At 59.5% G+C, this 57,671-nt stretch carries 50 protein-coding genes (1 of these 50 cut by a window edge); 37 read left to right on the top strand and 13 right to left on the bottom strand.

The features are described from left to right. The first annotated feature begins 41 nt into the window (after window positions 1-41). The 3 genes from hslR to G7W63_RS09805 all read left to right on the top strand — a co-directional run bounded on the left by hslR (window position 42) and on the right by G7W63_RS09805 (window position 3,112). A complete protein-coding gene (hslR, locus tag G7W63_RS09815; protein WP_166256807.1) occupies window positions 42-449 on the top strand; it encodes a ribosome-associated heat shock protein Hsp15 in 408 nt (135 codons plus the stop codon). Window positions 450-506: 57 nt separating this feature from the next. Then, window positions 507-1,361: an Hsp33 family molecular chaperone HslO gene (hslO, locus tag G7W63_RS09810; protein ID WP_166256804.1), complete on the top strand. Its 855-nt coding sequence runs from the start codon at window positions 507-509 to the stop codon at window positions 1,359-1,361. 188 nt (window positions 1,362-1,549) lie between these two features. Beyond that, the gene (locus G7W63_RS09805; RefSeq protein WP_166258292.1) at window positions 1,550-3,112 is read left to right on the top strand and encodes a phosphoenolpyruvate carboxykinase; all 1,563 of its coding nucleotides are present in this window, start codon (window positions 1,550-1,552) and stop codon (window positions 3,110-3,112) included. Between the two features lie 87 nt (window positions 3,113-3,199). Here G7W63_RS09805 and G7W63_RS09800 read toward each other — a convergent pair whose 3' ends face one another. Next, window positions 3,200-5,266: a TRAP transporter large permease subunit gene (locus tag G7W63_RS09800; protein ID WP_166256801.1), complete on the bottom strand. Its 2,067-nt coding sequence runs from the start codon at window positions 5,264-5,266 to the stop codon at window positions 3,200-3,202. A 27-nt stretch (window positions 5,267-5,293) separates the two neighbouring features. Next, window positions 5,294-6,364, bottom strand: coding sequence for a hypothetical protein (locus G7W63_RS09795; RefSeq protein ID WP_242634375.1), 1,071 nt, complete (start codon window positions 6,362-6,364; stop codon window positions 5,294-5,296). 240 nt (window positions 6,365-6,604) lie between these two features. Here G7W63_RS09795 and G7W63_RS09790 point away from each other — a divergent pair, with 240 nt between their 5' ends. Next, window positions 6,605-6,877, top strand: a complete 273-nt coding sequence (locus G7W63_RS09790) for an HU family DNA-binding protein (protein ID WP_166256798.1) — start codon at window positions 6,605-6,607, stop codon at window positions 6,875-6,877. A gap of 66 nt (window positions 6,878-6,943) precedes the next feature. On the opposite strand, the gene G7W63_RS09785 is transcribed toward G7W63_RS09790, so the two are convergent. The 7 genes from G7W63_RS09785 to gshB form a co-directional block, all read right to left on the bottom strand. Beyond that, window positions 6,944-7,921, bottom strand: a complete 978-nt coding sequence (locus G7W63_RS09785; RefSeq protein ID WP_166258286.1) for a putative solute-binding protein — start codon at window positions 7,919-7,921, stop codon at window positions 6,944-6,946. 290 nt (window positions 7,922-8,211) lie between these two features. Continuing rightward, on the bottom strand, window positions 8,212-9,507 hold the full coding sequence (locus G7W63_RS09780; RefSeq protein ID WP_166256795.1) for a dihydroorotase: 1,296 nt from the start codon (window positions 9,505-9,507) through the stop codon (window positions 8,212-8,214). Then, window positions 9,504-10,514: an aspartate carbamoyltransferase catalytic subunit gene (locus tag G7W63_RS09775; protein WP_166256792.1), complete on the bottom strand. Its 1,011-nt coding sequence runs from the start codon at window positions 10,512-10,514 to the stop codon at window positions 9,504-9,506. Before G7W63_RS09775 ends, G7W63_RS09780 begins: the two co-directional genes overlap by 4 nt. 70 nt (window positions 10,515-10,584) lie before the next feature. Next, a complete protein-coding gene (gene pyrR / locus G7W63_RS09770) occupies window positions 10,585-11,094 on the bottom strand; it encodes a bifunctional pyr operon transcriptional regulator/uracil phosphoribosyltransferase PyrR (RefSeq protein WP_166256789.1) in 510 nt (169 codons plus the stop codon). 15 nt (window positions 11,095-11,109) lie between these two features. Continuing rightward, window positions 11,110-11,550 (bottom strand): Holliday junction resolvase RuvX, encoded by a 441-nt coding sequence (gene ruvX, locus G7W63_RS09765; protein ID WP_166256787.1) that lies wholly within the window; start codon window positions 11,548-11,550, stop codon window positions 11,110-11,112. Further along, window positions 11,547-12,410 carry an energy transducer TonB gene (locus G7W63_RS09760; RefSeq protein WP_166256784.1) on the bottom strand — a complete coding sequence of 288 codons (864 nt, stop codon included), beginning with the start codon at window positions 12,408-12,410 and terminating at the stop codon, window positions 11,547-11,549. Before G7W63_RS09760 ends, ruvX begins: the two co-directional genes overlap by 4 nt. A gap of 75 nt (window positions 12,411-12,485) precedes the next feature. Then, window positions 12,486-13,433: a glutathione synthase gene (gshB, locus tag G7W63_RS09755; protein WP_166256781.1), complete on the bottom strand. Its 948-nt coding sequence runs from the start codon at window positions 13,431-13,433 to the stop codon at window positions 12,486-12,488. A gap of 302 nt (window positions 13,434-13,735) precedes the next feature. Here gshB and pilG point away from each other — a divergent pair, with 302 nt between their 5' ends. The 12 genes from pilG to G7W63_RS09695 all read left to right on the top strand — a co-directional run bounded on the left by pilG (window position 13,736) and on the right by G7W63_RS09695 (window position 31,291). Further along, window positions 13,736-14,128 carry a twitching motility response regulator PilG gene (pilG, locus tag G7W63_RS09750; RefSeq protein ID WP_166256778.1) on the top strand — a complete coding sequence of 131 codons (393 nt, stop codon included), beginning with the start codon at window positions 13,736-13,738 and terminating at the stop codon, window positions 14,126-14,128. A 33-nt stretch (window positions 14,129-14,161) separates the two neighbouring features. Continuing rightward, window positions 14,162-14,524, top strand: a complete 363-nt coding sequence (gene pilH, locus G7W63_RS09745) for a twitching motility response regulator PilH (protein WP_166256775.1) — start codon at window positions 14,162-14,164, stop codon at window positions 14,522-14,524. A 19-nt stretch (window positions 14,525-14,543) separates the two neighbouring features. Beyond that, a complete protein-coding gene (locus G7W63_RS09740; protein WP_166256772.1) occupies window positions 14,544-15,089 on the top strand; it encodes a chemotaxis protein CheW in 546 nt (181 codons plus the stop codon). A 79-nt stretch (window positions 15,090-15,168) separates the two neighbouring features. Continuing rightward, window positions 15,169-17,244, top strand: coding sequence for a methyl-accepting chemotaxis protein (locus tag G7W63_RS09735; protein WP_166256769.1), 2,076 nt, complete (start codon window positions 15,169-15,171; stop codon window positions 17,242-17,244). 27 nt (window positions 17,245-17,271) lie between these two features. Then, window positions 17,272-18,171 carry a CheR family methyltransferase gene (locus G7W63_RS09730; protein ID WP_166256766.1) on the top strand — a complete coding sequence of 300 codons (900 nt, stop codon included), beginning with the start codon at window positions 17,272-17,274 and terminating at the stop codon, window positions 18,169-18,171. A gap of 11 nt (window positions 18,172-18,182) precedes the next feature. Next, on the top strand, window positions 18,183-26,096 hold the full coding sequence (locus G7W63_RS09725; protein WP_166256763.1) for a hybrid sensor histidine kinase/response regulator: 7,914 nt from the start codon (window positions 18,183-18,185) through the stop codon (window positions 26,094-26,096). Next, window positions 26,096-27,163, top strand: a complete 1,068-nt coding sequence (locus tag G7W63_RS09720; RefSeq protein ID WP_166256760.1) for a chemotaxis protein CheB — start codon at window positions 26,096-26,098, stop codon at window positions 27,161-27,163. Before G7W63_RS09725 ends, G7W63_RS09720 begins: the two co-directional genes overlap by 1 nt. Continuing rightward, on the top strand, window positions 27,160-27,624 hold the full coding sequence (locus tag G7W63_RS09715; protein WP_166256757.1) for a chemotaxis protein CheW: 465 nt from the start codon (window positions 27,160-27,162) through the stop codon (window positions 27,622-27,624). The genes G7W63_RS09720 and G7W63_RS09715 overlap by 4 nt, the downstream gene beginning before the upstream one ends. Window positions 27,625-27,689: 65 nt before the next feature. Next, complete coding sequence (locus tag G7W63_RS09710; RefSeq protein ID WP_166256754.1) at window positions 27,690-28,181, top strand: Fur family transcriptional regulator; 492 nt, start codon at window positions 27,690-27,692, stop codon at window positions 28,179-28,181. After that, entirely contained in the window at window positions 28,174-28,956 is a 783-nt protein-coding gene (gene znuC / locus G7W63_RS09705; protein ID WP_166256751.1) for a zinc ABC transporter ATP-binding protein ZnuC, read from the top strand. Before G7W63_RS09710 ends, znuC begins: the two co-directional genes overlap by 8 nt. Beyond that, window positions 28,943-29,755: a zinc ABC transporter permease subunit ZnuB gene (gene znuB / locus G7W63_RS09700; protein ID WP_166256748.1), complete on the top strand. Its 813-nt coding sequence runs from the start codon at window positions 28,943-28,945 to the stop codon at window positions 29,753-29,755. The genes znuC and znuB overlap by 14 nt, the downstream gene beginning before the upstream one ends. Before the next feature lie 108 nt (window positions 29,756-29,863). Beyond that, complete coding sequence (locus G7W63_RS09695; RefSeq protein ID WP_166256745.1) at window positions 29,864-31,291, top strand: CHASE domain-containing protein; 1,428 nt, start codon at window positions 29,864-29,866, stop codon at window positions 31,289-31,291. 41 nt (window positions 31,292-31,332) lie between these two features. On the opposite strand, the gene G7W63_RS09690 is transcribed toward G7W63_RS09695, so the two are convergent. Further along, window positions 31,333-32,424, bottom strand: coding sequence for a patatin-like phospholipase family protein (locus G7W63_RS09690; RefSeq protein ID WP_166256742.1), 1,092 nt, complete (start codon window positions 32,422-32,424; stop codon window positions 31,333-31,335). Between the two features lie 121 nt (window positions 32,425-32,545). Here G7W63_RS09690 and G7W63_RS09685 point away from each other — a divergent pair, with 121 nt between their 5' ends. Further along, window positions 32,546-33,190 carry a TetR/AcrR family transcriptional regulator gene (locus G7W63_RS09685; RefSeq protein WP_166256739.1) on the top strand — a complete coding sequence of 215 codons (645 nt, stop codon included), beginning with the start codon at window positions 32,546-32,548 and terminating at the stop codon, window positions 33,188-33,190. Window positions 33,191-33,255: 65 nt separating this feature from the next. Here the strand turns inward: G7W63_RS09685 and G7W63_RS09680 are convergent, their stop codons facing one another. Next, window positions 33,256-34,173: an alpha/beta fold hydrolase gene (locus G7W63_RS09680; protein WP_166256736.1), complete on the bottom strand. Its 918-nt coding sequence runs from the start codon at window positions 34,171-34,173 to the stop codon at window positions 33,256-33,258. Window positions 34,174-34,355: 182 nt separating this feature from the next. Here G7W63_RS09680 and folE point away from each other — a divergent pair, with 182 nt between their 5' ends. The 11 genes from folE to G7W63_RS09630 all read left to right on the top strand — a co-directional run bounded on the left by folE (window position 34,356) and on the right by G7W63_RS09630 (window position 45,913). Next, window positions 34,356-34,922 (top strand): GTP cyclohydrolase I FolE, encoded by a 567-nt coding sequence (folE, locus tag G7W63_RS09675; protein WP_166256733.1) that lies wholly within the window; start codon window positions 34,356-34,358, stop codon window positions 34,920-34,922. A gap of 26 nt (window positions 34,923-34,948) precedes the next feature. Continuing rightward, window positions 34,949-35,389, top strand: a complete 441-nt coding sequence (locus G7W63_RS09670; protein WP_166256730.1) for a CoA-binding protein — start codon at window positions 34,949-34,951, stop codon at window positions 35,387-35,389. Between the two features lie 386 nt (window positions 35,390-35,775). After that, complete coding sequence (locus G7W63_RS09665; RefSeq protein ID WP_166256727.1) at window positions 35,776-37,086, top strand: HD-GYP domain-containing protein; 1,311 nt, start codon at window positions 35,776-35,778, stop codon at window positions 37,084-37,086. Between the two features lie 41 nt (window positions 37,087-37,127). Next, entirely contained in the window at window positions 37,128-39,389 is a 2,262-nt protein-coding gene (locus tag G7W63_RS09660; protein ID WP_242634374.1) for a putative bifunctional diguanylate cyclase/phosphodiesterase, read from the top strand. A 125-nt stretch (window positions 39,390-39,514) separates the two neighbouring features. Continuing rightward, on the top strand, window positions 39,515-39,838 hold the full coding sequence (locus G7W63_RS09655; RefSeq protein WP_166256724.1) for a hypothetical protein: 324 nt from the start codon (window positions 39,515-39,517) through the stop codon (window positions 39,836-39,838). 83 nt (window positions 39,839-39,921) lie between these two features. Beyond that, on the top strand, window positions 39,922-40,362 hold the full coding sequence (locus tag G7W63_RS09650) for a MerR family transcriptional regulator (RefSeq protein WP_166256721.1): 441 nt from the start codon (window positions 39,922-39,924) through the stop codon (window positions 40,360-40,362). A gap of 3 nt (window positions 40,363-40,365) precedes the next feature. Next, entirely contained in the window at window positions 40,366-42,924 is a 2,559-nt protein-coding gene (locus G7W63_RS09645; RefSeq protein ID WP_166256718.1) for a heavy metal translocating P-type ATPase, read from the top strand. Next, window positions 42,917-43,051: a hypothetical protein gene (locus G7W63_RS20120; protein ID WP_278185420.1), complete on the top strand. Its 135-nt coding sequence runs from the start codon at window positions 42,917-42,919 to the stop codon at window positions 43,049-43,051. Before G7W63_RS09645 ends, G7W63_RS20120 begins: the two co-directional genes overlap by 8 nt. Window positions 43,052-43,061: 10 nt before the next feature. Next, the gene (locus G7W63_RS09640) at window positions 43,062-43,517 is read left to right on the top strand and encodes a DUF411 domain-containing protein (RefSeq protein ID WP_166256715.1); all 456 of its coding nucleotides are present in this window, start codon (window positions 43,062-43,064) and stop codon (window positions 43,515-43,517) included. Window positions 43,518-43,675: 158 nt separating this feature from the next. Further along, entirely contained in the window at window positions 43,676-45,634 is a 1,959-nt protein-coding gene (locus G7W63_RS09635; protein WP_166256712.1) for a ribonuclease R family protein, read from the top strand. 75 nt (window positions 45,635-45,709) lie between these two features. Next, window positions 45,710-45,913 (top strand): hypothetical protein, encoded by a 204-nt coding sequence (locus G7W63_RS09630; RefSeq protein WP_166256709.1) that lies wholly within the window; start codon window positions 45,710-45,712, stop codon window positions 45,911-45,913. On the opposite strand, the gene G7W63_RS09625 is transcribed toward G7W63_RS09630, so the two are convergent. Then, window positions 45,914-46,807, bottom strand: coding sequence for an acyltransferase (locus G7W63_RS09625; protein WP_166256706.1), 894 nt, complete (start codon window positions 46,805-46,807; stop codon window positions 45,914-45,916). A gap of 202 nt (window positions 46,808-47,009) precedes the next feature. Between G7W63_RS09625 and G7W63_RS09620 the strand changes: the two genes are divergently transcribed. The 5 genes from G7W63_RS09620 (at window position 47,010) to G7W63_RS09600 (ending at window position 52,639) form a co-directional block, all read left to right on the top strand. Further along, window positions 47,010-48,188, top strand: a complete 1,179-nt coding sequence (locus G7W63_RS09620) for an alpha/beta fold hydrolase (RefSeq protein WP_166256703.1) — start codon at window positions 47,010-47,012, stop codon at window positions 48,186-48,188. Between the two features lie 76 nt (window positions 48,189-48,264). After that, window positions 48,265-49,167: a LysR family transcriptional regulator gene (locus tag G7W63_RS09615; RefSeq protein WP_166256701.1), complete on the top strand. Its 903-nt coding sequence runs from the start codon at window positions 48,265-48,267 to the stop codon at window positions 49,165-49,167. 104 nt (window positions 49,168-49,271) lie between these two features. Continuing rightward, window positions 49,272-50,492: a multidrug effflux MFS transporter gene (locus G7W63_RS09610; protein WP_166256698.1), complete on the top strand. Its 1,221-nt coding sequence runs from the start codon at window positions 49,272-49,274 to the stop codon at window positions 50,490-50,492. 168 nt (window positions 50,493-50,660) lie between these two features. After that, window positions 50,661-51,161, top strand: a complete 501-nt coding sequence (gene tpx / locus G7W63_RS09605; RefSeq protein WP_166256695.1) for a thiol peroxidase — start codon at window positions 50,661-50,663, stop codon at window positions 51,159-51,161. Between the two features lie 185 nt (window positions 51,162-51,346). Then, window positions 51,347-52,639 carry an MATE family efflux transporter gene (locus G7W63_RS09600; protein WP_166258281.1) on the top strand — a complete coding sequence of 431 codons (1,293 nt, stop codon included), beginning with the start codon at window positions 51,347-51,349 and terminating at the stop codon, window positions 52,637-52,639. On the opposite strand, the gene G7W63_RS09595 is transcribed toward G7W63_RS09600, so the two are convergent. Continuing rightward, entirely contained in the window at window positions 52,625-53,050 is a 426-nt protein-coding gene (locus tag G7W63_RS09595) for a thioesterase family protein (protein WP_166256692.1), read from the bottom strand. The genes G7W63_RS09600 and G7W63_RS09595 overlap by 15 nt on opposite strands. A gap of 179 nt (window positions 53,051-53,229) precedes the next feature. Here G7W63_RS09595 and G7W63_RS09590 point away from each other — a divergent pair, with 179 nt between their 5' ends. The 4 genes from G7W63_RS09590 to G7W63_RS09575 form a co-directional block, all read left to right on the top strand. Beyond that, window positions 53,230-54,885 carry an MBL fold metallo-hydrolase gene (locus G7W63_RS09590; protein WP_242634373.1) on the top strand — a complete coding sequence of 552 codons (1,656 nt, stop codon included), beginning with the start codon at window positions 53,230-53,232 and terminating at the stop codon, window positions 54,883-54,885. Between the two features lie 2 nt (window positions 54,886-54,887). Then, window positions 54,888-55,298, top strand: a complete 411-nt coding sequence (locus tag G7W63_RS09585) for a DUF2784 domain-containing protein (protein ID WP_166256689.1) — start codon at window positions 54,888-54,890, stop codon at window positions 55,296-55,298. A 219-nt stretch (window positions 55,299-55,517) separates the two neighbouring features. Further along, the gene (locus G7W63_RS09580; protein WP_242634372.1) at window positions 55,518-56,999 is read left to right on the top strand and encodes a succinylglutamate desuccinylase/aspartoacylase family protein; all 1,482 of its coding nucleotides are present in this window, start codon (window positions 55,518-55,520) and stop codon (window positions 56,997-56,999) included. A 39-nt stretch (window positions 57,000-57,038) separates the two neighbouring features. Continuing rightward, window positions 57,039-57,671 carry the 5' portion of a DMT family transporter gene (locus G7W63_RS09575; RefSeq protein ID WP_166256686.1) on the top strand. It continues 294 nt past the right edge of the window, so only the first 633 of its 927 coding nucleotides appear in the window; the start codon lies at window positions 57,039-57,041; its stop codon lies beyond the right edge, outside the window.

The raw sequence follows: 57,671 nt of genomic DNA, 5'->3' as shown, positions 1-57,671 counted from the left end.
AAAAGGTACACTGATATTGAGCATTCAGCAGGCGGGGAGACATGGCATCAGCACCTGACAGCGAACAGCGGGTAAGACTCGACAAGTGGCTCTGGGCCGCCCGCTTTTACAAGACCCGGAGCCTGGCGAAAGACGCCATTGAAGGCGGCAAGGTTCATTACAATGACCAGCGCTGTAAGCCTGGCAAACTGGTAGAGGTTGGCGGCCGGCTCAAGTTACGCCAGGGACTGGTCGAGCGCACAGTCATTGTCGACCAGATCAGTGATAAGCGCCGGGGTGCGCCGGAAGCCCAGATGCTGTATCACGAAACCGAAGACAGTGTACGCGAACGGGAAGACCTGGCCTGGCAGCGCAAGACTATGCAGGCTGCGCAACTGCCACCTGCCCGGCGCCCATCCAAAAAAGACCGGCGAAATATCCAACGCTTCAAAGACCAGAATGGCCTGTAAATTGGCATCAACGGTCTGAAACCGTACTTTCTTCCAAATGTCTTCAGGAGACGTCAATTGGCATCCCAGGACCAGTTCCAGCGCTTTATATTTGAACACAGCCAGGTGCGGGGCGCCTGGGTCCAGCTGGCCGACAGCTACGCTGAGATCGCAGCCCAGGCCGACTACCCTGAAACCGTGCGCAAACTGCTCGGAGAGGCACTGGCGGCCAGTGTACTGATGAGCGGAACCCTGAAATTCGAAGGCTCCCTGTCATTGCAGGCCAGCGGCACCGGCCCTCTCACCACCCTGATGGCGGAATGCAGCCACGAACGCTATATCAGGGGTATTGCCCGTTACGAGGAACAATTACCGTCAGCCGGAGCTCTTGACGAGCTGCTGGGTGAAGGCAAGATGGCCATCACCATCACCCCGGCTAACGGTCAGCGCTACCAAGGGGTCGTACCCAGGGAACACGGCACACTGGCGGAATGTCTGCAGGATTATTTTGTGCGCTCCGAACAGATCGCCACCTGCCTGATTCTTTTCTGTGACGGTCATCGCAGCGCCGGACTCTTGCTCCAACGACTACCCGGGGGAACCGAGCCGGATGACGACCTCTGGCGCCGGGTGAACCATCTGGCAAGTACGGTCAAGCCGGAAGAATTGCTGAGCCTGGAGAGCGAGACCTTGTTGCACCGTCTCTTTCATGAAGAGACCGTACGGCTATTTAATGCCGACGCTGTTGCCTTCCGCTGCAGCTGTTCCCGCGAGCGCACTCTGGCCGCGCTAGAGGCCATAGGGCGGGAGGAGTGCTACAGCATTCTTGAGGAACAGGGCACCATTGAGATGGATTGCCAGTTCTGTCATGCCCAGTACCGGTTTGACCGGCATGATATCGACCAGCTTTTCCTGGGCCATTCCCTGCACTGAGGAAGAACGCAAGATTCTGGCGCAATTCGCTCAACCATGTGCCCTGGAGAGCTGTCGTTTTTTGGGGACGTCTCTGGCATAATAGCGCGCCTGAACTGACTCGATTGTTTATTTATCCGCCAGTTCGTGCACACTGTAGGCCCGTTGTCAGTGTGGCGACTGATCCATGGCACGAGACGGACAGAACAATCTCGAAGACACCCTATGGCGAGGTCGAAGTGAGCAACACTTATAATGATCTGAGCGCAGCACGACTGGTCGAGCTGGCACTGGAAAGGCGTGAGGGCCAACTGGCCGCTAACGGTTCACTGGTCGTGGAAACGGGCAAGCGCACCGGCCGCTCCCCCAAGGACCGCTACATCGTGGAAGAGCCCAGCACTTCCGATGATATCGAGTGGGGGGCCATTAACCGTCCGTTCGATGCCGAGCGTTTTGATGCGCTATGGGATCGGGTAGAGGCCTATCTGGCTGAAAAGACCAGCTTCATCTCGCAGTTACACGTGGGCGCTGATCCCGAGCACTACCTGCCGGTCCGAATGACGACTGAAACCGCCTGGCAGAACCTGTTTGGCCGTAATCTTTTTATTCGGCCCGATACGTTCAATCCTGCTGACAAGCAGGAATGGCAGGTGCTCAACGCCGCCAATTTCGAATGTGTTCCCGACCGGGACGGCACCAACAGCGATGGCGCGGTTATCATCAACTTTGCCAAGCGCAAGGTGTTGCTGGCAGGCATGCATTACGCTGGCGAGATGAAAAAAGCGATGTTCTCGGTACAGAACTTCCTGCTGCCTGAGAAAGACGTACTGCCCATGCATTGTTCTGCCAACGTGGGCGACGACGGCGAGACCTGTTTGTTCTTTGGCCTCTCCGGTACAGGCAAGACCACCCTTTCGGCCGATCCCCAGCGCTACCTTATCGGCGACGACGAGCATGGCTGGGGTCCTGGCACCGTATTCAACATTGAAGGCGGTTGCTATGCCAAGTGTATTGACCTCAGCCAGAAGAACGAGCCCATCATCTGGGATGCCATTCGGTTTGGCGCCATTGTCGAAAACGTATCGATAGACCCGGAAACCCGCAAGCCGGACTACTCGGATGTATCCCTGACCGAGAATTCACGCTGCGCCTATCCTCTTGAGCATGTTGAGAAGCGGGTAGTGGAAAACAGGGCCGGTGAGCCATCCCACATTGTCTTCCTTACCTGCGATATGACCGGCGTACTTCCGCCAGTGTCCATCCTGAGCAAGGAAGCAGCGGCCTATCACTTCCTGAGCGGTTACACCGCTCTGGTGGGCTCGACTGAAATGGGCTCGTCATCCAAGCTCAAGTCCACCTTTTCCACCTGTTTTGGGGCGCCCTTCTTCCCACGCCCGGCTGGGGTGTACGCTGAACTGCTGATGAAGCGCATGGACGAGTTCGGCAGCAAGGTCTTTCTGGTCAACACCGGCTGGACCGGCGGTCCTTTTGGTGAAGGCCAGCGTTTCAGCATTCCCACGACCCGCGCCATTATCAGCGCCGTCCAGAACGGGGATCTTGACGATGCCGAAACAGAACATCTGCCCATGCTCAACCTGAACGTGCCGGTTGAAGTGCCTGGCGTCGACAGCAATCTCCTGAACCCACGCAACACCTGGGCCAGCGGCGAAGCATACGATGCCAAGGCGAAAGACCTGATCGGCCAGTTCATTGATAACTTCAAGAAGTTCGACGTAGCAGAAAGTATTGTGGCGGCTGGCCCCAAGCTTTAAGCCAGCACACACAGGGCGGCCGAATAACGTCAGCCCAAATAGAAAAGCGCCTGCGGGCGCTTTTTTTGTTCCTAAATGGTCGTGTGACTAGACTGCATAGAACAGCAGGGGCACGAAAGCTACCAGAACCAGCGCTATGGCCATGGTAATCAGAGGCATGATGATGCGTTCATGGCGTTGGTAGAAAGTGCCTGGCTCAGCTTGGGCTGCAGCAATTTCAGCCTCACCTACCACCTGACGGGTAAGCAGATGGTTCAGTGCCACCGGCGGACTCAGGTAACCAAACTCGAACGCGACCAGGGTGACCATCCAGAAGTGAATCGGGTCTATACCGCTGGCGTAGGCAATGCCGGCCACGGTGGCCGACACCAGAATAACAGCGCCGAACGCATCCATGATCATGCCCAGGATCACCAGCAGCACAACCATCAGTAACATGGCACTCCAAGCGCTCTCGAACGCCTGCGGAAACAGACCCATGAGATGAGAACGCTCGATCACTCCGCCTATGCTCACTGACAAACCCAGCAGCAGCAATAAAGCGCCTATTTCCGAGGTGGTATCATTGGTCGCCCCGCGGATACTGTGCTCAAGCCCTTGGTGCGTCAACGCTTCACTGTCTTTCCTGGCATGACGCCGGGCGCTGATATGCTCGTAAAGCAGGATGCCCAGCATGATGACCGGCAGGAGCCGGGGGGCTGAGAACTCGTCCATCCTGACATCCAGAGCCCACAGGTAGAACAGGATGATGCTTGCCATGACTAGGGCGTAGGGCACCAGCGGCTTCAGGGCGCTCAGGGTTGCCGGCAGGGCTTCGGATACCGGCGCAAAGTCGAACCGGTTCTGGCGATTCACACTCAGGGCCACAACCATGAAAAGCGTTGCGGTAAGCAGAAAGACCCAGATGCCCCACCCAAACAGCTCGTCAGTGGTCACCTCGCGGTTGAGGTAGGCTATGACCACCACCAGCAGACAGGGCCGCAGCACCACACCCAGGGACCCAGACATGGCCGTGGCGGCCAATGCCAGCTGACGACGGGCGCCAGCCGCTCGCAACTCGCTGTAGATAACAGCACCGGCGGCAATCACAAAAATCCCCGAGGCACCGGTATAGGCGGTAGGGATGGCGGCCACCAGAACCGCAACCACCGCGAGCATTTCCGGCGGCATACGCCAGGGACGGAAAACGTTGAACACCAGAGCCGCCATGCAAGTCTGCTTGAGCATCATGCCCACCCACACATAGAGCGCCACATTAAGGAACATGTCGGCCAGTTCCATCATGGTACCCAGGTAGATACCGATGCCGGACGCATGCCCGATCAGGGCAAAGTAGGTTCCCGAGATCAGGCACATGACCGTATACAGGGGGACCGCCAGAAAGGCCTTGTTAAGGCTACCTCCCGGCTCGAGGTCAACCGGCGGTCGGAACAGGCGGTAAAGGCTTGCCAGGGTCAGGACAGCAAAACCGATAACCCACAGGTTATGCAGCAGCATACGCTCGGGCGAGACGTCGCCGCCCGCAGCAACGGTTGAATGCCGGAACAGTGCGCTGGAGCCAAGCAACATGAAGTTGGCAACGCTTTGGAGGGCATGGGATACCGTATAATCAAGCCGCGTCTGCATGGCGCGCATGGCTATATGGTGGCGGGTCAGGGTCGCTGTAGCGGCACACAGCATAACCAGGATGACCAGAATGAAACGCTGGGACTCAAGCCCGAAAGCAATCAGATCGGCAACAAACAGCTCTACGCTTCTGTAAGCCCGTACCGCTGGTGTCAGGCGATCGCGGATTTCCTCATAGCGCTCATGGCGGTTTTGACAATCCTCAAGGGCCTGTTCAACGGACTGCCGGACTTTCTCCGGGTCCTTTGGCTCAGACCCAAGCAGGTCAAGCAGGTCATCATCCAGGTCACTGCCGCTGGCCAATTCCTCGGCAATAGCTCCTTCAAGATCACGGTTAGGGTCGCAGGTCGGCTCCACCGGATCGCTGCGCAGCTTGTAGTAACCACCCCAGAGCTGCTCCCCGCCCCTCAGCATCTGGTTATGGATGTCACTGCTGGTCGAAAATACCACCACGGCAAGCAAAAGCAGGCATGCCGGGAGGGAGGAAAACCACTCCCGGCCAGAGCGGCGCATACGACTACGGGGCATCAGACAGGCCTTAATTGACAGATAGAGTTAGAGAATGTCGTCCAGATCCATGGTTTCGGTGGCCTCGGCCTGGTCATCCCAGAAACTGCCTAACCTGCCCGTAGGGGTACGGTAGCCTACATTTTCAACCCACATACGGTCCGAGATTGCGAGGATCACCTGGGTGGCCATCCGGTCCACCATGACCCAGTCCTCCGCAGCAGGCTGCGTGTTGATGGCCTCGGCATGTCTGCGGATTACGCTACGCAGACGCTCGTCATCGCCCTTGTTTATCGCCGCGATGGCATGGAACACGTGGCTCAGGCGGACTCCGGCCACTTCGCCCTGGCGGTCGGCGATTTCCAGACGCTCGAACGCATCCTCGCCGTCCGGCATTGCTCCGGGGATCATCGCCCAAACCGTCGCCCGAAGCGCCATGGGGGCACCCCACCAGGCCGCGTTATCGAGGCATCCGCTTGCGCGGGCCACTGTAGAACCGATGTTCTTGGGCACCCCGATGGCGGAGGTTGACTGGATCTCGGCATTCAGTGCCTGCAAACCGGAAAGCAGACCTGCCATATAAATGAAGCCGTCAATTTCGTCGTCCAGATCCGGACATTCCACCTTGTCAGGATTGCCATAATGAAGATTGTGATGCTGCCAGCCGCTGAAATAGCGCTTTGCGGCCAATACATAGTGGCGTTTCTGTCGTATGGCCGCATCCTGAGCGGCTTCGGGCCGCATGGCCCGAAGGGCCGCCAGACTGGCGAGCTCGTCTTCGCGGGCGCGCTCTTCGGCGCAGCCGCCAGATGCCAGATAGAGCATCACGGCCAGCTGGTCCGGATCGCTGGTCACGCGTCCGAACGACATCAAAAGAGGCGAGGTCGCTTCGCTCATGGCACAACTCATGGCTACGTCGTCGGTCTGCATCAGGTACGGAACGGTGTGATCTTTGGAAAAACCTTTCATCACGTCGCCGGTGGTTTTGTAAAGCACGTGATTCACCGCTCCGCACCCGCTGAGCGCTACGCTGGCAAGCAGGCCGATGATGACGCCGCGGGCCTTTGGACGCCCGGCCCGGTCGCCGGCTGTCTGCGTGTCCAGGAATTCCATTCTCATGTCTTTCACCTTGTGTTTTCTTATTGTTGGAGCCGACGCTCCTGCTTCTCAGCGCTATGTTACCAAGCGTAACCAGGCTGGCATTATCCCCGAGAAGCGGATCAGTTTGTGAGACCGGCACCTCAAAGACGGATCTGGAAGATACATGTCACCTTTGCCTGCATTGACAGATTTCCCCGACCCGCTATACCTGAGGTCAGCACCCATTAAGGGCATGAAGCGACAAACTAGGAGGTATCAATGCGCAAACCAGAGCTGGCCAGTGCTATAGCAGAACAGACCGGCCTCAGCCGCGACAAAGCAAGTGAAGTGATAACGGCCTTTACTGACCAGGTTACCTCTGCTGCATTACGAGGCGACGATGTCACCCTGATCGGCTTCGGTACCTTTACCGTGCGCAACAGGGAGGCCCGAAGCGGGCGCAACCCTCAAACCGGTGCGGCCATTCAGATACCCGCCAGCAAGACTGTCGGCTTCAAACCCGGCAAATCCCTGAAGGACCAGATCAGATAGCCCGGTAGCCCTGCTCAGGCCTGAGGCGACGGCTCTCTGTCAGTCCGCCAGGCCTGGTTTCAGTCGTCAGGTGGAGCACTCGGAGCGGCTGCCGTCCACCCGGCACCGGATCGCCCGCATGAGCTTGATTGCTCGCTCGTCGTAAACGCCATCCTCGAGCAGGGACAGGCGAACCTCCCGAAGCATCGAATCGTAACCCCGGGTATCTTCCGCAGGTGGATGCATCCAGACCTCGGCCGGGATTTCGGATTCTGCCTGGGCGATAATCTGGTAGGCCTCATCGATCCGCTTGATGGATTCATTGCGGACCATCTGACCCGCTTTGTCAGGGAAGCGATCGCGATGCAGGATGACCTGGAAGTTCATGTACGCCACCGCGTACTTGAACACGCCGCCGTTTGGCTGAACGCCCTTGTAAAGCTCAAGCGGGCTATAGGCCACGGCGGGCGCATAGGCCAGATCAACACTGCCATTGTTGAACTTGCCGGCAAAATTGGCGGAATTGGAACCGACCACTGAGGCACCGACGTGCCGGACCATCCGGACGGATGCGGTATCGTAGTCCAGCGTAGCGATTTTCTTGCCCTGCAACTCTTCCACGGTATCGATGGTGCGGTCCCGCATGTGGAGGTAGACAGCTCCGCCGGGAAATACCCCTGCCACTTCGTACTTGTCGTTGACCAGAAAGGGTCGGGCATTTGGCTGACTCAGGGTATTGAAAAGCAGCCGCATCTCCTGCTCTCCGGGGATGGCGCCCATGGCCTCGAGACTGCCGGTAAATTTGTTGAACTCCCGGGCCCGGGTGCCGGTAAGCAGCACCGCGTCGCACTGTCCTGCCTTAAAATCCTCGGCTGCCACCTTCTCGTCGGTATAGGCGCGCAGATTCAGCTTGATGCCTTCTTGAAGAGCAACCGGGCGAAAGGTCTTGGTAATCGCAAACAGCGGACCATTGGCACCGACCGGATCAAAAACGCAGAAGCTGCGTTCCAGCACCTCATCACCGGCCTGGGCCATGACGGACTGCGAAAAGGCCGCTAACAGCATCGCCGCTGCAGTCAAACAACGGGTCAGGGTAAGGGTAAGGGTAAGGGATCGTGGGTTCACGGGAAGACTCCTGATTATTCTTGTGAAACGCAGGCGGGCCGATTCGTCCGTTCACGGCTTCTGGTCACGCTGAGAATGCGCTGCGTTATTTTGGTATCGAGCCTAAGTCGATAGATGAAAGGATACGTTGGCAGGCGTGCCCTTCTCCAAGGGCATACCAGCAAAAAGCGAGGAATTGTGATGCAGTAGGCAGCCTTGGGGTTACCCAGGCCACGTTTGTGGCTCGCTCCTCAGGTTGGCTGCCAGGCTACGCTGCCCTGAGAGATTGTGTAACGGACCACACCCGGCAAAGGACGACCCAGAATGGGTCCGTGCTTACCCGTGGACTGCAGACTGGTGTCATTGGCTACCCAGGTGGCGGCGGGGTCAAACACACACAGATCAGCGCCGACCCCTATCCTGAGCTCGCCGACGCCCAGGCCAAGAACGCCGGCAGGGCCGGAAGTCAGGGCCCGGATCAGCTCAGGCAGCGTCAACTCTCCATCGGATACCAGCATAAGCCCCATGGACAGCACACTCTCTACACTCGACAGACCAGGGGCCGTCTCACCGAGCGGTGCACGTTTTGCAGCCGGATCATGGGGCTGATGCTGACTGACAACGGCACTCACGGTTCCGGTCCGCAGGCCCGTCAGCAGCCCCTGGCGGTCATTTTCAGACCGCAGGGGAGGTATCACATGGAAACGGCTGTCGAAACCGGACAGGGCGTCTTCCGTAAAGACCAGCTGGTGCATGGCCACATCGGCAGACACCGCGACACCGCGAGCCTGGGCCTCGGCCACCATCTCCACCGCGCGCGCAGTGGAGATCTGGCTGAGGTGCAGCCTTACGCCGGTTTCCTCGGCGAGCAGAAGCAGTTCCATGACCGCGGTGGTCTCGGCAATTTCCGGAATACCCAACAAACCCAACCGGGCGGTGACCAGGCCGTCGTGGGCGAAACCGTCGGCTGCCAGGGCACGGTTGTTAGGCTGGAACATGAGGGTGTACCCGAAGGTGCGGGCATAGGCCATCGCCCGGCGCAGGACACGGGCATCACGGATACCCAGAGAGCCATTGCTGAAGGCAACACAGCCTGCCGCCGTTAGACCTGCCATATCACTGAGCAGTTCGCCTTCGAGGCCCCGGGTTGTGGCACCAAGGGGCAGTACCCGGATGGGCGATCGCTCACTGGCCACTTCCTGTATCAGGCGTGTGACTGCGCCGGTGTCGTTGATGGGGGATGAGTCAGGGGCGGCGCAGACGGTGGTAAAGCCACCTTTGGCTGCCGCCCGCGTTTCCGAAGCAATATTGCCCTTCTGGCCGTTGCCAGGTTCCCGAAGGTTGCAGTAAAGATCTACAAAGCCAGGGCTGAGATAACAACCCTCTGCCTGCAGCACCCGGTCAGCAGTGGCCTGCTCAGCCTGCTTGCCAAACGCAGCAATGGCGCCATCCTGTATCAGTACGCTGGTTACCTGGTCACCGATGCCCGCTCCGCTGAGCAGGGTTACACCGGTAATGCACAGACTCTCCGGGGCAGATGTCTTCATTGGCCCGCTCCTTCACCTGGCTGGACGCGCTCTGAGACCTGTCCGCTCATGGCCATGGACATGACCGCCATGCGAACGGCTATGCCGTTGGTCACCTGGTTTAGAATGACTGACTGGGGCCCGTCAGCAACCGCTGACTCAATTTCGACTCCGCGGTTAATGGGACCCGGATGCATGACAATACAACGGCTGTCCGCCAGCGCCAGCTTCTCCTCATTCAGTCCGTAGAGGCGGTAGAACTCACGCTCACTGGGAAGAAGTGCGCCCTCCATCCGTTCCCGCTGCAACCGGAGCATAATAATGACGTCAAGATCCCGCAGGCCATGCCGCATGTCGTACTCGACCTTGCAACCCAGGCTCTCCACATCTTTCGGCAGCAGTGTTGCAGGCGCGATGACCCGCACCTCTTCCACCCCCAGGGTGTTCAGGGCACGAATCTGGGACCGGGCCACGCGGGAGTGCAGGATGTCCCCGACAATGGCCACCTTGAGGCCGGCAAACTGGCCCTTATGCTGGCGGATAGTGAGCATGTCGAGCATGGCCTGGGTGGGGTGGGCATGACGCCCGTCACCGGCGTTGATGATCGCAACGCCAGGGGTCACGGTTTCGGCGATGAAGTGCGGCGCACCACTCTGGGAATGGCGCACCACAAACATGTCGCTGGCCATGGCCTCAAGATTCAGCAGCGTGTCTGACAGAGTCTCGCCCTTGGAGGTGGCCGACGTATTGATGTCCAGGTTGAGCACATCGGCAGACAGCCGTTTGGCCGCAAGCTCAAAGGTGCTGCGGGTCCGGGTGCTTGACTCGAAGAACAGGTTGACGACAGTTCGGCCTCTCAGCAAAGGCACCTTCTTGATGCTGCGCTCGCCCACTTCTATAAACGAGTCGGCCGTATCGAGGATGTCTGTCAGTAGAGCCTGATCCAGGCCATCGAGTGTCAGGAAGTGTTTGAGCCTGCCCTCCCGGGTGAGCTGCAAGGTGGGTAAAGATGAATCCGTTGCCGTCATAAAGCCCCGCCTGCCGTGTTGCCTAACGTGTAAAGTTCGCTCTTGTGCCTGTGGCTACCCTGATGGCCGGTTACTGGCCGGCTTCCCTGAGCTCGACGCTCAGTGGCTCGGGACCTTGCAGTTTTACCCGCTGATGGGCTTCCAGGGAAAGCTCCTTGGCCACTACATCCGGATGGATGGGAAGTTCCCGCGCGCCCAGATCAATCAGGGCGACGAGCAGAATACTGGCGGGCCGGCCGTAGTCGAAGATCTCGTTCATGGCGGCCCGTATGGTGCGGCCGCTCATGACCACATCGTCCACCAACACAATGTCCCGCCCTTCGGTCTCAAAAGGAAGGTGGGATGGCTGTACACGGGGATTCAGCCCAATGCGACTGAAATCGTCCCGATAGAAAGAAATATCCAGCTCGCCAAAAGGCTCGTTCAGCCCCAACCGTTTGTGCAGCACATCCGCCAGCCAGACCCCACCGGTACGAATGCCGATCAATGCCGGGTTATCAATGCCCCGCTCGTGCAGTTGCCGGCGCAGGCCGGCCTCCAGATCATCGAGCAGTGTATCCATATTCAGCAATGCGGTCATCGATATCCCCATCTGTTACGGCCGTTTCCGGGCCTCTTCGCTGAACCAGGTTTCGAGTATCAATACCGCTGCCCGGTCATCCACACCGTTCCGGCCGAAATCACCACTGCCCCCGGCCGCAAGCACGTCGCCCTTGGCCTCAAAACTGGTGAGACGCTCATCGACCATAGCCACCGGCAGATGGAAGCGGCCGTGCAGCCGGTTGCCGAATTTACGGGCCCGGGCACACATGTCATTCTCAGTGTCATCCATATTCAGCGGCAGGCCAACCACCAGCTGCTCCGGACGCCACTCATCAATCAGAGCTGAGATGGCGCTCCAGTCGGGAATGCCATCTCTTGCCGGCAATAGCGATACCGGCCGGGCACTGCCCAGGAGCTCCTGCCCGAACGCCACGCCTATCCGTTTGACGCCGAAATCAAATGCGAGCACCTGGCGCTGACCTGATCTGCTCATCCTGAACTCAGGCCGCGGCGCTGAAACGACCAGGTCCGGATAATCTCGAGCTGATCTGTCTGCGCCTTCATGTCATCAGGAAAAGGCGCAAAAGGGGATGCCATCCTGATGATACGAATGGCGGCATCGTCCAGAATGCTGCTGCCGGAGGACTGGAGAATCGCCACTTCCTTGAGGCTGCCATCCGCCTTCAGCACAACCAGCACCCGCAGCGTGCCATAGATCCCTTCCCGCCTAGCTTCGGTGGGATAGTTCACGTTGCCTACCCGCGTTACCTTATCAATCCAGTTCTGCACGTAATGGGCATTGACCGACCGAAGGGTGGAAACCGCAGTTACCCGCAGCACCCGGGGTTTCTTGGCATAGGCTTGGCGCTGGTTGTCAAAGCGAGCCTCGAGCCGGGCGATTTCCAGACTGCGCTCCATCAGGCTCTTGTGTTCTGCCACCGGCATGGGTTCCCGGGAGGGCTCTTCAACGGGCTCCTGCCTGACCAAGGGGCGACTGTCGCTGCGGGTTTCCACCACTTCTTTCGGGGATTGCGCTACCGGTTCAGGCTGCGCCCGGGCCTGGGGCTCAACCTGGACCTCTGACTCGCCCGCCAGCTCAGTTGGGTCCGGCGTCGTCATCTCCCGGGCTTCCTCCTCGCTGCCACTGCCCTGCTGGCTAGTCTGGGCAAGGAAATCAGCCTCTTCAGGCGCCTCATCGTCATCGAACTGGGACAGGGTAATTTCCATCGTCTCGGCGGATGGCTGCGGCAGTTCCGGGGCAAAAGTAATCCCCAGCACCAGAACTGCGTGCAGCACCAGGGCCATAAACAGGGTAAACGAGAAGCGATCAAAGTCGCTGACCTGAACTGCCATTACGTGATTTTATCCAATACGTTCGTTATAACCGCCGCCCCGGGTCGCGGGACCTCAAGCCCGGGCGGCAGTCGTTCACCCCAACCTGCGGGCAATGGCTTCCATAAGCTGCCCGCCGATGTCGATACCAAAGGCATCATCCAGTTCCCTTATGCAGGTTGGGCTGGTGACGTTGATCTCTGTCAGGTAATCACCAATAACATCGATCCCCACAAATATGAGTCCCTTCGCCTTGAGCGCGGGTCCAACCCGGGCGCAGATTTCCCGGTCCCGTGCTGTCAGCTCCCTGCCTTCACCCCTGCCGCCGGCAGCAAGGTTGCCCCGGTTTTCGCCCTGGGACGGAATCCTCGCCAGTGCATAGGGCACCGGCTCGCCTTCAATCAGCAGAATGCGCTTGTCGCCCTGACTGATCTCGGGGATAAACTTCTGGGCCATGGTCTGGTGGCGGCCATCCTGAGTCAGAGTTTCAATGATGACGCCAAGATTGTTGTCACCCTCCTTGACGCGAAAGATAGACTTGCCACCCATGCCGTCCACCGGCTTGAGAATGATGTCCCCGTGCTCGGCATAGAATTCCTTCAGCCTTGCCGCCGAACGGGTCACCAGCACCGGCGGCGTGCAGTCTTCAAACTGGGTGGCAAATAGCTTTTCGTTACAGTCCCTGAGTGCAGCCATAGGATTGACCATAAGGGTGCCCTTGAGTTCCGCGGCTTCCAGAATGTATGTCGCCATCAGGAATTCACGGTCCACCGGCGGGTCCTGGCGCATCAGAATTACGTCGAGGTCGGCAAGGGCCCGATCATGGGTCTGACCGTAGCGGAACCAGTCGTCAGCATCCATTTTGACGCTCAGGTCCTGGGTCTTCGCCCGGGACTCTCCGCCTTTCAGGTAAAGGTCCGGCAACTCCATATACTCAATGTGCCAGCCTCTGCGCTGGGCGGCCCAGAGCATTGCGAGTGTGCTGTCTTTCTTGTAGTGGATCGCGTCGATCGGATCCATCACCACGCCGAGTCGGACTGTCATTGCACCCCTGCCATTGTTTACTCAGAACTGTTTATTCAGAAACCGGAACCGTTCAGCAGAGCGCGTCGAAGATTAAGTGCTATGCTGACGGTGATGGTATTGTACCCCGTCCTCGAATGCACCTGAATCAGCCATGGATATCAGGAATTAAGACGCATCAATACATTTAGTCACAAAGTTGTTCTTTTTCTCTTGCCATCGATAATCTATAAAGAAGCGGAGTTTATAGAACACCCTTAAACAGGGTGTTAAAAACGCCCGGTTAAAATAACGACACTCGCAGAGCTCAAGGCTGTTCGACAATGGATGACAACTTCGAAAACCTGAAGATTATGGTGATTGACGACAGCAAGACGATCCGTCGCACCGCAGAGACCCTTCTTAAAAAGGTTGGTTGTGATGTAATTACCGCCATTGACGGTTTTGATGCTCTTGCCAAAATTGCCGATTCGCAGCCAAACATCATTTTTGTCGATATAATGATGCCCCGGTTGGACGGCTATCAGACCTGCGCACTCATCAAGAACAATTCAGCCTTCAAGAAAACGCCGGTCATCATGCTCTCTAGCAAGGACGGTTTGTTTGACAAGGCAAAGGGCCGCATCGTCGGCTCAGACCAGTATCTGACAAAACCGTTCAGCAAGGACGAGCTACTTAACACGATTCGCCAGTATGTTCCGCAAGCGGAACAGTGATATCGCTGACGTACAGAACCATTTGAGGACATCATGGCCCGCATTTTGATTGTTGATGATTCGCCCACCGAGGTGAAAAAGATCTCGAGCATCCTTGAGAAACACAAGCACGAAGTGCTGACCGCCGACAACGGTGCCGATGGTGTTGCCAAGGCCCGCGCCGAAACTCCGGACCTGGTGCTGATGGACGTTGTCATGCCAGGGCTGAACGGTTTCCAGGCCACTCGCCAGCTCACCCGGGCTCCGGAAACAGCTTCCATTCCGGTGGTGATTGTCACCACCAAGGATCAGGAGACTGATCGTGTCTGGGGTACACGCCAGGGCGCCAAGGGATATCTGGTAAAGCCTGTCAACGAAGATGACCTGATCAAAACGATCAATAGTCTGATCGCCTGATCCACATGATGGAGTAAGCATGTCCGACCAGGCTGCCCCTTATGCCGTTCTGACGGATATCGCCCACCGCAGTCGGACGCTTGCTTCCGGCCTGCCGGAGCAACAGCAAGCCGTTGAGCTCTGGAATGGCATCGGCTTTGTACTTGCCGGCCAGCGTTACGTTGCACCCATGGGTGAAGTTGTGGAGATTCTTCATGTCCCCCGATACACCCATGTACCGGGGGTTCGGTCCTTTATGCTCGGTGCGGCCAATGTCCGTGGCCGGCTCTTGCCCCTTATCGATCTTGCTCACTTTTTTGACCTGCCCCGCAGCGCCAAAAGTCAGCGCGAACGTCGGATCCTGGTTATTGAACAGGGCGATGTATTCAGCGGCCTTGTCGTAGACAGCGTATCCGGCATGCAGTATTTCGCGGTGGACAGTTTTGTGGCAGACCCCACGGAAACCCCCGCAAACGTTCAGCCCTTTGTTCAGGGAGGGTATGAGCGCAATGAGGAAACCTGGAAAGTGTTCTCTACCCATGAACTGATGGAAGATGAGCGCTTTCTGGACGTTGCCCAGTGGTGATGGCGATGGCAGGACCATCACCATGCATTATCAACCCCCGCAGGACTAACTTGCCAAAGAAGAGGCCGGGAGCCAGAAAATGAAGAATAGAGCCGGAAGATACAGCGCGGCCCAGGGTGCCAACAAATTTGTTGGTGGTCTGATTGCCGCTCTGATCGCACTGACCATCCTGCTCGTTGTGGTACTGTTCATCGTCAACAGAGACAGCCAGAACGATCAGGAATACATCGCCCACGCCAACGAGCTGAGGGTTCTTTCCCAGGAAATCGCGAAAAACGCGACCGAGGCCGCCGGCGGTACCGCCGAGGCCTTTGACCAGTTGCGGCGGTCACGGGACGAATTCTCCCAGCTCTGGGGCTACCTCATCAGGGGCGACGCGAGCACTGGCCTTCCTCCCAGCGATCTGGCCGCCCAGAGTCCGGTACAGAATACCTGGGATTCGGTACGCGCCAACGCCGACAGCATTATTTCCACCCGTGAGGCGGTACTTGGCCTCCACGCCGTGGCGCAGACCCTTAACGAGACGATTCCCCAGCTACAGGTGGAATACGACGACATCGTTCAGATCCTGCTTGAAAACGACGCTCCTGCCGAGCAGATCGCCCTGGCCCAGCGCCAGTCTCTGCTGGCTGAGCGGATTGTACGCTCGGTCAACAACGTTCTGTCAGGTGATGAGGACGCCGTCATCGCCGCTGACCGGTTCGGCCGGGACGCCACCCTGTTCGGACGGGTTCTCCAGGGCCAGGTGGAAGGCAACCCCGCCATGGGCATCTCCCGGGTGCAGGATGAGGACGCCATCTACGGTCTCGAAGCCGTCGATGAACTGTTCGAATTCGTGTCCCAGAACGTTGACGCCATCCTTGAAGCCTCTCCCGACCTCTTCAAGGTTCGCCGCGCCGCTAGCGAAATCTTCCAGAACTCCCAGGTTCTGCTGAACGAAACCTCCAACCTGTCAGACCAGTTTGCCCTCCAGGCCAACTCCCGCTTTGTCAGCCCGGCCCTTGCCTATGTGCTGCTGGCAGCCATGGCAGGCATCGTGGTCTTGATCGGCTGGTCCTTGTACCGGGCAGCCCGTGAGCGCCTTGAAGCGACCCAGGAGCAGAACGAGCAGAACCAGAACGCGATCCTGCGACTGCTGGACGAGCTGGCTGACCTGGCCGATGGTGACCTGACTGCCGAGGCCACGGTAACCGAGGACTTCACTGGTGCCATCGCCGACTCTATCAACTACGCGATCGACCAGATGCGCGGGCTGGTACAGGCGATCCGTGGTACTGCGGTCCGGGTAGCTTCGGCGGCCCAGGAAACCCAGGCCACGGCCATGCACCTGGCCGATGCTTCCGAGCACCAGGCCCAGGAAATTGCGGGCGCCTCTGCCGCGGTAAACGAGATGGCAGTGTCCATCGACCAGGTATCGTCGAACGCTGCCGAATCTTCTGCGGTTGCTGAGCGGTCGGTTGCGATCGCCAAGAAAGGCGCGGAAGTGGTACAGAACACCATCCGCGGCATGGACAACATTCGTGAGCAGATCCAGGAAACATCAAAGCGGATCAAGCGTCTGGGTGAGTCGTCCCAGGAAATCGGCGACATCGTATCGCTGATCAACGACATTGCTGACCAGACCAACATCCTTTCCCTGAACGCAGCAATCCAGGCCTCCATGGCCGGTGACGCGGGCCGGGGTTTTGCGGTGGTTGCGGACGAAGTCCAGCGTCTGGCGGAGCGCTCCTCTGCTGCCACCAAGCAGATTGAGGCTCTGGTTAAGACGATCCAGTCGGACACCAACGAGGCCGTTATCTCGATGGAGCACACCACTGCCGAGGTGGTCCGTGGTGCCCGCCTGGCCCAGGACGCCGGTGTTGCCCTGGAGGAAATCGAGAACGTATCGATGAACCTCGCGGAACTGATCCAGAACATCTCCAACGCGGCACGCCAGCAGGCATCGTCTGCGGCCCACATTTCCAACACCATGAACGTTATCCAGGAAATCACCTCCCAGACCTCGTCGGGCACCAACGCCACTGCGAAGTCGATCGGAAATCTGGCGGAGATGGCGTCTCAGCTGCGTTCGTCGGTAGCAGGCTTCACGCTGCCTGAAGAAGAAGTGTCGAATGTTGAGGAAGATGAAGACAGCGACGTTCCGGTGGTGAGCTGAATGGCTCGCCAGAGCTGCTGAAGGTTTATGGCTGAAAAGCATCACGACCTGTCAACGGCCCCGGGCATATGGTCACTGCGCCAACTTCCGGAAATGGATGAGGCGCAGTTCAGCCAGTGGCGTACGCTACTGGAACATCGCACCGGGATGACCCTGACCAGGGAACGCAAATCGTTTCTCGAAACCAACGTCGGGATACGGATGCGGGAAATCGAGTGCAACAGTTACCAGGCTTATTACGAGAAGATAGTTTCGGGTAACGAGGCTGTTGTGGAATGGGGAATCCTCGTTGACCGGCTGACGGTTCAGGAAACCCGTTTCCTACGCGACCCGGATGCGTTTCGGTTGGTGTCCGACTACATCCTGACCCGGCCCCGGGAGGTGCTCAAGCGCCGCCCACTGGAGGCCTGGAGCGTTGGTTGCTCTACCGGTGAGGAGCCTTACACCCTGGCCATGCTGCTGAATGAGAGCATGACCCAGCTGGATTTGCCGCCACTTTTCGGCGTCACTGGATCGGACATCAGCAAACCTGCTATTGAAAAGGCCCGACGGGGGCAGTTCAGTGCCCGCAAGCTGATAGGCATGGACGAGAATCTGAAAACCCGGTATTTCCGGCCAGCAGAACGGAATACCGTGGAAATCGTCGAGAGCATCCGACAGCGCGTCTGCTTCACCCGGCTTAATGTGCTGGATCTGAAGCAGGCGCCCATGCACGGCATGAACATAATTTTCTGCCAGAACCTGCTGATTTACTTTCGCCGCTGGCGAAGGCGGGAGATTGTAAAACGGCTTGCAGAGAGACTGGCACCTGGGGGGCTTCTTGTTCTCGGCCAGGGGGAGTTGACCGACTGGCAACCCCCTGGCCTGCAACGGGTCCCCTCGGAAAATGTACTGGCGTGGATACGTCGCCAGTCTGACGAAGAATAACCGGAGTGGTTATGGGCAATCACCATGACAGCATCGCCCTGGACTGGGTTCGGGGCGAGATACAGGAAACGCTGACTCAGGGTCAGCACGCACTCGAGGCGTTTGTCGACAATCGGGACGACACCGCTCGCCTGCGTTTTTGCCTGAACTACCTCCACCAGGTCCATGGCACCTTGCAGATGGTCGAGCTCTACGGTGCGGCGTTGCTGACCGAAGAGATGGAAAAGCTGACCCAGGCGGTTCTCAACGACACCGTAGCCAGTGTTGACGAAGCCGTCGAAGTACTCATGCAGGCTATTTTGCAGCTTCCCCAGTATCTGGAGCACCTGGCCAGCAGCAAGGACGACTTCCCCCTGGTATTGCTGCCGCTACTGAACGATCTGCGGGCAGCCCGGGGCGAATCGCTGCTGTCTGATACGTCCCTGTTCAAACCGGATCTGAGTGCCGCCCGCATGCCGGCCGCGCCAAACGCCTCCCAGCGTCTGCAGGACCCGAAGGTTCTGGGACACATCCGCAAACTACGGCAGATGTACCAGTTCGCACTGGCGGGCGTTGTCCGTGAGACCGATCTCGACGCCCATTTTGACTACCTTCACAAAGTCATACTTCGCCTTATCAAGCTTTGCCAGCACACCCCAAGGGCTGAACTCTGGCGTGCCGCTGGCGGTTTCGTGGACTCCATTAAAAGTGGCCACAACCCGATCAATGCGGCGGTCAAGTCGATTCTGCGGGAGCTGGATAACGAACTTCGAAGACTCATTGATGAGCACGTCGACATTCTGCAACAGCCTCTGCCAGAGGCTCTGTTCAAACATCTTCTGTACTACGTGGCCCGGGCGCAGGATCTCGACACGCCTTACGTCAGGCAACTGACCGAACGCTATAAGCTGGCCGAAGCCCTGCCCTCCGACGAAGCCATGGATCAAGTTCGCGACCGGGTATCCGGGCCGGGCCGCGATGCAATCCACTCGGTCGTGAGCGCGCTTAACGAAGAGCTGGCCAAACTGAAGGATCAGCTCGACCTGTTTGTCAGGGCCGAGTTCCGCCAGAACAGCGAGCTGGAAGAGCTGTTGCCCGGGCTTCAGCAGGTCGCCAACACCCTGGCCGTGCTTGGCCTCGGGATTCCTCGTCGCGTGGCCACCGAGCAGATCGACATTGTCGAACAGCTGGTCCGGCAGCCGAACGCAGTTGATGACGGCGCCCTTATGGATATAGCCGGGGCACTGCTCTACATCGAAGCTACCCTGGTGGGCCTGGAGAAGGAAAAGCCATCAGAGCGCGGCCGTAGCGACGGCGGTGTTGACCTTGGCAGCCAGGAGCTGGGCGAAGCCAACAGTGCACTGTTAAGGGAGTCGCGCAATTCCCTGGAACAGGTGAAGACCGCGGTGGTCAACTTCATAGCCTCCCAGTGGGACGAGAGAGAGATCGAACACGTCCCTGGTCTGCTCCACAGCATCCGTGGTGGCCTGAGACTCATTCCCCTGGACCGCGTCGCGGATATGCTGGCGTCGTCAGAGCGCTACATCACCGATGTGCTGCTTGAAGGCAAGCGGGTGCCCGACTGGAAACAGCTCGACACCCTGGCCGACACCATCACCAGCATCGAATACTACCTGGAACGCCTCGCCGAGGGCATTGATGACAACGAGGCGATTCTCCAGATTGCCGAACAAAGCCTTGAAAGCCTCGGCTTCCCTGTGGGTGCCGAGCCCACATGGGACGGCAGCTTCAATGAGCCCGGATCAGCCGATTCAGAGCCCGAGGTTGTCGTACCCATGGCCAGAGCAGCTGATACTGACCTTGTAGACGACGAGATTCTGGAAATTTTCATCGAGGAGGCCGAGGAGGTTCTCGGTACCATCAATACCTATTATCCGGTATTGCGACAGCACCACAATGACCATGAAGCCCTCAGCGAAGTTCGCCGGGCCTACCACACGCTCAAAGGCAGCGGACGACTGGTTGGCGCAACCAGCATAGGCGAGATGGCCTGGGCTGTTGAAAATCTGCTCAACCGGGTCATTGACCAGACCATCAAGCCGACCGAAGAGCTGTTCGACCTTATTGATGACGCCAACGCCCGTATTCCTGCCCTTATTGAGGATTTCCGCCGCGGCAACGCAGAAGGCGATGTTGAGTCTCTGATCGACCGCGCCGAAGCGCTGGCAACTACCCGCAAGTCTGGAACAGAGGCTGCCATCCGGGTCGAGGCAGACGAGGAGTCTGAGTCCAGTGAAGAAGCCGTTGCTGACGCCTCAGCGGCGGTTCCGGAAGCCCTGGCGGGCCCCAGATTTGATGCGGATAATCTCATTGACGATGAGATTCTTGAGATTTTTGTGGAAGAGGCGGGGGAAGTCCTGGATACCATCCGGGAATACCTGCCCCTGCTCGTACGCCAGTATGACGACCGTACGGCTCTGGCTGAAATCCGCCGTGCCTTCCATACGCTGAAAGGCAGCGGTCGTATGGTCGGGGCAACCATCATCGGTGAACTGGCCTGGTGCGTGGAGAACATGCTGAACCGTATCATCGACGGCAGTGTGTTCATGAACGATGACGTTGCCGGCCTGCTTCAGGACGTGACCGACAATCTGCCGGCACTGGTCTCTGATTTTGAACATCATCGCCCGGCCTCGATCGATACCAGCGCCCTTGAGGCGCGGGCCACAGCCCTGGCCAATGGCGAGATTCCCGACACCCGTGCCATGCCGCTGGAAACAGCCGATCACACCGATAATGAAAGCCTGGTCGATCCGGTCCTGATCGAAATTTTTGAGAGCGAGACAGAAACCCACTTGCAAACCCTGCAGGCGTTTCTTTCCGAGGCCGGCGACAAATCCTCGGTCGCGTTTACCGATAACCTGTCCCGTGCTCTCCATACGTTAAAAGGCAGCGCTCACACGGCAGGCATCGAGCCCATTGCCAGGGTAATCACGCCGCTGGAAAAGTTCGTCAAGGACGCCCGGGCCGAGAATAAGAAAGCCGACCGTGAGCTGTTGAGCATTATTGCAGACGCCTGTGAGTTCCTCACCCAGGGTCTGGCACAGATCCGCAGCAATCCCCAGGCTGAGCTGGCCGGTTCGGGTGATTTCCTTGCCCGACTGGACAATCTTGCCGGCCGGACGCTCGGCAGCAGAATCGCTGCCGGAACCGAAACCGACACGACTGCTCAGGCCGACCCGCAACTCATTGACCTTTTCCTTAATGAAGGTCTCGACATACTGCTGGACGCCGAGAGCATCCTCGATGCCTGGGCCGCGGATCCAGACCAGACCGAAAAGCTTGATACTCTTGTTCATGAACTGAAACAGCTCGCTACCGGCGCCCGTCAGTCAGGCATTACCGATGTCGCCGAGCTGGCCGACATCCTGCATCAGGTGTACGAAAGTACCCAGGACGCGGCAACCACGCCGGACGCCAGTTTCTTCCTGACCACGAAAGAGGCCCACGAAACCCTGATCAACATGATGGATCAGGTCGCGGCCGGTCTTGCCACGCGTCCTGATCCTTCCCTTATCACCGAGCTGGTTGCCCTGCGTAACAACGGCGGCAGGCCTTCAGTAGATGCCTTTGAAGAAGAGTTTTCAGGGGATCTGGACCAGATTGACGAAAGCTTCGCCAGCGATCTCGGCATACCGGAGCAGGACATTGCCACCTTGGAGGTGGAAGACAGTGAGGACGTATCCAAAGATGATGCCCTTGATGAAGAGCTGGCTGAAATCTTCCTGGAAGAAGCCAGTGACCTCATAGAAAGCACAGCGGATACACTCCAGGCATGGCATGAAAAACCTGACAGCCTTGACCTTCTGCGTCTGCTGCAACGGGACCTCCATACCCTGAAGGGCGGTGCCCGACTGGCTGATATCCCGCCGATCGGCGACCTTGCCCATGAACTTGAGACCCTTTTTGAAGGCCTCACTGAACATCGGCTGGTGGTTACTGACGAACTGTCGGATCTGCTCTTCCGCTGTCATGACCGTCTTGCCAGCATGGTCGACTCGTTACAGGCTGGAGAATCACCGAGGCCGGCCCCAGACCTGATCGGTGAAGTACACAACTACATCACCAGCACACCCGGTCAGCGACCGGTCACCAATGTTGATGACCTCCAGGATCAGGAATCGAACGCAGACGATGACGAGCTGCCGGTCATTGAGCTTGAGGCCGACGACGAGCCCGTTCCCGAGCCCGTGGCTGAAGAGCCGGTTGATGAGTTTGAGCTTGACCCGGAGCTGGCAGAGATTTTCCTGGAAGAAGCCGGCGAAATTATCCACAAGACTGCCCAGCAGCTTCATGAATGGCAGGCCGACCCGAACCAGCCGGAGCTGGTCAAGGAACTCCAGCGCGAACTGCACACCCTCAAGGGCGGCGCAAGAATGGCAAACATCACGCCGGTGGCCGATATTGCCCACGAGATGGAAACCCTGTTCGAGCGCATTGTTAATGGCGACATAGCCGCCACCGGACCCCGTACAGACGTGGCCCTGCGTGCCCATGACCAGCTTGCTGCGTTAATCGATGCTATCGCGGACCAGAAGGTCTGCCCGGAAGTGCCGGGTCTGGTTGCGGAACTGCAGGCTGCGTCCTCTGATGCACCCACCAGCATGGACTCGGAGGAGCCTTCTCTGGAAGAAGAGCCGACAGAGGAGCGGCAGGAAGAGCCCGTAGGGGAAGAAGAGAACTCACCCGATGAGCAGTCGTCAGCGCAAGGATCGGCCCCTGACGGCACGGTAGCCGATCTGTCCCACCTGGACCCCGAGCTGCTGGGCATTTTCCTGGAAGAGGCCTACGACCTGATCAACTCCACCGGCAGTGCCCTGCACGCCTGGAGCGAAGACCCCGAAAATACCGAGCTGGCGGCAACTCTGCAGCGGGATGTTCACACCCTGAAGGGTGGCGCCCGTATGGCCGGGGTCAGCGCGATCGGCGACCTGACCCATGTGCTGGAAGATCTGTTTGAGAAAGTAGCTGAAGGTCAGCTGGCCCCGTCTCCGGCCATGAATGAGCTGCTGTTTGCCTGTCATGACCGGCTTGCCCAGATGGTGGAACAGATTGCCACCCAGAAACCCTGCCCGCCCGCGAACGAGCTGGTTGCGGAAGTCGAGGCCATTGTTTCGGGCCCCGTAGGCCTGAGTTCTGCCGAACCGGAAGCAGATGAGCACGACATTCTGGCTGCCCTGCCCGAAGGCTCCGACAATGACCTGATCGGCATTTTTCTCGATGAAGGCCTTGAGCTCCACGGTGCCATCGCAGAATGTCTTGATCAGTGGCGGGAAGCGCCCAACGAATTAACCGGGGTCACGCAGCTGCAGCAGGAACTGCACACTCTCAAGGGTGGAGCGCGGCTGGCCGACGTGGATGCCGTAGCGGATCTGGCCGAAGCCTGGCATGACAACCTGGAACCGCTTATAGATGGTACCGGTGACCAACAGCGACTGCTGGCCCTGAGTGCCCAGGCCCTCGAAACCCTGGGACAGATGCTGGGTGCGCTGGAGGAAGGCCAGAAGCCGGCTCCCGCTCACACACTGATTGCGGCTTTCCACTCGGCTGATCTGGACAATGCATCGCGCCAGTTGTCTCCATCGATGCCTGTCAACATTGAAGCGGTCGACGAAGAAGTCCTGGAAATTTTCCTGGAAGAAGCCAGCGAGCTGCTCGATCAGCTTGAGCAATTGCTGGCGGACTGGCGCAAAGAACCGGACAACGACCATTTCAACCGGGAAGCCCAGCGGGCACTTCACACGCTCAAAGGGGGCGCGCGCCTGTCCCAGCAGGAGGAGCTTGGCAACCAGGCACATGCGCTCGAAACGCGGCTTGTGGAACTGGAAAACCAGGCCCCTGATGAAGCCCAGTGGCAGGCCATCACGGCTGATCACGACGCCATTATCAAGCAGGTAGCACAGCTCCGTGAACGCTTCGAAGCTGGCGGAACAGCGGTTTCTAAAGCTGGACCTGCGCCGGAGGCCAAAGCGCCAGCTGTACCCGAACCCAAAGCGCTTCCTGTTGCAGAAACCAGGCCCAAGGCAACGCCGCCGGCGAAAACACCCAAGCCCAAGGCAGTGGCGCGTCAGGCTGAAGCCAGCCGGAATGCCCAGGAGACTATCCGAGTATCGGCGCCGCTGCTGGACGAACTGGTTAACCTGGCGGGTGAGACCAGTATTACCCGTGGTCGCCTCGAAACCCAGACCAGTGAGTTCGGACACACCCTCGACGAAATGGCCGCTACAATCGAGCGTCTGCGTGAGCAGTTGCGACGGATGGACATCGAGACCGAGGCCCAGATCCTGTTCCGGGCTGAGCGGGAACACGGACCGGACTACGGGGATGACTTTGACCCCCTGGAAATGGACCGTTACTCCTCGATCCAGCAGTTGTCCCGGGCGTTGACAGAGTCCTCATCGGACCTTGCCGATCTTCGTGAAACCATGGCTGATAGGGTGCGGGATACCGAAACCCTTCTGGTTCAGCAGTCACGGATTAATACGGAACTGCAGGAAGGTCTGATGAAGACCCGAATGATTCCGTTTGCCTCGATGGTACCGCGGCTACGGCGTATCGTTCGCCAGATCAGTGGTGAACTGGGCAAGAAAGTCGAGTTTGACGTCCGCAATGCCGAGGGCGAGATGGACCGCACCATACTGGAGCGCATGATCGCGCCCCTGGAGCACATGTTGCGCAACGCCCTTGACCATGGTGTCGAGAAACCCGCCGACCGCAAAAAAGCGGGCAAGTCTGAAACCGGTGAGGTCACCCTGTCGCTGAGCCGCGAGGGTGGCGAGGTTGTCCTGCGCATGGCCGACGACGGCGCTGGTATACCTACTAAAATTATCCGCGACAAGGCGATCCGCCAGGGCATGATGGGCGCTGACGAGGAACTGAGCGACCGGGAGATCCTGCAGTTTATCCTGCAACCGGGCTTCTCGACCGCACAACAGGTTACCCAGATCTCCGGGCGCGGTGTCGGCATGGATGTGGTTGCCAGCGAGATCAAACAGCTGGGTGGCAGCCTCGATATCGATTCGGTGCTGGGCCAGGGCACTACCTTCACCGTGCGTCTGCCGTTCACGGTTTCGGTAAACCGCGCCCTGATGGTATCCACCGGGGAAGACTTCTACGCCATACCCCTCAATACCATTGAGGGTATCGTGCGGGTGAGCACCTACGAGCTGGAAGAGTACTATCAGCCTGATGCCCCCCTGTACGAATACGCCGGCCAGCAGTATCGCCTCCAGTACCTGGGAAATCTGTTGCACAGTGAGCATCACCCCAAGCTGCAGGGTCAGGCCCTGCCATTGCCGGTGATCCTGGTCCGTGGCGCGGAGCAACCTATGGCCCTGCAGGTGGACAGCCTGATGGGTAGTCGGGAAATCGTTGTAAAGTCGCTGGGCCCGCAGTTCACATCGGTCCGGGGTGTTTCCGGCGCTACCATCCTAGGTGATGGTAACGTGGTGGTTATTCTCGACCTGCCGGCCATGATCCGGTCAGACATTCTTTCTGAACGCCAGCGCCTTGCCGAGCAGCAGGGTACTCAGGAGCTGCAGCGCCGGGAAGCCCGTCAGACCCTGGTCATGGTAGTGGATGACTCGGTAACCGTGCGTAAGGTCACTTCGCGCCTGCTGGAGCGCAATGGCATGGAGGTCATAACCGCCAAAGATGGCCTTGATGCGGTGGCCCAGCTACAGGACCACAAGCCCGACATTATCCTGCTTGATATTGAAATGCCCAGGATGGACGGTTTTGAAGTGGCCAGCTTTGTCCGGCACGACGACAGTTTGAGGGAAACCCCAATCTGTATGATCACCTCCCGGACCGGTCAGAAACACCGTGAGCGTGCCCTGGCCATCGGTGTCAATGAGTATCTCGGCAAGCCCTTCCAGGAAACCGAGCTCCTGGAGACCATTCAGCGGCTTACCGGTAACACCTGATGTCCGGCCCTGCAGGCCGGCCTCAGGTCGGGATTGTTTCGGACGATGTCCTGCAGCGTCATCGGCTACAGGAAGCGGCAGCAAAATTCGGGCTCAAGGCCCGATTCTCGGGGGCTCCTGAACGCCTGCTGGGCTATGCCGATTTGCCAGAGGCAGGGCTGTGGCTGGTCACCCTTGAAGATGAAGCGGACCACCCGACCCTGTTTGACCACCTGCTGGAGAATACCGAGGCGCCGATACTGTTCGGTGTCGATCAGGCACCCAAACCTGGCGGGACCGATTACTTCCGCTGGGAACGGCGGCTGCACCAGAAGCTGGAGCAGTTGCTGGGAGCGCTGGAAGAACTGGATTCCGCCGATGATCTTGCTGAACTTGCGGTGGAGCCGGCAGATCCGGCGCCAAAGCCGGATCTGCCGGCCTGGATCACGCCAGCTCTGCCCGGGCAGCCCGCTGATGAGGTCTGGGTTCTGGGAGCGTCGCTAGGAGGCCCTGCAGCGGTAAAAGCGTTTCTCGATTCGCTGCCAGCCGGTTTACCGGTGGGGTTTGTTTACGCCCAGCATATTGATGCCAATTTTACCGACGTGTTGACCCGTGTCCTGGGACGTCACGCCAATTATCGCCTGGTTCGTGCAGAGGCCGGCATGAAGATCTGTCACGGCGATGTGATCCTGCTGCCGGTGGAGCGTGAATGGGCCCTGGATGGCGACGGTGCCCTGATCGAAAAAGCGACGCCGTGGCCCGGACCCTACGGACCCTCTATTGATCAGGTTCTGCTCAACCTGGGTGATCACTACGGCAAGCGCTGCCACACTATCCTGTTCTCCGGCATGGGTAACGACGGTGCCATCGCGGCGCCCCTGCTGAAAGCCTATGGCAGCAGGGTATGGGTTCAGAGCAGTGACAGCTGTGGCAACAGTTCAATGCCGGATTCGGTTGCTGAAACCGGCTGTACCAGCTTTACAGGCAATCCCGAACAGTTGGCCAGGGAGCTTGTCAAAACCATTAAGGAATCCTGCCTGCTTGCCCGCAAGCAGGTCCGGAACCGGCCCGAGGACTTTAGATCATGAATGATAACAGCCAGATTCTCCCCTGCGTCATGATCCCCATGACCGACCGCCAGCTTCTGCTGCCCAACGTATCCATTGCCGAAGTGGTTGATTATGCTGGCGCCGAAGCCCAGGCAGACGCGCCGGACTGGCTGATCGGGCGGCTCAACTGGCGTGGCCTGGAGTTACCGGTTATCTCCTACGATGCCGCGAACGGCGGCCAGGTGGCCAGACCTGATGGCAATCGGGGCCGTATTGCGGTCCTGAACACCATTGGTCAGTATCATGACCAACTACCATTTATTGCGCTGGTAACCCAGGGCATCCCCAGCCAGGCCCGGCTTGCAGAGGACCAGATCACGTCGGTCGAAGGCCTGACCGGCCCCGCTGATCTTATGATAGTGGATGTCGAGGGCCACACCGCCTACATTCCGAACCTGGAATACCTGGAGGCTCTGGCCTTGGGTAAGACAGAGGCCTGAGCCTGCTGTAACCCCGCCGAGGATAATGTTATAATGTTTCATTATTCATTGTTCCGGGTACCCCTATGTCTGTCAGTGCGCTGCCGTACCGACCCCATAATCATTCTGCCTGCGTCAGCGAAGCTCTGAGCGATGCCCGACGCATCTGCCGGGCACGCAATGTCCGGCTCACACCGACTCGGGAGCGGGTTCTGGAGCTTGTGTGGCAGTCCCATAAACCCCTGGGGGCCTACGATCTCCTCGCGCTACTGACCACCGAAGGCTACAGCGCTGCACCTCCGACAGTGTACCGGGCGCTCGATTTTCTGCAGCAGAATGGCCTTGTCCATCGTATTGCGTCCCTCAATGCGTTTATAGGCTGCACCCATACCGGCAGCCGTCATAGCAGTCTGTTCCTGATCTGCCGGTCCTGCCGCAATGTGCTTGAGCTGACTGTACCCCAGGTCGCTGAAGCTCTTGGTTCGGTCAGTGAAGCGGAAGGCTTTACCGCTGAGGAAACCACGGTGGAAATAGCAGGGCTCTGCCCTGCCTGCAAATCGGGACCCAACGATGAGTGAGGCGCTGGTGGAACTGACCGGCGCCACCATTGAGTTCGATGGGGTGCCGGTGGTGAAGGGCATTGATCTGGTGGTGAACCCCGGCGACATACTCACCATTATTGGGCCTAACGGTGCTGGTAAAACCACTTTGATCAAGGCGGTCATCGGCGTGCAGGCGCTTACTCACGGCAGCATCCGGCGACAGAAAGGCCTGACGATCGGCTACGTTCCCCAGAGCCTCCACCTGCAGCCGACCCTGCCAATGACCGTCGGCCGATTCATGGCCATGACTGGCGAGCCTCGGTCGGTCTGCCAGCAAGCCCTGACCGATACCGGTATCGGCCATCTTGCGGATGCTTCGGTGCATCGCCTTTCCGGAGGCGAGATGCAGCGCCTGTTGATCGCCCGTGCGCTGGCACGCAAACCCAACCTGCTGGTGCTTGATGAGCCGGCCCAGGGCGTTGACATCAATGGTCAGGCCGCGCTTTATGATCTGATCCGCAGCCTCAGGGATCGGCTCAACTGTGGCATTATCATGATCTCCCACGATCTCCATCTGGTGATGGCCGCAACAGACCGGGTCATCTGCCTCAACCAGCACGTCTGCTGCAGTGGGTATCCGGCAGAGATATCCAGTGACCCCGGGTTCGTGGAGGTGTTCGGTCGCTCGGTCGCAGACAGCCTGGCGGTCTACCACCACCAGCACAACCACCGCCACGATCTTCATGGCGAGGTCATCTCACCTACAGCCGAAACGCAACCTCACAAAGACTGCAGCCATGCCACTCATTGATCATATCCTGGGCGACTTTTTCTGGCGGGCACTGATAGGCGGCCTCGGGGTTGCCCTTGTGGCGGGCCCCCTGGGTTGCTTGGTAGTCTGGCGACGCATGGCCTATTTCGGAGATACACTCGCCCACTCGGCTTTGCTGGGGGTTGCCCTGGGGTTCCTGCTGCAGTTGCCCATGAACCTGACCATCGCGATGACCTGTGTTGGCCTGGCGGTGGCCCTTGTCTTCCTGGCCCGTAGCCGGTCCCTGGCCACCGATACGCTACTGGGCATTCTCGCCCACAGCTCCTTGGCCGTCGGCCTGGTAGCCCTGAGTTTCATGCCGGAAGTACGGGTAGACCTGAACGCTTACCTGTTCGGAGATCTGCTGGCCATGCGTCGTGACGACCTGGGCTGGATCTACGGTGGCGCAGCGGTAGTACTGGCACTGCTGTATTGGCTCTGGCGGGGCCTGCTGATGAGCACCGTCCACGAAGAATTGGCCAAGGTAGAAGGCATTCCGGTCGAGCGCCTTCGTCTAATCCTTATGCTTATGTTTTCGCTGGTTATTGCCGTCGCGATGAAAATTGTCGGGGTACTGCTGATCACTGCCCTGCTGATTATACCGGCAGCCACCGCCCGGCGCATGGCCAGAAGCCCTGAACAGATGGTCTGGCTGGCCATGGCCATCGGCATGATTGCAGTAAGCGCAGGACTCAGCGCTTCCTGGCATCTGAACAGTCCGGCGGGCCCCTCAGTCGTGGTCAGCGCCTTCATCATGTTCGCACTCACCTATACCTTGTTGCGAAAACAGCGGGGTTGAACGAGACAGAGGCTACCTGACCTGCTAACGGACACTTGGAGGCAGGGCCGGGCTAGCGTAGAGTCGGACCAGACACGCAAGCCGCATTGCTGACGTCGGGAGGCGGACATGGACACCCCTATACCTGCACGATCGCGCCTGCTGCTCTGGCTGTTCCTGCCGGTGCTCATCCTGGGCCCGCTTATTACCTGGCTACTGGCACTTCAGGTGCAGGACCACAGTGTCATGCTCCGGCGCCACATACTTGCCGAGCAGCATCATGGGGCAACGGTACGACTACAGGCGCAGATAGACCACCTGATCGACGCCGCCCAACACCTTGCTGACCCGCTGCCACCCAACGAGGCCACGTTCCGCGAGCATGCCGCCACACTGATCGCCCGTGAACCAGGGCTGAGAGCAGTGGAGTATCTGGAAACCGTCTCCCACGGGCTTCGCTCTGACCTCGAGAAGCAGCTATCGGTTGAGCTCGGCCAATTCATCAGGTTCGGCCGCTGGCAGCAGGAGGAGCCCATCCAGACCATGCCCGATGCCGACGAGTACCTGGTCATCCGCTGGGTGGAAGGGTCAAAAAATCACGGCCTTACGGCCGGCCTGGTGGCAGATACCGTGCCTCACTGGCAGGACGCCCTGAGAGTCGCGCTGACTGAGGGCGAGGTAACGGCAACCCCCCTGACCAGCCTGCCGGGGAAAGAGGGACAGTCCCGTACAACCCGGATTTTTATTCCCGGCTCCGAGGATCGGCTCCTGGGGCTTGCGGTTGATCCCGCAGAGTGGCTTGCCAAGGCCCTTGAGCCGACCCGGCTGCCGGCTACCGAGCTCACGGTCCATGATGTGGACCAGCACACGAAGTCACCGCTGCTGCGATTTGTCGCACTCGGGGATCAGGAGCCCAACCAGGCGCTGCGTTCCGAGGTACAGATCGGTAACCGCCAGTGGCTTGTGACCACGACGCCTACCCGAGCCTTCCTCCGCGAACCGTCGCAACGGCCAGTGCAACTGGTCTGGCTTGCCGGACTGGCCATAACCGCCATTGGTGTGATTGCAACCTTGATCCTGAGCCGTGCGCTTGCCGCCAATCGGCGTGCCCTGGAAACCGCAGAAGACACCAACGGTTACCTGGAGCGCCGACTCGACAACAACCAAGTGGAGAAAACGATTCTCACCCAGGCCCTGAACAACAGCGAACAGCGAAGCCGGGACCTGGTGGCCCTGATCGGTGGCTTCGTCTGCGAGTTAGATGAGCACCAGCAGGTGACCTATGTCTCGCCCCAGATCATGGACATCCTCAACCGGCCACCGGCAGAGCTTGCCGAGCGACCGTTTCATGCCTGCGTGCACGAAGCTGACAGGGCAAACTTCGAGGCAGCCATTGCCTCGGCCCGCCAGGAAAGGAAAATGGCACGGATCGACCTTCACCTCGTCAACGACCGTGGCATAGCGGTCGCTGTGACCATGCGAATCACCGCCGTTATTGACGCCGTCAGCGGTTGTACCGGATTCCGCATGACCGGTCAGCCCCGCACGGAGGCTTGACTCCCCCCGCTGCCGGAGCCTCTGCCTGGCCTCACCTGAAGTTAGCCGCGACCGTGCAGTGGCCGTACCACGTCGGCGATACGCCCCGACTCTGTAAGCTCCAGAAACTCGTCACCGAGGCGATCACTTTCAGCAATGGCGATCTGCCAGGCTTTCTCTCGCCCGGCGTCATCGTTCATATAGCGCTCAAAGTCCTTGCGGTCCGGTAACTTGCGGTCAGGCAGACTGGCCAGGTACTGCCGGGAGGGCGCGATCAGTACAACGTCCTGCAGCCCGGTTTCATTGCCTCTGCGCCAGGGCAGTGTTTTGTCGAACCAGCCGGGGATAATGCAATCGGTAAAGTGGGGATAGAGCACAATGCCCGGCTGCTCGTAGGGCAGATCCAGGTGGTAGTCCAGCAGGCCTCCATCCCGGTAGAGGCCATCCGGTGCACCGGGTATGTTGCGGACGCCGGACATCACCAATGGGATGGATGCCGAAGCCAGCAAGGCCGGCATCAGATTCTCACGGTTGAGGGCGACATGGTGGCTGGTGAAATCCATCAACTGGGAAAGGGGCGTCCTGAGGCGGCTGTCATGGATGATGCCGCGCTCCATAAAACGGCTAAGATGCCTCCTGCTCACCATATTGGCGCTTATGGCATTCATCAGCCCCAGTGAAAGCCTGCCCCTGCTGTCCTGCTCAAGCATGCCCCGGCTACGAACCACCATAATGCTGAGCCGGTAATGGGGGTGCGAAAGGATGGCCTCTTCCTTTCCTGCCAGCAGGGTGTCTAGGAACAGCATGCTCTTGCGGGTAACCTCAGCGGGGCTGACGCCCTTGGCAAACCTCTGGGAGGTGTAAAGCTCAGCCAGACGTGCAAGTTGGGCCCTGGGATCACCGGAGGCAACCGCCGCAAACCGCCAGCTTCCTATCGATGAACCGATCAGCGCACGTTCCTGGGGTGCGCCCGGCAGCCAGTCACCAAAAATCGCCTTGTCCAGACCAGAGATACCCAGGGCCTTGGGACCTCCGGCGGCGCCAGGCACCACGTGCACGTCCGCGGCATTCAGACCGTTCGTCCTTATTTTTTGTATGGCTCGGCGCCCGGCGCGGATGGTCAGGGCTGGCGGGCGAGCATGAATTGCAGTCATAGAGGCACCTGGAAATAGCGGAATTTTACCGAAGTCCGATGCCCCAAACCACAGGCAGGCCATGGCAACCATCAGCCTTGGCTTCAGGTATACTATGGCAAACTGTCCCTGAGCCCGGTTTATGGCCGCACCCAGCAACGGCACGTCAACTCGCCAGAAACTTCTGCTTTGCGCATTGAGACTCTACGCCGAGCGCGGTCTGAAAGGGGTGTCGCTCAGGACCATCAGCTCTGAGTCGGGCACGCGCAATTCCTCCGCCGCCCATTACCATTTCGGCAACCGGCTTGGCCTTATCGAGGCGGTGCTGACTCTGATCACTGATCACCTTCGGCCCCGGTTCGAAAGCTGCATCAACCGGGTTGAAGCTGCCGAGGCGCCCTCAATAAGGGATGTGGTGCGGTCATTCGCGCTTCCCTACCTCCAGCTGAGCACGCCATCGCTGCCTTGGGGCACATCGGCGTTACGGTTCATGGCCCATCTTCATGCCGACAATACCCAGGAGGTGATGCTCCTGCTAAACCGCCACTTCCGTTTTGAAATAGAGCGGATCGAGGCCCAGCTTCATCGGATCTTGCCTGGTGTGCCGCGCAGTAGCTTACGCATCCGTCTCGCCTTCACTTTCGTAAACCTGATCCATGGCGCTACCGAAATAGAGATGCTCGCCAATACTCCTTTTGGGAATATCCGGCCCGACGACACCACCCTGTTTAACGAATTCGTGGATTACGTAGTTGGCGGGCTGGCGTTCCAGCAAGGGCGGCCCTGATAAGCCCAGCGCTCTGGACAGAAAGCGGAAGCCCGGAGCCCGACCACCGCCTTTAGGCCGCGGGCTCAGGTAAAGCTCTGGTGGAATTCACGAAAGGCCCGGAAGACTTCCGCCGGGCTTTCATAATGGGGATAATGGCCTACCCCGCGCAGACTCACTACGTCGGGGGACGGCACCAGTTCCCGGTATCGCAGGGCCATGGCTGCCCCGGAGACCGGGTCAGCGGTACCGGAAACCAGCCGCATCGGCTGTTGCGCTGACTGCAGGGCCTGCACCCACCGGTTGCGATGACAACGGCGCTCCTCCATGTAGTGTATGAGGCGGTGCAGGACGCCCCGGCCGTTATTGTAGGTCAGCAGCTGCCAGAAGTTATCGAGTTCCTGCTGGCTTGGCCGACGTTCGGCAGAAAACAGACGGCAGAAATTGGCATCGAACACGCTGCGGGTGAGTCCGCGACTCAATAGGCCACCGATGGGACTCGATAACAGGCGTTGAATCATCATGGGGCGATGTACTTCCGGAAACAGGGCACCGTTGAGAAAACACACACTGGCGATCCGGAAACGTAGCAAACCTTCCTGCTCCCGGGCCAGCAGTTCCTGGGCGACGCTGCAGCCGTAGTCATGGGCCAGGAGGTGAACGTTTTTCAGACACAGGGCCTCTATCCAGCCTTGCTGGAGATCCGCCTGATCTTCGATACTGTAGGCATAGTTAACGGGCTTGTCAGAAAAGCCAAAACCCAGCATGTCCAGGGTCAGTAGCCGGTATTTGTGAAGGTTGAACAATGGCCAGAGAAGGCTGTAGTCCCAGCTTGCAGTAGGAAAGCCGTGAAGCAGCACCAGCGGCTCGCCCTCGCCCATGATGCGGCTGAAAATGGCATGGTTGCCGTAGTTGAACCACTTGCCATCGTTCTGCCATTGTTCCGGGGACAGCGCGGTACCGGCTACGGTTTTTCCGCCATAGTGGGGAACGACTCGCTCCATGGGTTGTCTCTGCCTTCTCCTGGGGGCTTGCAAGATTTCGCTCCTGAACTTTAAATCAAAGGCGGGTGCTAAACCAGAACCCTTTGACGGCATTCAGGAATGTGTGAACCAGCAGAACTTGCTACTCTGCGCCGCGAATTCTTTACAGTTGTTTTAATCAATCACGGGAACTGGACAACGACATGACTGACAAGCTCAACCTGCTCACCGGGCATTACCGGGAAATTATCGCCAACCTCGGCGAGAACCCGGAGCGTGAAGGGCTTCAGAATACGCCGGAACGGGCTGCCAAGGCGATGCAGTTCCTTACCAAAGGCTATGCCCAGAATCTCGAGGATCTGGTGAACGGCGCTATTTTCGAGTCCCAGATGGACGAGATGGTCATTATTCAGGACATTGAGCTTTACAGTCTGTGTGAACATCACCTGCTGCCGTTTATTGGCAAGTGTCATATCGCCTATATACCCCAGGGCAGGGTTCTGGGTCTGTCCAAGTTCGCTCGCATCGTTGATATGTATGCCCGACGCCTGCAGATCCAGGAAAATCTGACCCGGGAAATTGCCACCGCGGTCGAAAGCGTAACTAACGCCAAAGGTGTGGCCGTTGTCATAGAGGCCCAGCACATGTGCATGATGATGCGGGGAGTGGAAAAGCAGAACTCGCTGATGAAGACCTCGGTCATGCTCGGCTCCTTCCGGCAATCCCAGGCCACCCGGACCGAGTTTCTCACACTGATCCAGAAGCACTAGGATTCACCTTTCCCAGGTAGAGCACCATGCCCCAGAGCAATCCCGAGCAGTTGCGCACCATCCTTGAGTCGGCCCGGACCATAGCCCTGGTAGGCGCGAGCGAGAAGATCCATCGCCCCAGCCACGAGGTCATGGCGTACCTGCAGGGACGCGGCTACCGTGTCATTCCGGTCAACCGCCGGCTGGCAGGCCAGACACTGCTAGGCGAACAGGTATACCCGGACGTTCAGTCCCTGCCCAAGGGGGTGGATATGGCAGACCTCTTTATCAACCCGGAGCGCGTCGGACCTGTAGTGGACGCCGTGATTGCTGCCGGGATTCCGGTAGTCTGGCTGCAGCGCGGGGTTATTGATGAGGAAGCGGCAAACCGGGCCGAAGAAGCCGGTTTATCCGTGGTCATGGATCGCTGCCCCAAAACGGAGATACCAAGGCTGGGCGTGCCCCTCATCCCCAGGGGGGATTGCTGAAAGCAGGCGCTACTCTACCTGACGCCCTCAGCGATAATGTCACCTTACCTTACACTTTCTCCTGATGGGGCTTCAGGAAATGTCTCAGGGATGATGGGCAACCTTCGATAAACGCGCAGTTTTATCAGATACGGAACTGAATTTGCGTACTACCTCCTTCCAAGGGAACGAAAATCGTCCACATACGGAGGTGTTTCATGAGAGAGCCCATTCGGTCATTTAGCAAGATTTTCTTTGTGATTTCTGTCTTTTGCGTGGCGTCTTCCTGGAGCCATTTGCCCTTTTAGCGCCCAAAAAACAGAGCTTTAACATAAGTCATACGTTCACAGGGTGCGAAGTTTTCCGGTTCTGTCATAATAGGAAGTAACCTGCATCCAGTGACGCCCATGTTGTTTCGACGTAAAACTGCCAAACCAGCCGCCCGGCGTTTCCAGAAACGGCCGGATCCCGCCATGATGGACACGGCCATTCCCCGTACCCGCCTGCCTGTGGATATGGTGGAAATCGGCATGCGAATCATCAAGCTGGACCGTCCCTGGACTGAAGTGCCCCTGCTCTTCCAGGGCTTTGTGGTGGACACTCCCGATCAGATACAGACCCTGCGGCATTATTGCCACTGGGTCCTGGTGGAGGGGGATCCAAAGCGCCTGGCCATCATTGACGAGCGTCTGGAAGCGCTGAACCGCAAAGTGAACCAGCCACTGCCTGAACTGCGCTCCCTGAAGCAGGAGCTTCCCAAGGCCAAAGCCGCCTATGGCCAGACCCAGGATTTTGTCGACCGCATACTGTCCGACATTGAGGCCGACCGCGAACTTGATTTTAGTGACGCCAAGCCGCTTATTCATAACTGTGTCCAGAGCATCCAGAGCAACGCCAATGCCATGTTCTGGATGGCCCGGATCAAATCCCAGGACGCCTATACGGCCGAGCACTGCCTGAGGGTCGCCATTTACGCCATCGCCTTCGGCCGCTTTCTCGGCATGCCCCAGGAAGATCTTCAAGTTATCGGCCTGTGCGGCCTACTGCATGATATTGGCAAACTGAAAGTACCGGCCGGGATACTCAACAAGCCCGGACCCCTGACCGCAGATGAGATGGCCGAGATGCAGCGGCATACCGAGTTCGGGTATCAGTTGCTGCAATCCCACCATCAGCTGGAACCTATTGTCGCCGACGTGACCCGACACCATCACGAGCGCATTGATGGCAAGGGCTACCCCCACCGACTGGACGAATGGCAGATCAGCCGATTTGCGCGCATTGTCGCGATTGTCGACGCCTTCGATGCCATGACCAGTGACCGCTGCTACCGGGAAGGCATCCCATCATCGGAAGCCATGAGGGAGCTCTACCGTGGCCGTGGCGAGCAGTTCGACGCTAACATGATCGAAGCCTTTATCCGCATGGTGGGCATCTACCCCGCTGGCACACTGGTGGAGCTTTCCACCGGTGAAGTGGCGCTGGTCATTGCCGCTCACCCGGGCAAGAAATTGCGGCCCCGGGTGGAAATCATCCTGGGCGCCGATAAGCGGGGCACGGTCCCCTATATCATCGACCTGGCCGAAAACCCGCTTGATTCCGAAGGCCGGGCCTACTCCATAAAACAGCCACTGGCCGACGGGGCCCATGGCGTTTCCCTGGGGGCGCGTATTGGCCAGGTTATGGCGGTCAGTGGTCACGGAGCTGCTGGAGCCTGACCTGTATCATTTTTCGCCAGTAGTCCCGACCGGAGTTCAATGTGGACAGTAAACCCTCGACGACCCGCTTGCTGACGCGCAGCCTCTGGAGCCCTGTTCTGCCGGTGCTGGTCTTTTTGCTGTTTCTCGTCGTTGCCGGCCTGCTGAAACACGGCATAGAACAGGAGGAGAAGTCCCAGCTCGACAGCAGCATCGAGGCTGAAGCCACCACCCTTGCCCGCGAACTCCAGCAGGATTTCAATGCCCATACCCTGGCCTTGCGCCGCATGGCTGCGCGTCGAATGGCCCAGCCCGACCTTCCTGAGGCGATCTGGCGCGCTGATGCCCGGCGCTACCTGGAGCACTTTGGCACCTACCAGGCGGTGGAATGGATCGATTCTGATTTCATCATCCGCTGGGCCGAACCCATGGCCGGTAACCAGGAAGTGATCGGCTACAACGTCGCATTTTCCGATAGCCGGCGCCGGGCACTGCAAACCTCTGCCCTTACCGGCGCCATGGACGTTTCGGGCGTCATCACTCTGAAACAGGGGGGTACCGGCCTGGTGATCTACGAACCTATCGGCCAGGCCGAAGCCAACATGGGCTTCATTGCCGGGGTGTTTCACATGGAGCAGTTGCTGGAGAGCCTGAACATACCGCGCGTCAGAAAAAACTTCCATATTGACGTTCTGGACAAGGTTGGGCCCATTTACCAACTGGAGGCACAAAAACCGGCCGAAAAGGAATTCAGGCAGAGCGTCGCCCTGCCGTTACCTGAGATCAACTGGACTTTGCAACTCACGCCCACCACCGGCTGGATAGAGCGGCAGCAGAGCCTCTGGCCGGTGTTCACATTTCTGACGATTGCGCTGATGGGACTTCTGGTGAGTCTCGCCATCCTGCTGGTGCAACTGGTCATGAAGCGTAATCAGGTGCTGACCAGGACTCAGAACGACCTGCAACAGGAAATCTATACCCGCGAAGCGGTCCAGCAGGACCTGGTGCGGATTGAATCCACCGATGCCCTGACCGGTCTGGCCAATCGCCGTTTCTTTATGGAAGACCTGGCCCACACGCTGACAATGGCTGACCGTCAGTTACGCCAGGTTGCACTCATCATGATCGACCTGGAGCGTTTCCAGACCCTCAACGATTCCCTGGGGCACCAGTTTGGCGATGAGCTGCTGGTGGCGGTGTCCCAGCGGCTCGACAGCCTCAGTGATGAGCGGGTGCTGGTGGCTTATTCCGGCGGCGACGAGTTCATGATCTGTCAGCAACAGGTTGAAGCCCTTGACGACGTTATCGGTCTGCTGGGTCAGTTGCAGCAGTGCTTCGGGCAGCCCTTCATGGTCCAGGGCCAGGAATACAGCATTACCGCGACCATGGGTGTGGCTGTGTTTCCGCAAAGCGGGCTCGATGCCGACCTGCTGCTTCGGAACGCGGACATTGCCCTGTACAGGGCCAAGGAAAACGGACGTAACAGCTATCAGTTCTACACCGAAGGCATGCAGGACCGGGAAGTCATGCGTCTGGAGCTGGACAACGACATAAGCGTTGCTCTGGCAAAAGACGAGTTCGTCCTGTTTTTTCAGCCCCAGCTGGACCTGGCGACCATGCAGGTGGGCAGTGTCGAGGCACTGATCCGTTGGCAGCACCCGGTTCGCGGCCTCATTCCCCCAATGGACTTCATACCCCTGGCGGAAGAAAGTGGCCGGATTACCGACATTGGCCGCTGGGTTGTGCTCGCCGCTTGCCGACAGCTCGCCGAGTGGCGTGAGGGCCCCCTGGCCCACCTGCGCATTGCGGTGAACCTGTCGGGGCGCGAGCTTGATGACGATCATCTGGTGGATCATATCCAGCAGGCCCTGGAGCGGTTTGGTGTGCCCCCCGATCGACTGGAAGTCGAGCTGACCGAGGAAATCTTTATCGATAACCTCGAGCGCAACCTGAACCAGCTGACACGGCTCAACAAGCTAGGCATTCACCTGGCGATCGACGATTTCGGGGTGGGCTACTCATCACTTGCCTATCTGCGGGACTTTCCGGTTGATCTGCTGAAAATCGACCGTTCCTTCATAACCCGTGTCACAGAGCGTCACGACGATGCGGTCATTACACGTGCCGTTATCAACCTGGCCCACAACCTGGGCATTCAGGTAGCGGCAGAAGGCATTGAAACCGAAGCCCAGCTCAACTTTTTGAAAAATCATCGCTGCGACCTGGCCCAGGGCTACCTGATCAGCAGGCCCATCCCCGCTGATGAACTCCATGCCCTGCTGGTCAGGGGCATCATCTTTGATGACCTCACCAGCCTCAAGTAGGCCCTGCCCTGCGCAAATGCTGATCCGGTTCAGGCTCGGCCCGTAGATTCGCCGAGGCACAGTCTTGAAATCGGCCGTCTGGCTGCCCAACCTATTCAGTAGATACCACGTAACGACAGGACCCTATGGCGAACCGATATCTTACCAAGACACAGGACCAGCGCCTCCGACGCTGGGAAACATGGAATAAGGGCTATTTCATTTTCGCCTTTGTGACCCTGATCATCGTGCTTGTATTCAGCAGCCAGCTGGGTCTGTCCAGCGCCGACAGCTGGGGTCCGCTGGGCCTGATCATCGCGTTACTTGTCGCGCCCATTATTGTGCTGCAGGCCCGGCTGACCTGCCCGGCCTGTGGCTCAAAGATCGGCTGGCGGGCAAAACTGATGGCACCAGACCAATGCCCGGCCTGTGGCGTATTCCTGCGGGCCAGGCAATCGGACAATCCGTAACGACGGGCGTCAATCAATCCTTGACCTATGAGCCACTCCAGGGTTTTATACTTCCATAACACCCTTTTCTCAAGGAGCGGCACGTGAAAGTAAAGGATCTGGCCCAGGCCGCGGATGTCAGTCCTGATACCGTCAGGTTCTATACCCGGGAGTTGCTGCTGCACCCCAGGCGCAATCCGTCCAACAATTATCAGCACTATGGGCCTGAAGACCTCCAGCGCCTGAGGTTTGCTCGCAAAGCTCGGCAGTTGGGGTTCTCGCTCCCGGAAATCCGGCAGATCCTGCAACAGGCGGACGATCATCACTCCCCCTGCCCCATGGTCCGGGAGGTGTTTGAGCAACGCCTGGCTGAGGTAGAGGCCCAATTACAGGCGCTGACCGAGCTCCGGGACCGCATGAAAGCAGCCATGGCAACCTGGCAGTCGATGCCGGACGGCTCCCCAGACGGCCACACCATCTGCCAGCTGATTGAACACTGGGACACCCCTATCACCGAACCGATCACCGAACAGGGAGAGGTCTGAGCGATGAACGAGACGTCCAATCCCATCTCGACAGTACGGATCCGCATTTCCGGTGCCTCCTGTCAGGGCTGTGCCCGCAAGATCCGAACCGCCCTGGCCGATCTTGTGCCCGATCCGCAAGACGTGGAGATCGATCTGGAACACCAGCTGGTCACCTTGCCAGAAAGCATCGATCCGGAGGAGGCCGCTGTCCGCATCAGCGACGCCGGTTATCCCGCGTCACCCCTGAGCCGTAGCTCCAATGATTCCGCGGACCCGGCGCAGCGCAATCATGTTGGGCCGGATCAGCCCCGACAGGCGCCCGGAGGCACTGAATCTGGCGAGGACGTGGTTGAGCTCGCCATTACCGGCGCGACCTGCTCCTCCTGCGTTCGCGCCATCGAAAACGCCCTGCTGTCAGTGTCCGGTGTCACCTCGGCCCACATGAACCTGGCTGACCAGACCGCCACTGCCCGGGGCAATGCGAATCCTGGCCAACTGATCAAAGCGGTGGACAGTGTCGGCTATGGGGCCAGCGTGATTGAAGATCCGGACCGGGCTGATGAAGCCAGGGAACAGGAAGACCGCAGGCACTACCGTGAACTCCTGATCAAGATGGCCTTCAGCCTGGGCCTGGGGGCAGTAATGATGATCTGGGGCATGACCGTGGGCGACATGATGGTGACCCCGGACAACCGCATGGTCTGGGCGGTCTTCGGATTTCTGACCCTGCTGGCACTGATTTTCACCGGCGGACATTATTTCTCGGGCGCCTGGAAAGCCCTGCGTCACCATAATGCCAACATGGACACCCTCATTGCCCTGGGTACCGGCACCGCCTGGCTCTATTCCAGCGTCGTGGTCAGCGTGCCGGACCTGCTGCCGGATATGGCTCGCCATGTTTATTTCGAGGCCTCGGCGATGATTATCGGCCTAATCAACCTGGGCCAGGCCCTGGAACTGCGGGCCAAAGGCAAAACCTCCCAGGCCATCAGGCGTCTGTTGGATCTGCGGGCAAAGACCGCGCGGGTCATCCGTGACGGCGAGGAGCGGGATTTACCGGTGGAAGAAGTCCGGGTCGGTGATCACATCCGGGTCCGGCCTGGCGAAAAGCTCCCGGTGGACGGGGAAATCGTCGAAGGCGAGACCCGTATCGATGAAAGCATGCTGACCGGGGAGCCCATGCCGGTGAGCAAGAAAGTGGGCGCGGAAGTCTCCGCTGGGACCATCAACAGTCACGGGGCGTTCATCTACTCAGCTACCCGGGTGGGCAGTGAAACGGCCCTGGCCCAGATCATCAGGCTGGTCAAGAAGGCCCAGGGCTCCAAGCCCGCCATCGGCCGCCTGGCGGACGACATCTCGGCTGTTTTCGTACCCATTGTCATGCTGATTGCGGTGACGGCCGCCCTGGTGTGGTTTAACGTGGGCCCCGACCCCCGGGCCGTGCACATGCTGGTGGCGGCCACCACCGTGCTGATCATTGCCTGCCCTTGTGCGCTCGGCCTGGCAACGCCCATGTCGGTGATGGTCGGCGTGGGCAAGGCCGCGGAGTATGGCGCCCTGATCCGCCAGGGTGATGCCCTGCAGACCGCCGGCAAGCTCAACCTGGTGGTACTGGACAAAACCGGCACCATCACTGAGGGTCATCCGAAGGTTACCCATCTGTCGGCGGGTTCTGGTCAAGACCCAAGCCAGGTGCTGGCCCTGGCCGCAGGCCTTGAAATTCACTCCGAGCACCCGCTGGCCGAAGCGGTGGTTAACCGGGCACGGGAGCAGAAGGTTACCGCAGAGCCGGTAACAGACTTTGAGGTGCTCAGCGGCAAGGGTGTCCAGGGCTTTTACGAAGGCAGTCGGCTGCGTTTGGGCAACCGGCGCTGGCTGGAAGCCGAAGGTGTAGAGCTTGATGGCCTTGAGCAAGCCACTTCGGACATTATCGAGGCTGCAGGAACGCCCCTGTTTCTGGCTATGGAGCAGACCGCCCTCGGGGTGATCGGCGTGGCAGATGCGGTCAAGCCAGACTCTGCCGAAGCCATTGCCAGGCTTCACAAGGCCGGCATCAAGGTGGTGATGGTAACCGGCGATATTGAGGCCACAGCCCAGGCCATAGGCCGGCAGGCCGGTATCGATGAAATTCAGTCAGAAGTTTTACCCGAGGACAAGGCCCGCATTGTCAGCCAGTACCGGGAGCAGGGCTACCGTGTCGGCATGGTGGGCGATGGCATTAACGATGCGCCGGCACTGGCGGCAGCCGATGTGGGCTTTGCGATCGGTACCGGCACCGATGTCGCCATCGAGAGCGCATCCATTACCCTGATGCGGGGTTCCCTGCACGGGGTTGCGGATGCCATCGAGATTTCCCGGGCGACGGTGAGCAACATCCATCAGAACCTGTTCGGCGCCTTCATCTACAACACCCTGGGCATTCCGGTGGCCGCCGGCCTGCTGTATCCGGTCTGGGGCGTACTGCTCAGCCCGATCTTCGCCGGGGCCGCCATGTCGCTGTCATCGGTTACCGTGGTCACCAATGCCAACCGCCTGCGGCTGTTCAAGACAAGCCGTGGCCAAGGGGAACAAAATGGTTGATATTCTGGTCAATGTCACAGGCGTCGTCCTGATGGGCGCAATCATCGGCTGGTTCTGGCTCAGCGGCAACAGACCCGGCAAGACCAGCCAGCGCTCCGGTAAAACCCGCTCCGAATCACATCACTGAGGAATACCCAATGACCGTCATTCTACGCGCAAAGATAGCCGCTCTGGTTCTGGGGCTGGGCATCAGCAGTATGGCCCAGGCCGAAGATCCGGATACCGTCACGGTTTACAAGTCACCCACTTGCGGGTGCTGCGAAGACTGGGTCACGCATATGGAGGACAATGACTTCGAGGTCATCGTCAAGGACACCCAGAACCTGAACCCCATCAAGGCCGAGGCTGGCCTGACCCCTGCCCTGGCCAGCTGTCATACCGCCTTCGTGGATGGCTATGTGATTGAAGGGCATGTGCCCGCCTCCGATGTGCGGCGCTTGCTGGAACAGGGCGTCGAGGCTCGCGGCCTGGCTGTTCCTGGCATGCCGGCAGGATCGCCCGGCATGGAAATGGGCGACCGCCAGGATGACTACCAGGTCCTGCTGTTCAATGATCAGGGCCAGACCAAGGTCTTTGCCACTTATCCCGAGTAAGGCCTTGTTCTGTCAGGGCGCGCCTTCCTACAGGCAGGGAAGAGGCGTCCTGGTGTGATACAAATTACCGGTCTGTAGCCTATGAAGGTCTGACGCAGGGGGGCATAAACGGTATACTCGCGACAAATCTTCATGTTCCCCCAGCCAGGTTCCCTTGCATGTTAAACGCCGACGCCCTCCAGCAGTTGCGCCAGCTCAAGACCCATATTGAAGCCGAGAAGGTAGTGCACACGGGCACTATCAAGGCCACTAACGGCCGCTTCGGCTTTGTAGCACTGGACGACGGCCGCGATCTGTTCCTGCCACCGGAGGAGATGCAGAAGGTCTTGCCGGGGGACCGGGTCAGTGTAACCGAGCAGACCGGGGACAATGGCAAGACCCAGGCCGCTATTGATGAGTTGCTGGAAACCCGGCTCAATACCTTTGTCGGCAAGTACCAGATACGAGGCAAGGGCCACTTCGTGGTACCGGAAACCCCGGGCATTAACCGGTGGATCTTCATTCCGCCCAAGCATCGCCTGGATGCCCAGCCCGATGATTTCATCTATTGCCAGATGATCCGCCACCCCATCAAAGATGGCAAAGGCCAGGCCGGCGTCCTTAAGGTCCTTGGCAAGGCTGGCGAACCAGGCATTGAGCGGGCGTTCACCCTGGCCTCGTTCGATCTTGATGACGCCTGGCCCCAGGCCGTGGCGGAGCAGGCCCAGGCCCTGGACGAAACCACTGTGGCTGACCATCTGGAAAGCCGGGAAGATCGCCGTGACCAACCGTACATCACTGTCGACAGCCCCAACACCCAGGATATGGACGACGCCCTCTGGGCCGAGCCCAATGCCACCGGCTGGAAACTTTCGGTTGCGATAGCCGACCCCACTGCCCTGATTGAACCCGGCAGCCCGGCGGAGACCCTGGCCCGGGAGCGAGCCACGGCGATCTACTTTCCCGGTGAGCCCAGGCCGATGCTCCCTGACTCGCTCAGCACCCGCCTGTGTTCGCTCATGCCCGACGTAGACCGTCTGGCACTGGTCTGTGACATACAGGTCAACAACGATGGCAGTCTCGGCGCCTACAGTTTCCACCGGGCCGTTATCCGCTCTCAGGGCAAGCTCAGCTATGATCTGGTGGCGGCCGTTATTGAGGACAGGGACCACGACGATCTCCGGTCCCTGGCGGAACCGGTGCTTAAAAACGTCGACCAGCTCCACCAGGCGGCGGTGGCTCTGCGCAAGTGGCGCGCCGCCCATGCCCTGCTGGCCGCTGATCGCCCCGAGTTCCGGCTTCGACTGGATGAGAACCGTCGTATCCGCCAGATTGAACCGGCTATCCAGAACGAAGCCCACAGGCTGGTTGAAGAGTGTATGGTCGCCGCCAACCGCTGCGTTGCGGATTTCCTGAAGCAACAGGCAAAAGGACTGTTCATCTGTCATCCCGGTATCCGGGACGACCGTGCGGACAATATCCGGACATTGCTGGCCAACCACGCAGCAGACCTTGCGGACACAGACCCGACCACACCGGAGGGTTTCAGCAAGCTCATGCGGGAAACCGATGGACTGGAGGCCGACGTGCCGGTCAAGGCCGTCATCTCCCGCCAGCTGGCCCGAGCCGAGCTAAGCTTCGAACCCGGCGCACACCAGGGCATGGGTCTTGGCGTCTACACCACCTTCACTTCGCCGTTGCGCAAATTCAGCGATTTCCATGTCCATCGCCTGCTCAAGCACCTGGTCTGGCAAGAATCGGCTGCCCAGCTTTCAGCCGATGAACTCAGACAGTTGCAAGCGGCCCAGATCAAGGCCCGCCAGGCCGCAAACAGCCTGGAAAACTGGCTCAAGAGCGAATTTGCCAAGCAGCTTGGCCCGGATGCAAAAACCGGAACCATCACGCGCACCTTGCCCGCAGGCTTTTTTGTACGCCTGGACTGTAACGGCCTGGAGGGCTTTGTCAGCTGCAAGACCCTGGAAGGCAAATTCAGTTTTGATCCGGTCACGCTCAGGCTGACAGGCAAAAAACAGGCGTTCCAGCTTGAGCAGCGTGTCACCGTGGCTTATGCAGGCACCGATGAGGAACGCCGCCAGATTAACTTCAAGCTGATGGAAACAGACCCGACAGACGCTTGAAACAGCGGCCCGGAACCACCACTCTTGTAACTGCGATACGGTGGATTACCGCCGTATCGGCGGCAGGAGTTTCCTATGCGCCCTGATGAGTTTATGAAGAAGTACGGCTTCGACAAGGAAGACGAGGAGCCCGATCACAGCCTGAGAAAGAATGCCCTTGAACATGCCCGGCATCTCAAGCGGCCCCACGCCGGCACGCCCCATGACTGGGAGGAGTGGGAGCGGTTCCGCAAGGAACACCCGGATGAGGTTGATCCTTCGGAGTCCGACACACCCTGATCAGTCGTTCAGCAGCTTTTCCAGTTTCAGGTCCTTGTTCCGCCACTGCTCGCCCAGCCATTGCTTCACCTTGCGCCTGAACTCAGGATCGGTGGCGTAGTCCCGGCCTTTCAGGTCCTCAGGAATGGTCACGGTTTCGATGATCATGTCCACTTCCTTGACCCTGCCACACAGAAAATCCCAGAAGCCGGGCGCGCCACCCGGGTAAGCGATGGTCACGTCCACCAGGGTCTGCATGGAGTTCCCCATGGCATCCAGCACGAATGAGACCCCGCCTGCCTTGGGGGCAAGCAGATGCTTGTAGGGCGACTTCTGCTGGTCGTGCTTGACCTGGCTGAACCGGGTTCCCTCCACGAACACCATCACGCTTACGGGGGTATAGCGAAATTTTTCACAGGCCCGTCGGGTCGACCTTAAATCCTCACCCCGTTTTTCCGGATGCTTAATCAGGTACTCGCGGCTGTAGCGCTTCATGAACGGGAAGTCGAGGCCCCACCAGGCCAGGCCGATGACCGGCACCCAGATCAGCTCACGCTTGAGAAAGAATTTCAGAAAGGGCGCCTTGCGGTTGAATACCCGCTGCATGGCAAAGATGTCCGCCCAGCTCTGGTGATTGCTCAGCACCAGATACCAGCCCTCACGTTTGAGCTGGTCGTCACCCTCAACCCGCCAGCGGGTATCCTGGGTCAGCTTCATCCAGCCGGTGTTGCATGCTACCCAGGATTCGGAAATCCAGATAATCACCCGGGTACAGCGCACGCGGAACCCGGTATGGGGTATGGCAAGCTTGAGCAGTGCAGGTATGTACAGAAGCACACACCAGAACAGGGTATTGATGGCCAGAAGTATCGAAGCGATGACACCAAGTACTGGCGGGGGAAGAAAGCTGAGCATGTTATACATCCAGTTATTATTGGGCATTCGTAGAGGTCGATCATACCAATGCTTGAGCCCGGTGGGCAGCTACCGACTGACCTAATTGCCCCGGGCCTGTGACACCTTCGCCACTGCAACGACCGGTACGGGCCCTATACTGTTAGCATCGCAAACAGATTCACACCGCAAGCCAACCACAAGCAAACCGCAAGGGATTCCCATGGCCAGTCTGATCCAGTCGGCTATCCGGCAAAGCCGGGCAGTCTCACACCAGGTTCGCAACTATACCGGAAATGCCTTTGACCGGGTGTTCCGCGCAGCCTCACTTGTCCAGGCTGGCCAGACCCCTTTTGAGGTCATACACCGGGACTCGCTGGTAAGCCTGCGCTACTACCCACCTTTTCTGGACGCTACCATCGAGTTCGACGGCGAGATGATCCCGGTTGAGGCAGGCACCTATCTGACGCCCATCGTCATCGTTCCTCCTCTTGCGATCAACATGCTGATCTACGACCTGTTTCCCCAGCGCTCGCTGGTACGCTACCTGCGCGCCCGGGGCTTCGAGGTCTACCTGATCGACTGGGGAACCCCTACCCGCGACCACAGTCATTACAATCTTCATACTTACGTTGCCGAGTTGCTGCCCCAGTACCTGGACCGGGTCCGCGCCCACAGTGGTGAGCCTGCGCTATCCCTGCACGGCTGGAGTCTGGGCGGCATGTTCACGCTGTTTTACGCAGCCCTGAGCCGGGATCAGCATATCCGCAATGCCATTATTCTTGGCTCACCCATCGACACTCATGCCTCCGGGCTGATGGGGCTGATGTCCCAAGGCTTCGACAAATTGGCGAGGGCGGTCCACAGACGCACCGGACTGCTACTCCATGACATGCGTCCCGACTGGTTTCATTCACCGGGCTGGCTCAACACCATCGGGTTCAAACTGACCAATCCGATCGGTAGTCTGGCGGGTTACTGGGAGCTGGTGGTACGCCTGAGCGACCGTGAGTTTGTTACCAGCCATGCCACCACGTCTGCGTTTCTCGATCGCATGGTGGCCTACCCGGGGGGTATTGTTCAGGACACCATGGTCCGGGTATGGCTGGGCAATCAACTGTCGCGGGGCAAGATCCAGGTGGGGGACGACTATGCCCACCTGGAAAACGTCAACGCCAATCTGCTGGCTATCGCCGGGGACAGCGATACCATGGTGACTCCGGATGCAGCACGCCGGGTGATGGATCATGTCAGCTCCAGGGACAAAACCTTCCGGGTTATCCCCGGCGGCCACATGGGCATTCTGGCTGGCAGCAATGCGCCACGGGCCAGTTGGGTTGAAATGGCAGACTGGCTGGCTGCCCGCTCCGGCCGGCAGATACCTAAGCGCGCTTCCGCCTGAGGTCTCTGCCTGAGTGACAGGAAAACTTTACCGGTCAGCTGTGGTGACACAGCCCCGAAAGCCCTAGACTGGATTCATGAACAGTCATGATGTTTTAAATCTGGATGTGCGGGCGCTGTCGGTCTTTATCACCGTTCTCGATGAAGGCAGTGTCTCGGCGGCCGCCGTTCGCCTTGGGGTCAGCCAGTCCGCCGTCAGCCACACCCTGGAGCGTCTTCGCAAGATCCTGGGTGATCCGCTTTTCGTCAAATCGGGGCGCGGTATTGCCGCGACCCGTTATGCGGTCCAGATGGGCCCCCATGTGCGGCAGATACTGGATGACCTGCGAACGCTTTCAGCCGGCCCGCCGTTTTCCCCTAAGCAAGCGGAGTTCACGTTCACCGTCGCCGCCAACGATTACCAGCGGGACCTTCTGCTGCCACCGCTGATGGCGCGTCTGGTGACCGCCGCGCCGGGCATCCATCTCCATGTCATGCCCTCGGGCATTCCCTCGGCCGACATGCTGCGCAAGGATGTCTGCGATCTCATCATTTCACCTCACCCACCGGACGCCAGCGATATACTGCAGAAGCGCCTGCTGGACGATCACATGGAAGTTTTTTTTGATGCCGACCAGCGGCAAGCGCCCCGGAATCTGGCTGAGTATCTTCGCAGCCGCCACATTGGCATTCTGTTCAGTGCCGGCGAGCGAATGGCCCTTGAAGGCTCGCTTCAGGCCCTGGGGCTGAGCCGTAACAGCGTGATTACCGTGTCCAACTTTTCCGGGCTACCCGGTTTCCTGCGCGACAGCGATCTGCTGGCCACCGCCCCCTCGCGCATGGGTGACCATCTGTTGAAAGGCTTCGGGCGCTGTGCTTTGCCGTTCCGGCACAAGCCGTTTTCCCTTCTCATGCTCTGGCATCATCGCAACCAGAACGACCCGGCCCACCGATGGTTGCGGCGGATGCTGGTGGAAGTCGCCGAAGCCTGCGACGCCTGACCTATTAGTTTTCGTCATCAATGGTATGAGCTGGCGAGCCCTTATCTTCCCCGATTGCAGGCGTACAATGAACATCCTTAGCTAACTTACGAACAGGATTGTTCATGCTTGCCCTCACCAGTGTCTGGACCACCATCTTGCTCGCCGCGGCCGTGGCGCTGGGTCCGCTGGCAACGGACATGTACCTGCCTGCCCTGCCCTCCATGGGCGCCATGCTCAACGCCGGCACCAATCAGGTCCAGCTCACCCTGAGTAGCTACATGGCAGGCCTGGCCCTGGCGCAACTGGTCTGCGGCCCTCTGGCCGACCGGTTCGGGCGCAAGCCCATCATGATCGGGGGTTTTGTCCTGTTTGCGGCTGCCAGCATCGGCTGCGCCCTGGCCACAGATATTGAGACCCTCATTCTCTGCCGTTTCCTGCAGGCCCTGGGCGGCTCCGCCGGGCCGGTGCTCGGGCGGGCCGCCATCCGGGACATTTACACGCCTCGGGAAGCGGCCCGCATCATGGCCATTCTGGCCAGTATCATGGCCCTGGCGCCCGCCGTTGCCCCGTCCATAGGAGGGTTGCTGCTGACCGGATTCGGCTGGCCCGCCATTTTCCTCGCCCTAGGCGGCTATGCCCTGGTGATGGCCGTGGTGGTTGCCTTTGGCATACCTGAGCCGATGGCACCGAAGCACCGCCAATCCCTGCGCCTGGGCAGCCTGTGGACCAACTACAGCGCCATCGCCCGCGACAAAAGCTTTCTGGGCTATACCCTGACCAATGCCCTGGTTTTCTCGGGCCTGTTTGCCTTCCTGTCGGGTTCATCCTTTGTACTGATCGATTTCATGGGGGTCAGGCCCGAGTTCTTCGGGTTTTATTTCGCCGCTATGGTTGCCGGCTATATAGGGGGCAATCTGGTTGCGGTCAGGCTTGGGCGCTATCAGGCACCGGACCGTATTCTGCTGCTGGGGATAGGTATCTGCGCGGCATCCGGGGCGCTGATGGCAGCACTGGCTGCGGCTGAGATGTTCCATATCACGGCGGTGATGGTGCCGCAGACCGTGTTTATGGCCGGGGTCGGGATGGTGCTACCCCAGACCATGGCCGGGGCGTTGGCCAACTTCCCCCATATGGCAGGATCAGCGTCAGCCCTGTTCGGCTTTGTCCAGATGACTTTTGCCGCCCTGATCGGCATGCTGGTCGGTCATATGCACACCGGCACCTCCCTGGTCATGGCCTCGGTCATTGCCGGTTGTGGCCTCGGGGCCCTGCTGACCTACCTTGTGCTGGTCCAGCGCTATCCGGCCCCGGACTTCGAGCCGCTGCCCGCGACGCAGGGCTGAACCCTGCCAATCAGCGCCACCCAGCCCATTCTGGATTCAGAAGTGGCTGACTTCGCCACCATGGTCGTATAGCCATGACTTAGCCACTGTTATCGACCACAACACAGTAGTGTCCCGTCTGTACTACCCTGAAACCAAGAAGATTGAACCAACCAAGGAGATTGCCGGATGAGCCAGGTCACACTTGACGGAAACCCCATAGAAATCAGCGGCACCTTCCCCGCCCCGGGCGAGAAGGCAGCACCGTTTGTTCTGACCAACCAGAGCCTGGAAGAGGTGACCCTGGCGGAATACGCCGGCAAGCGCAAAATACTGAACATCATTCCCAGCATTGATACCGGCGTCTGCGCCGCTTCTACACGCAAGTTCAACGAAAAAGCCGGCAGCCTGGACAACACCGTGGTGCTGGTAATATCCGGAGACCTGCCTTTTGCCGCCGGCCGTTTCTGCGGCGCCGAAGGCCTCAAGAACGTAATCACCCTGTCCACGTTTCGCAACTACAGCTTCCAGCAAGACTACGGCATCGCTATTCAGAGCGGACCCCTGGCTGGACTTTGCGCCCGCGCGGTGGTGGTGCTCGATGAAGCAGACAACGTGTTGCACAGCGAGCTCGTCAGCGAGATCAAGAATGAGCCTGACTACAACGCGGCCCTGAAAGCGCTTTCCTGAGCGCCGACTGTGCAGTCGCCGGAGAGTCTTGAGAACGGCTGAGCATAATCGGACCATCGGGCGGCATTTCCTGCGCCCGGAACCACTCTGGTAAACTCCCCAGCCCGATCCAGACCGCAAGGCCAGCCTGACCCGTGAGTAACGTCATAGACCCGCACACCAGCCTGGCGCGCCAGCTCGCCGCCATGACCTGGCCGATGCTGTTCGGGGTGCTGGCGCTGATGAGCTTCCAACTGGCGGACAGTGCATTTATCGGCCAACTGGGCAAGGACCCCCTGGCCGCGCTGGGGTTTACCCTGCCCATGCAGCAGCTGGTGATCGGCCTCCAGGTCGGCCTTGGCATCGCGACCACTGCCATCGTGTCCCGCACCCTTGGGGCCGGGGATGAGCGTCGGGCCGAGCGCCTCGGCGGTCTGGTGGTCTGTGTCGGGGGTATTCTGGTCCTGGCCCTTGCCATTGTCATGTGGTTGCTCAGGGACTGGACCATGGCAATGCTGGGGGCCGAGCCCGAGCTACTGCCGTTGATTCGCAGCTACTGGATTCCCTGGCTGTTGTCGGCATGGACCGGGGCCATGCTGTATTTTGGCTACAGCGTCTGCCGCTCCCATGGCGATACCCGGACCCCCGGCTACGTCATGGTGGCCACCAGCCTGCTCAATATCGCACTGGACCCGCTGTACATATTCGTTTTTGGCTGGGGACTGCCGGGCGCTGGCTGGGCCACGGTGACCTCATTCGGCCTTGGCTGTGCCTTTGTCTACCCCCGGCTGCGGCGTAACGGCTGGATTCGTTTCGACTTCTCCCAACTGGCTCTTGCCAGGGCCCTGGGCCAGCTTAACGGCATCATGGCGCCGGCCATGGTGAGCCAACTGATGCCGCCGGTGGCGGCCATGGTTGCCACCGCTATGGTGGCCGGTTTCGGCTCGGCAGCAGTAGCCGCCTGGGGGCTTGGTACCCGGCTGGAGTTTTTCTCCATCGTGGTGGTGTTGGCCCTCACCATGTCCCTGCCACCCATGATCGGCCGATTGCTCGGGGCCGGCGATCTTGCCACCATCCGTAAGCTGGTCCGCATCGCGGTTCGGTTTGTGGTGTTGTGGCAGCTTTGTCTGGGGTTGCTGTGGCTCATCGCCTCCGGGCTGGTGTCCCAGCTGTTCAGTACCGACACCAGTGTACAGGCGGTGCTTCGGGACTACCTGGTGCGGGTACCGCTGAGCTACAGCGGCCTTGGCGTCTGCATGCTCATGGTGTCGATCTGCAATGCCCTGGGGCTGGCCCTGCGGGCATTGCTGGTGTCTTTACTGCGGCTGTTCCTGTGCTTTCTGCCTTTTCTCTGGCTCGGGGCGCAACTGGCCGGCATTGAGGGCCTGATGACCGGAGCCCTGATTGGTAACCTGCTGGCCGGAGTCATGGCCTACAGCTTCTACCGCCATGGCATGGAGCGGCTGATCGTCACCAGGCGCCGCTCAGGCGAAGCGTGAACGGAAAGAGTCAGGCATGGGCACCACCTGCTTTTTGAGATAGTTGAAAAACACAAAGCCGTATTTCGCCAGTGCCACCGGCTGGCCGCTTTCCGCCTTGCTGACCCGGAACACGAAGTCGCCGCCGTAGCGGTTGAAATCCATGAGCCCCACCTCAAACCGCAGGACTTCCGGAAAAAACGATTCTGACTGATACATGGTTGCCAGGTCGGTGACAATGATACCGGTACCGTCGCGGTCGGACTCCTGGATGCCATGGCTGACCAGGAATTGCGCCCTGGCTTCCGACAGCATCGAGATCAGGGCATCATTACCCAGATGGTTGGCGCCATTGATGTCACTGATACGGACAGGCATTTCGGTGACGAACGTAAAGGCATCGTCCGGGAACGATAATTTGATACGGGCCATGGGGATACTCGAAGGATGAATAAAAAGGGCGCCAGGGCAGAGCCCAAGGAACGCCTGCTGACAGCTGGATGCGCTAATGATAACCCGATCTCAGGCATTTGTTGAGCCATCCGGGGGCAGACAGAAGGCTTGATTTTCCGCTATGTTGAAACTTCATCAAACAGCACAGTGAAACGCTTGTGGACCCAAAGACCAAGATAAGACCGGCCGCCACCCTGGCTCTGACCCGCGACACCAACGAGGGTCTTGAGGTTCTGCTGTTACAGCGAACCTGGGACGCGGTTTTCCTGCCCGGTTTCTATGTATTCCCGGGAGGGGCTGTAGACGCCGCCGACCAGGACTGCCTGCCCTGGCTGGAAGGCCACGATGACCAATCCGCCAGCGCCATGCTCGGCCTGGATTCCGGCGGGGCCGGCTATCTCATCGCGGCCATAAGAGAGTGTTTCGAGGAAGCCGGTATTCTGCTGGCGCTGGATGCCGGGGGCCATCTGATAGGTGCCAACCACCCCAACATCCACCGTGAGCGCGACGCCGTCAGCTGTGGCGACGTCCCGCTGGCGGACCTGTGCCGCCGTCATCGCCTGAAGCTTCCACTGGACCGGCTGGCGTACCTTAGCCACTGGATCACGCCGCCCGGTGCGCCCCGGCGTTTCGATACCCGCTTCTTTGTGGCGGCGGCGCCCTCTGGCCAGGTACCGGAGCATGACGGCGTAGAAACCATCGAACACGTCTGGCTTTCACCGGACCAGGCCCTGGCGGATCACCGCGAAGGTCGGCGCCTGTTTGGCTCCCCGACCCTGAGGACCTTGCGCATTTTGGCGGAGTTCCGGACCACCAGCGCCCTGCTGGCCCATACCCATGCCCAGCCACCGGAGCCCTTCCCCAGCGAGCCCTGGCCGGCGCAGGATCGTACAGGCAGCCGGCAGATGCTGGAGCCCGGCGCACCCGCCTACGATGAAGTACGCAAGCTCGACCCGAACGCTTCTGGCTCGGCCCGGGCAAGCATCCGGACCGGTGAGCCGGTTGCCATCGCCCCGGGCGTGGTGAGGTTAACAGCGCCCAACGCCGGCATGATGACCGGGCCAGGCACCAACACCTACCTTCTGGGCACTGACAGCTTTACGGTCATCGATCCGGGCCCCGCCGACGAAGGCCACCTGGAACGCATACTGGAATATACCGGAGGCCGTATTGAGCAAATACTGGTAACCCATACCCACCGGGATCATTCGCCGGCGGCGGGTCCCCTTCAGGCCCGGACCGGAGCCCGCCTGCTGGGCATTGCAGGACCCGACGAGCCGTCCCAGGATGGCAGCTTCCGGCCCGACCAGACCCTGCAGGATGGCAGCAAGGTTGAAACCGATGCAGGGCGCCTCCGGGCGCTGCATACACCAGGGCACGCCTCCAATCACCTGTGCTATCTGCTAGAGGATGAACAGCTGCTGTTTTCCGGGGACCACATCATGCAGGGCTCCACGGTGGTGATTAACCCACCGGACGGCGATATGAAAGCCTACCTTGAATCCCTCGACAGGCTGCTGCAGGAAGACATCCGCCACATTGCCCCGGGCCACGGCTTCCTGATGGGCCATGCCCATGCGGTGATCGACTATCTGTCGACCCACCGTCTGGCCCGGGAACACAAGGTGGTCGAGGCTCTGAAGGCCCAGGGACCGTCGCGACTGGCTGACCTGACGCCCCACGTCTACGACGACGTGCCGAGCGCCATCCATGGCATCGCCAGCCGCTCCCTTCTGGCGCATCTTAACAAGCTGGTACAGGACGGCCGGGCCCGGGCAGAGGGCGATCACTGGCAACTGGTCTCCGGGGCGTAACCATGATCTGGAGCCTGGCGGCGGACCTTGTTCTGGTCGTGCACGGCCTTTTTATTCTCTATGCCGTGCTTGGCGGACTGCTTGGCTTCTGGCGGCGATGGCTGATCTGGCTGCACCTGCCCGCGATGGCATGGGCGGCCCTGGTGGTCATCATGGGCTGGCCCTGTCCACTGACACCCCTGGAAATTCATTTGCGCGAGCTGGCTGGAGAGGCCGGTTACAGCGGCAGCTTTCTCGAACATTACCTGATCCAGCTTATTTACCCACCGGGGCTTACACGACCGGTGCAGATACTGCTTGGCCTGGGCGTGCTTGCTATCAACCTTTTGATTTACGGTCTGTTCTGGCGCAAACGTGGCCGAGCTAAAGGTGCCAGTGGAACGGGCAGGTTTTCCCACCGGGGCAGCTCCTGACCTGCGTTCACGCATACTCTGATGGCTATGTCCGGTTAAAAGCAGTGCCGAAATTAAACTTCCTCCAGACCGTTCCCCCTGCCGGGCCCCTACTTTAAGCTAGGCTCCAGTCAGGTCGAAGCGGCGAATGCATCGCCCGGTTTCCCACAGCCTTTACGGCAGGAGTGTGGCTCTATCCGTACATTGTTCAACAGCAAGCAGGGCTTCCCGACACGGCTCATGGCTTTCGCCCTGGCTCTGGGTCTGATCTGCATGCCCGCGGTTGCCATGGGGGTGGAAGCGGAGCCCGGAGAAGATGAAAGTGTCGATGATATCGAAGCCTCCGTGCCCAGGGGCAGCGTCTCATCTGATGACCCGCACATGGAGGAGGCTGGCGCAGCTGCCGGTGAACGGGAAACAGCAGCCAGCGGGCAACCGCAGACCGATGCCGAGCCCAATATTGTGGCCCCCAACATCGACCTGAAGCTGGTGGCGCCGCCACCAGAGCCCATCAAAACGGTTCCTGAGACCCTTTCCGGGGCAACAGACGATACGACCGCCACTGAAACTCCGACGGACTCATCAAAGGGCCCGGTATCAAGGCCTGTTTCGAGCCCTTCCGCAAGCAAACTGGTCAGCCCGGATTCCGCTGGCACTGTTCCCGAACTGAACGAGCCACCGGCCCCGGACGATGTCCCGGCAAACAACATACCGCCCGGCTCCGTTACCGAGGTCGCACCTGAGTCTGAGCCTGCCAGAGCAGAGCCTTTACGCCTGCTGGGTGCGGAGGTTCTGCCGGGCACCTCAACCCGCCTGGCCTGGTCACCCAACATAGCTATTTCAGGGCTGGCTCCGCCCACGCCGGTGCTGGTGGTCAACGGCGAGCAGCCCGGCCCCACCCTGTGCTTGACCGGCGCCGTGCACGGGGATGAGCTGAACGGCATCGAGATTGTCCGGCGCATGGTTTACGACCTGGAACCCGACAAGCTGTCAGGACGGGTGATTGGCGTGCCAATCGTCAACGTCCAGGGTTTTCAGCAGGGGTCACGCTACCTTCCAGATCGCCGGGACCTAAACCGGCACTTTCCGGGGCACCCGGACGGCAGCCTGGCGGACCGTATTGCCCACTCCTTGTTCGAGGAGGTCGTACGCCACTGTGACATGCTGGTGGACATACACACCGGCTCCCTCAAGCGCACCAACCTGCCCCAGCTAAGGGCCGATATGAATGACCCGGATGTGGCCGAGTTCACCCGGGGCTTTGACGCTATGGCGGTGGTCCATAGCTCCGGCAGTGCAGGCATGCTCCGTACCGCAGCGGTAAGAGCAGGTATCGTCGCGGTGACCATGGAAGCTGGCGAGTCCCTACGCGTTCAGGATGACCAGATTGACGCTGGCGTACACAGCCTCACCAGTCTGATGGAACGTCACGGCATGATCTCCCGGCTGTTCGTGTGGGGCAAACCGGAACCGGTCTACTATGATTCTCAGTGGATCCGGGCCGGGCACGGCGGCATTCTGTTCAGCGATGTGAAGCTCGGCGACCTGGTGACAACCGGCCAGATCCTTGGGGTCGTGGCCGACCCCATAACCAACGCCCAGCATCCTGTGCGGTCCCCCCGGGACGGCCGGGTCATCGGCATGGCGGTGGACCAGGTCGTGATGGCGGGCTTTGCCGCCTACCATATCGGGGCGAAAGCGGAAGTTCCGGGAGAAGAGTAGTATGCTCACCAGCTAACTTTTCCATAGTGGGAGCGCTCCGTGCCCGGCAACAGTCGCCGTATTATCTGGCTCGCCTATATCGGCCTGATCCTGACTCCGCTGTTCTGGGCCGGGAACGCTGTGGTGGCCCGTGGCATGGTGGATACCATCCCACCCCTGTCGCTGGCTTTCTGGCGCTGGTGCATCGCCCTGGTGATCCTGTTGCCCATCGGGCTGCCGAAGGTTCGTGCCCACTGGTCGGTGATCATGAAGCACAAGGGTTCTATGCTCGCCCTGGCCACCTTCAGTGTCGGCGCCTTCAATACCCTGCTGTATCTGTCCGCGGTCACCACCACCGCCCTCAACATCACCCTGGTTAATTCCACCATACCCATCATGGTTGCCCTACTGGCCTGGCTCATCCTGGGCGACCGGACCCGGCCGATCCAGGCCATGGGGATTGCGCTGGCGCTGGCCGGTATCCTGGTGGTTGTGGGCCAGGGCTCCTGGCAGGTACTGGGCGGGCTGGCCTTCCAGCCCGGTGACCTAATCATGGTGGCGGCGGTGGCCAGCTGGGGGCTGTTCTCTGTGCTTCTCAGGCGGCAATCAGTGCCGCTGGACCCGATCGCGTTCCTGACGGTCCAGATCGCCCTGGGGGTGGTGGTGGTGCTGCCGTTCTACCTGCTTGACCTG

Origin of the sequence: Marinobacter salicampi (genome assembly GCF_011074795.1) — a bacterium.
GTDB classification, from domain to species: Bacteria; Pseudomonadota; Gammaproteobacteria; order Pseudomonadales; family Oleiphilaceae; genus Marinobacter; species Marinobacter salicampi.
Note: the sequence above shows the minus strand (reverse complement) of the source record. Positions and strands in the feature narration are given on the sequence as shown.

Bases quoted from the DNA above. Each gene is read 5' to 3' on its own strand.
- G7W63_RS09690 (WP_166256742.1), bottom strand. From the start codon at position 32,424: ATGACTGCAATTCATGCTCGCCCGCCAGCCCTGACCATCCGCGCCGGG.
- znuB (WP_166256748.1), top strand. From the start codon at position 28,943: ATGCCACTCATTGATCATATCCTGGGCGACTTTTTCTGGCGGGCACTG.
- pilG (WP_166256778.1), top strand. From the start codon at position 13,736: ATGGATGACAACTTCGAAAACCTGAAGATTATGGTGATTGACGACAGC.
- G7W63_RS09595 (WP_166256692.1), bottom strand. From the start codon at position 53,050: ATGGCCCGTATCAAATTATCGTTCCCGGACGATGCCTTTACGTTCGTC.
- G7W63_RS09730 (WP_166256766.1), top strand. From the start codon at position 17,272: ATGGCTGAAAAGCATCACGACCTGTCAACGGCCCCGGGCATATGGTCA.
- G7W63_RS09655 (WP_166256724.1), top strand. From the start codon at position 39,515: ATGGCGAACCGATATCTTACCAAGACACAGGACCAGCGCCTCCGACGC.
- G7W63_RS20120 (WP_278185420.1), top strand. From the start codon at position 42,917: ATGGTTGATATTCTGGTCAATGTCACAGGCGTCGTCCTGATGGGCGCA.
- gshB (WP_166256781.1), bottom strand. From the start codon at position 13,433: ATGACAGTCCGACTCGGCGTGGTGATGGATCCGATCGACGCGATCCAC.
- G7W63_RS09715 (WP_166256757.1), top strand. From the start codon at position 27,160: ATGAATGATAACAGCCAGATTCTCCCCTGCGTCATGATCCCCATGACC.
- G7W63_RS09735 (WP_166256769.1), top strand. From the start codon at position 15,169: ATGAAGAATAGAGCCGGAAGATACAGCGCGGCCCAGGGTGCCAACAAA.
- ruvX (WP_166256787.1), bottom strand. From the start codon at position 11,550: ATGAGCAGATCAGGTCAGCGCCAGGTGCTCGCATTTGATTTCGGCGTC.
- G7W63_RS09580 (WP_242634372.1), top strand. From the start codon at position 55,518: ATGGCTTTCGCCCTGGCTCTGGGTCTGATCTGCATGCCCGCGGTTGCC.
- G7W63_RS09585 (WP_166256689.1), top strand. From the start codon at position 54,888: ATGATCTGGAGCCTGGCGGCGGACCTTGTTCTGGTCGTGCACGGCCTT.
- folE (WP_166256733.1), top strand. From the start codon at position 34,356: ATGACTGACAAGCTCAACCTGCTCACCGGGCATTACCGGGAAATTATC.
- G7W63_RS09615 (WP_166256701.1), top strand. From the start codon at position 48,265: ATGAACAGTCATGATGTTTTAAATCTGGATGTGCGGGCGCTGTCGGTC.
- G7W63_RS09790 (WP_166256798.1), top strand. From the start codon at position 6,605: ATGCGCAAACCAGAGCTGGCCAGTGCTATAGCAGAACAGACCGGCCTC.
- pilH (WP_166256775.1), top strand. From the start codon at position 14,162: ATGGCCCGCATTTTGATTGTTGATGATTCGCCCACCGAGGTGAAAAAG.
- G7W63_RS09665 (WP_166256727.1), top strand. From the start codon at position 35,776: ATGTTGTTTCGACGTAAAACTGCCAAACCAGCCGCCCGGCGTTTCCAG.
- G7W63_RS09685 (WP_166256739.1), top strand. From the start codon at position 32,546: ATGGCCGCACCCAGCAACGGCACGTCAACTCGCCAGAAACTTCTGCTT.
- G7W63_RS09720 (WP_166256760.1), top strand. From the start codon at position 26,096: ATGTCCGGCCCTGCAGGCCGGCCTCAGGTCGGGATTGTTTCGGACGAT.
- G7W63_RS09680 (WP_166256736.1), bottom strand. From the start codon at position 34,173: ATGGAGCGAGTCGTTCCCCACTATGGCGGAAAAACCGTAGCCGGTACC.
- G7W63_RS09670 (WP_166256730.1), top strand. From the start codon at position 34,949: ATGCCCCAGAGCAATCCCGAGCAGTTGCGCACCATCCTTGAGTCGGCC.
- G7W63_RS09620 (WP_166256703.1), top strand. From the start codon at position 47,010: ATGGCCAGTCTGATCCAGTCGGCTATCCGGCAAAGCCGGGCAGTCTCA.
- G7W63_RS09725 (WP_166256763.1), top strand. From the start codon at position 18,183: ATGGGCAATCACCATGACAGCATCGCCCTGGACTGGGTTCGGGGCGAG.
- G7W63_RS09600 (WP_166258281.1), top strand. From the start codon at position 51,347: ATGACCTGGCCGATGCTGTTCGGGGTGCTGGCGCTGATGAGCTTCCAA.
- G7W63_RS09645 (WP_166256718.1), top strand. From the start codon at position 40,366: ATGAACGAGACGTCCAATCCCATCTCGACAGTACGGATCCGCATTTCC.
- hslR (WP_166256807.1), top strand. From the start codon at position 42: ATGGCATCAGCACCTGACAGCGAACAGCGGGTAAGACTCGACAAGTGG.
- G7W63_RS09630 (WP_166256709.1), top strand. From the start codon at position 45,710: ATGCGCCCTGATGAGTTTATGAAGAAGTACGGCTTCGACAAGGAAGAC.
- pyrR (WP_166256789.1), bottom strand. From the start codon at position 11,094: ATGACCGCATTGCTGAATATGGATACACTGCTCGATGATCTGGAGGCC.
- G7W63_RS09640 (WP_166256715.1), top strand. From the start codon at position 43,062: ATGACCGTCATTCTACGCGCAAAGATAGCCGCTCTGGTTCTGGGGCTG.
- G7W63_RS09610 (WP_166256698.1), top strand. From the start codon at position 49,272: ATGCTTGCCCTCACCAGTGTCTGGACCACCATCTTGCTCGCCGCGGCC.
- G7W63_RS09710 (WP_166256754.1), top strand. From the start codon at position 27,690: ATGTCTGTCAGTGCGCTGCCGTACCGACCCCATAATCATTCTGCCTGC.
- G7W63_RS09800 (WP_166256801.1), bottom strand. From the start codon at position 5,266: ATGCCCCGTAGTCGTATGCGCCGCTCTGGCCGGGAGTGGTTTTCCTCC.
- znuC (WP_166256751.1), top strand. From the start codon at position 28,174: ATGAGTGAGGCGCTGGTGGAACTGACCGGCGCCACCATTGAGTTCGAT.
- G7W63_RS09635 (WP_166256712.1), top strand. From the start codon at position 43,676: ATGTTAAACGCCGACGCCCTCCAGCAGTTGCGCCAGCTCAAGACCCAT.
- tpx (WP_166256695.1), top strand. From the start codon at position 50,661: ATGAGCCAGGTCACACTTGACGGAAACCCCATAGAAATCAGCGGCACC.
- G7W63_RS09775 (WP_166256792.1), bottom strand. From the start codon at position 10,514: ATGACGGCAACGGATTCATCTTTACCCACCTTGCAGCTCACCCGGGAG.
- G7W63_RS09785 (WP_166258286.1), bottom strand. From the start codon at position 7,921: ATGCTGTTAGCGGCCTTTTCGCAGTCCGTCATGGCCCAGGCCGGTGAT.
- G7W63_RS09740 (WP_166256772.1), top strand. From the start codon at position 14,544: ATGTCCGACCAGGCTGCCCCTTATGCCGTTCTGACGGATATCGCCCAC.
- G7W63_RS09780 (WP_166256795.1), bottom strand. From the start codon at position 9,507: ATGAAGACATCTGCCCCGGAGAGTCTGTGCATTACCGGTGTAACCCTG.
- G7W63_RS09625 (WP_166256706.1), bottom strand. From the start codon at position 46,807: ATGCTCAGCTTTCTTCCCCCGCCAGTACTTGGTGTCATCGCTTCGATA.
- G7W63_RS09760 (WP_166256784.1), bottom strand. From the start codon at position 12,410: ATGGCAGTTCAGGTCAGCGACTTTGATCGCTTCTCGTTTACCCTGTTT.
- G7W63_RS09795 (WP_242634375.1), bottom strand. From the start codon at position 6,364: ATGAGAATGGAATTCCTGGACACGCAGACAGCCGGCGACCGGGCCGGG.
- G7W63_RS09695 (WP_166256745.1), top strand. From the start codon at position 29,864: ATGGACACCCCTATACCTGCACGATCGCGCCTGCTGCTCTGGCTGTTC.